47 protein-coding genes (2 of these 47 running past the window's edge) are annotated in these 57,671 nt (G+C 34.6%); 9 read left to right on the plus strand and 38 right to left on the minus strand.

The genetic code is table 11. From position 1 onward, the window contains the following. The 3 genes from BN3107_RS03285 to BN3107_RS03295 all read right to left on the minus strand — a co-directional run. Nucleotides 1-913 carry the 5' portion of a betaine/proline/choline family ABC transporter ATP-binding protein gene (locus BN3107_RS03285; RefSeq protein ID WP_058306214.1) on the minus strand. The gene continues 203 nt to the left of window position 1, outside the view, so 913 of the gene's 1,116 nt are visible here — the first part of the coding sequence; its start codon is at nt 911-913; its stop codon lies beyond the left edge, outside the window. Nucleotides 914-986: 73 nt separating this feature from the next. Continuing rightward, nucleotides 987-1,694: a TetR/AcrR family transcriptional regulator gene (locus BN3107_RS03290; protein ID WP_058306215.1), complete on the minus strand. Its 708-nt coding sequence runs from the start codon at nt 1,692-1,694 to the stop codon at nt 987-989. Nucleotides 1,695-1,955: 261 nt separating this feature from the next. Next, nucleotides 1,956-3,494, minus strand: coding sequence for a BCCT family transporter (locus BN3107_RS03295; RefSeq protein ID WP_058306216.1), 1,539 nt, complete (start codon nt 3,492-3,494; stop codon nt 1,956-1,958). A 137-nt stretch (nt 3,495-3,631) separates the two neighbouring features. Here BN3107_RS03295 and BN3107_RS03300 point away from each other — a divergent pair, with 137 nt between their 5' ends. The 3 genes from BN3107_RS03300 (at nt 3,632) to BN3107_RS03310 (ending at nt 5,590) form a co-directional block, all read left to right on the plus strand. Beyond that, the gene (locus tag BN3107_RS03300) at nt 3,632-4,318 is read left to right on the plus strand and encodes a DUF421 domain-containing protein (RefSeq protein WP_058306217.1); all 687 of its coding nucleotides are present in this window, start codon (nt 3,632-3,634) and stop codon (nt 4,316-4,318) included. A gap of 190 nt (nt 4,319-4,508) precedes the next feature. Further along, a complete protein-coding gene (locus BN3107_RS03305; protein ID WP_058306218.1) occupies nt 4,509-4,814 on the plus strand; it encodes a CD3324 family protein in 306 nt (101 codons plus the stop codon). 140 nt (nt 4,815-4,954) lie between these two features. Then, complete coding sequence (locus BN3107_RS03310; RefSeq protein ID WP_058306219.1) at nt 4,955-5,590, plus strand: FusB/FusC family EF-G-binding protein; 636 nt, start codon at nt 4,955-4,957, stop codon at nt 5,588-5,590. Nucleotides 5,591-5,642: 52 nt separating this feature from the next. Here BN3107_RS03310 and BN3107_RS03315 read toward each other — a convergent pair whose 3' ends face one another. From BN3107_RS03315 to BN3107_RS03335, 5 genes are all read right to left on the minus strand, one after another. Next, on the minus strand, nt 5,643-6,338 hold the full coding sequence (locus BN3107_RS03315; RefSeq protein WP_058306220.1) for a hypothetical protein: 696 nt from the start codon (nt 6,336-6,338) through the stop codon (nt 5,643-5,645). A gap of 63 nt (nt 6,339-6,401) precedes the next feature. After that, entirely contained in the window at nt 6,402-6,581 is a 180-nt protein-coding gene (locus BN3107_RS03320) for a DUF3976 domain-containing protein (protein WP_058306221.1), read from the minus strand. Nucleotides 6,582-6,594: 13 nt separating this feature from the next. Next, nucleotides 6,595-6,978, minus strand: coding sequence for a hypothetical protein (locus tag BN3107_RS03325; protein ID WP_058306222.1), 384 nt, complete (start codon nt 6,976-6,978; stop codon nt 6,595-6,597). 23 nt (nt 6,979-7,001) lie between these two features. After that, nucleotides 7,002-7,205, minus strand: a complete 204-nt coding sequence (locus tag BN3107_RS03330) for a helix-turn-helix transcriptional regulator (RefSeq protein WP_058306223.1) — start codon at nt 7,203-7,205, stop codon at nt 7,002-7,004. Between the two features lie 98 nt (nt 7,206-7,303). After that, complete coding sequence (locus tag BN3107_RS03335; RefSeq protein WP_058306224.1) at nt 7,304-7,960, minus strand: reverse transcriptase-like protein; 657 nt, start codon at nt 7,958-7,960, stop codon at nt 7,304-7,306. Between the two features lie 129 nt (nt 7,961-8,089). Between BN3107_RS03335 and BN3107_RS03340 the strand changes: the two genes are divergently transcribed. The 3 genes from BN3107_RS03340 (at nt 8,090) to BN3107_RS03350 (ending at nt 11,138) form a co-directional block, all read left to right on the plus strand. Then, entirely contained in the window at nt 8,090-8,719 is a 630-nt protein-coding gene (locus BN3107_RS03340) for a LysE family transporter (protein WP_058306225.1), read from the plus strand. Between the two features lie 154 nt (nt 8,720-8,873). Next, nucleotides 8,874-9,548 carry a hypothetical protein gene (locus BN3107_RS03345; protein ID WP_058306226.1) on the plus strand — a complete coding sequence of 225 codons (675 nt, stop codon included), beginning with the start codon at nt 8,874-8,876 and terminating at the stop codon, nt 9,546-9,548. A gap of 258 nt (nt 9,549-9,806) precedes the next feature. Beyond that, nucleotides 9,807-11,138, plus strand: a complete 1,332-nt coding sequence (locus BN3107_RS03350) for an amino acid permease (protein ID WP_058306227.1) — start codon at nt 9,807-9,809, stop codon at nt 11,136-11,138. A gap of 92 nt (nt 11,139-11,230) precedes the next feature. Here BN3107_RS03350 and BN3107_RS03355 read toward each other — a convergent pair whose 3' ends face one another. From BN3107_RS03355 to BN3107_RS03370, 4 genes are all read right to left on the minus strand, one after another. Continuing rightward, entirely contained in the window at nt 11,231-13,480 is a 2,250-nt protein-coding gene (locus BN3107_RS03355) for a glycoside hydrolase family 95 protein (RefSeq protein ID WP_058306228.1), read from the minus strand. Nucleotides 13,481-13,520: 40 nt separating this feature from the next. Next, nucleotides 13,521-14,453, minus strand: a complete 933-nt coding sequence (locus BN3107_RS03360; RefSeq protein WP_058306229.1) for an aldo/keto reductase — start codon at nt 14,451-14,453, stop codon at nt 13,521-13,523. 16 nt (nt 14,454-14,469) lie between these two features. Then, nucleotides 14,470-15,303 carry an amidohydrolase family protein gene (locus BN3107_RS03365; protein WP_058306230.1) on the minus strand — a complete coding sequence of 278 codons (834 nt, stop codon included), beginning with the start codon at nt 15,301-15,303 and terminating at the stop codon, nt 14,470-14,472. An 89-nt stretch (nt 15,304-15,392) separates the two neighbouring features. Then, the gene (locus tag BN3107_RS03370) at nt 15,393-16,406 is read right to left on the minus strand and encodes a zinc-binding alcohol dehydrogenase family protein (protein ID WP_058306231.1); all 1,014 of its coding nucleotides are present in this window, start codon (nt 16,404-16,406) and stop codon (nt 15,393-15,395) included. A 142-nt stretch (nt 16,407-16,548) separates the two neighbouring features. Here BN3107_RS03370 and BN3107_RS03375 point away from each other — a divergent pair, with 142 nt between their 5' ends. After that, nucleotides 16,549-17,409 carry an AraC family transcriptional regulator gene (locus BN3107_RS03375; protein ID WP_058306232.1) on the plus strand — a complete coding sequence of 287 codons (861 nt, stop codon included), beginning with the start codon at nt 16,549-16,551 and terminating at the stop codon, nt 17,407-17,409. A gap of 179 nt (nt 17,410-17,588) precedes the next feature. On the opposite strand, the gene BN3107_RS03380 is transcribed toward BN3107_RS03375, so the two are convergent. Next, nucleotides 17,589-18,785, minus strand: a complete 1,197-nt coding sequence (locus tag BN3107_RS03380; protein ID WP_058306233.1) for a class I SAM-dependent rRNA methyltransferase — start codon at nt 18,783-18,785, stop codon at nt 17,589-17,591. Nucleotides 18,786-19,465: 680 nt separating this feature from the next. On the opposite strand from BN3107_RS03380, the gene BN3107_RS03385 reads away from it, so the two are divergent. Continuing rightward, a complete protein-coding gene (locus BN3107_RS03385) occupies nt 19,466-19,933 on the plus strand; it encodes a hypothetical protein (RefSeq protein WP_058306234.1) in 468 nt (155 codons plus the stop codon). Nucleotides 19,934-20,560: 627 nt separating this feature from the next. Here BN3107_RS03385 and BN3107_RS03390 read toward each other — a convergent pair. Continuing rightward, a complete protein-coding gene (locus BN3107_RS03390) occupies nt 20,561-21,571 on the minus strand; it encodes a DUF3231 family protein (RefSeq protein WP_058306235.1) in 1,011 nt (336 codons plus the stop codon). A gap of 194 nt (nt 21,572-21,765) precedes the next feature. Next, the gene (locus BN3107_RS03395) at nt 21,766-22,683 is read right to left on the minus strand and encodes an SDR family oxidoreductase (RefSeq protein ID WP_058306236.1); all 918 of its coding nucleotides are present in this window, start codon (nt 22,681-22,683) and stop codon (nt 21,766-21,768) included. Nucleotides 22,684-22,828: 145 nt separating this feature from the next. On the opposite strand from BN3107_RS03395, the gene BN3107_RS19960 reads away from it, so the two are divergent. Then, a complete protein-coding gene (locus BN3107_RS19960) occupies nt 22,829-22,999 on the plus strand; it encodes a hypothetical protein (protein WP_187370988.1) in 171 nt (56 codons plus the stop codon). A gap of 66 nt (nt 23,000-23,065) precedes the next feature. Here the strand turns inward: BN3107_RS19960 and BN3107_RS03400 are convergent, their stop codons facing one another. From BN3107_RS03400 to BN3107_RS03520, 23 genes are all read right to left on the minus strand, one after another. Next, nucleotides 23,066-24,259 (minus strand): serpin family protein, encoded by a 1,194-nt coding sequence (locus BN3107_RS03400; RefSeq protein ID WP_187370989.1) that lies wholly within the window; start codon nt 24,257-24,259, stop codon nt 23,066-23,068. 129 nt (nt 24,260-24,388) lie between these two features. Then, complete coding sequence (locus tag BN3107_RS03405) at nt 24,389-25,222, minus strand: hypothetical protein (RefSeq protein ID WP_058306238.1); 834 nt, start codon at nt 25,220-25,222, stop codon at nt 24,389-24,391. A 415-nt stretch (nt 25,223-25,637) separates the two neighbouring features. Continuing rightward, entirely contained in the window at nt 25,638-27,974 is a 2,337-nt protein-coding gene (locus BN3107_RS03415) for a glycoside hydrolase family 3 C-terminal domain-containing protein (RefSeq protein ID WP_058306240.1), read from the minus strand. A 75-nt stretch (nt 27,975-28,049) separates the two neighbouring features. Next, nucleotides 28,050-30,797 carry a glycoside hydrolase family 3 N-terminal domain-containing protein gene (locus tag BN3107_RS03420; RefSeq protein WP_058306241.1) on the minus strand — a complete coding sequence of 916 codons (2,748 nt, stop codon included), beginning with the start codon at nt 30,795-30,797 and terminating at the stop codon, nt 28,050-28,052. A gap of 396 nt (nt 30,798-31,193) precedes the next feature. Then, nucleotides 31,194-33,701, minus strand: a complete 2,508-nt coding sequence (locus BN3107_RS03425) for a GH39 family glycosyl hydrolase (RefSeq protein ID WP_058306242.1) — start codon at nt 33,699-33,701, stop codon at nt 31,194-31,196. A 399-nt stretch (nt 33,702-34,100) separates the two neighbouring features. Continuing rightward, entirely contained in the window at nt 34,101-34,832 is a 732-nt protein-coding gene (locus tag BN3107_RS03430; protein ID WP_058306243.1) for a Fic family protein, read from the minus strand. Between the two features lie 136 nt (nt 34,833-34,968). Then, nucleotides 34,969-37,284, minus strand: coding sequence for a TOTE conflict system archaeo-eukaryotic primase domain-containing protein (locus tag BN3107_RS03435; RefSeq protein ID WP_058306244.1), 2,316 nt, complete (start codon nt 37,282-37,284; stop codon nt 34,969-34,971). 52 nt (nt 37,285-37,336) lie between these two features. Beyond that, entirely contained in the window at nt 37,337-38,569 is a 1,233-nt protein-coding gene (locus tag BN3107_RS03440; RefSeq protein WP_058306245.1) for a Fic family protein, read from the minus strand. Between the two features lie 439 nt (nt 38,570-39,008). After that, nucleotides 39,009-39,974 carry a DUF3800 domain-containing protein gene (locus BN3107_RS03445; protein ID WP_077065042.1) on the minus strand — a complete coding sequence of 322 codons (966 nt, stop codon included), beginning with the start codon at nt 39,972-39,974 and terminating at the stop codon, nt 39,009-39,011. 186 nt (nt 39,975-40,160) lie between these two features. Continuing rightward, nucleotides 40,161-40,481 (minus strand): hypothetical protein, encoded by a 321-nt coding sequence (locus tag BN3107_RS03450; RefSeq protein WP_058306247.1) that lies wholly within the window; start codon nt 40,479-40,481, stop codon nt 40,161-40,163. An 846-nt stretch (nt 40,482-41,327) separates the two neighbouring features. Next, a complete protein-coding gene (locus BN3107_RS03455) occupies nt 41,328-41,852 on the minus strand; it encodes a hypothetical protein (RefSeq protein ID WP_058306248.1) in 525 nt (174 codons plus the stop codon). Between the two features lie 614 nt (nt 41,853-42,466). Continuing rightward, complete coding sequence (groL, locus tag BN3107_RS03465; protein ID WP_058306249.1) at nt 42,467-44,104, minus strand: chaperonin GroEL; 1,638 nt, start codon at nt 44,102-44,104, stop codon at nt 42,467-42,469. Nucleotides 44,105-44,169: 65 nt separating this feature from the next. After that, nucleotides 44,170-44,454, minus strand: coding sequence for a co-chaperone GroES (groES, locus tag BN3107_RS03470; RefSeq protein WP_058306250.1), 285 nt, complete (start codon nt 44,452-44,454; stop codon nt 44,170-44,172). Between the two features lie 271 nt (nt 44,455-44,725). Next, nucleotides 44,726-46,507 (minus strand): dihydroorotate dehydrogenase, encoded by a 1,782-nt coding sequence (locus BN3107_RS03475; protein WP_058306251.1) that lies wholly within the window; start codon nt 46,505-46,507, stop codon nt 44,726-44,728. A gap of 325 nt (nt 46,508-46,832) precedes the next feature. Then, nucleotides 46,833-47,615, minus strand: coding sequence for an ATP-binding protein (locus tag BN3107_RS03480; RefSeq protein ID WP_187370990.1), 783 nt, complete (start codon nt 47,613-47,615; stop codon nt 46,833-46,835). Nucleotides 47,616-47,721: 106 nt separating this feature from the next. After that, the gene (locus tag BN3107_RS03485) at nt 47,722-48,480 is read right to left on the minus strand and encodes an AlbA family DNA-binding domain-containing protein (RefSeq protein ID WP_058306253.1); all 759 of its coding nucleotides are present in this window, start codon (nt 48,478-48,480) and stop codon (nt 47,722-47,724) included. Between the two features lie 1,235 nt (nt 48,481-49,715). Next, complete coding sequence (locus BN3107_RS03490) at nt 49,716-51,770, minus strand: glycosyl hydrolase 115 family protein (RefSeq protein ID WP_058306254.1); 2,055 nt, start codon at nt 51,768-51,770, stop codon at nt 49,716-49,718. A gap of 20 nt (nt 51,771-51,790) precedes the next feature. After that, nucleotides 51,791-52,405: a YesL family protein gene (locus BN3107_RS03495; RefSeq protein WP_058306255.1), complete on the minus strand. Its 615-nt coding sequence runs from the start codon at nt 52,403-52,405 to the stop codon at nt 51,791-51,793. A gap of 69 nt (nt 52,406-52,474) precedes the next feature. Further along, nucleotides 52,475-53,314, minus strand: coding sequence for a carbohydrate ABC transporter permease (locus BN3107_RS03500; RefSeq protein ID WP_058306256.1), 840 nt, complete (start codon nt 53,312-53,314; stop codon nt 52,475-52,477). Between the two features lie 2 nt (nt 53,315-53,316). Beyond that, nucleotides 53,317-54,213, minus strand: coding sequence for a carbohydrate ABC transporter permease (locus tag BN3107_RS03505; RefSeq protein WP_058306257.1), 897 nt, complete (start codon nt 54,211-54,213; stop codon nt 53,317-53,319). Between the two features lie 64 nt (nt 54,214-54,277). After that, complete coding sequence (locus BN3107_RS03510; protein WP_058306258.1) at nt 54,278-55,609, minus strand: ABC transporter substrate-binding protein; 1,332 nt, start codon at nt 55,607-55,609, stop codon at nt 54,278-54,280. A 287-nt stretch (nt 55,610-55,896) separates the two neighbouring features. After that, entirely contained in the window at nt 55,897-57,498 is a 1,602-nt protein-coding gene (locus tag BN3107_RS03515; protein WP_058306259.1) for a response regulator, read from the minus strand. A 63-nt stretch (nt 57,499-57,561) separates the two neighbouring features. Further along, nucleotides 57,562-57,671: the final stretch of a sensor histidine kinase gene (locus tag BN3107_RS03520; protein ID WP_058306260.1), read on the minus strand. 1,609 nt of this gene lie beyond the right edge of the window; 110 of the gene's 1,719 nt are visible here — the last part of the coding sequence; the start codon falls outside the window, past its right edge; its stop codon occupies nt 57,562-57,564.

Genomic DNA, 57,671 nt, shown 5'->3' on the forward strand with positions numbered 1-57,671 from the left:
TATCTCGCTGTTGAAGTGCTGAAAATAGATCAATCATACCGATATATTTTTCATCACCATCCACGACAGGTATTGCACTTAATTTTTGCTGGGACATGCTTTGAATAGCTGCGTCAATAGTTGAAGTAAGCTCTATTGCTTCACATTCTGTCGTCATCAGATCTTGCACAGAAGGAACGACACTCTGCAAGCGGTCTTCACCTATAAATTCACGGACAAAGTCATTTGCTGGATGAGCTAATATCTCTTCTGGAGATCCTTTTTGAACCACTTGTCCACTTTTCATAATAATGATCTGATCGGCAATTTTAATGGCTTCATCCATATCATGTGTCACAAAAACAATTGTTTTGTTAATTTCTTTTTGCAAGCGAACTAACTCTTCCTGTAATTGTTCACGACTAATTGGATCTAGTGCACTAAACGGTTCATCCATCAAAATGGTTGACGGTTCTGCCGCTAACGCACGAATTACACCAATACGTTGTTGTTGACCACCACTTAATTCTGCTGGATAGCGTCCGCGGTATACTTCGGGATCTAAGTTAACCATTCGTAGCAAGTCATCAACCGTCGTTTTAATTTTTTGTTTATCCCATTTCAAAAGCTTTGGCACTGTTGCTACATTATCGTATATCGTCATGTGGGGAAATAATCCAATATTTTGAATCACATATCCCATTTGACGCCGTAATTGAATCGGATTGATTTGTTTAATATCTTTACCATAAATTGTAATTTGACCTTCTGTATAATCTGTCAGTCGATTAAGTAATTTCATGGTTGTTGTTTTTCCACAACCACTTGGGCCAATTAGAACATTAATTTTTCCTTCTTCAAAGGTTAAGTTAATATCTTTTAATGCTTGAAACCCATCATCATACACTTTATGAATTCCACTAAGTTGTATCACATAAGATCCCCTTTCTAAGAAACATGAACGAATTCACTTTATGAACATGTTCATTTTTTCGGCAAAAAAATATCTATTCTGTAATTTTCGGATAGGAAACATTGATTTCAGAACGTTTTTCTGGCTTAATTACCTTCATCACACTTTCATACACATAATACAATGTCATCTGCATCGCTTCTTCTTGTGTATAATTTCTGCGTTTATTAATAATGGTATTCATCATACCTTTCCAAATTAATAACGTCATATCCGAAATCATCTCAATGTCCTGCTCTTCCATGAACTTTTCTTCGACTGCTGGTTGGATAAAGAGCGCACTGCGTTTAGCAAAACTGTGCTCCATAATAATGTCCTTTACTTCTTCTGGCAAGCCGATCAAATCATTCTGATAAATCTTATAGTAATGTTCTAATAAATCTTCTGGTATCGAACCTAAATTATCCATGAAAATGACCGAGTAAATTTTAGGCTGGGCGAAGGAATGTTTGCAAAAGCATTCCCAACTATATAACCATTTTTCCACAGTATTATTACCTTTTTCTAAATAGGTCGGTAATTCTTCCAGATAATCGGACATAAAACGCATAGCAGCAAAAAATTTCAAATGGGATAAATCCTTGAAATAATTATAGGCGGTAGAACTAGTAAACCCTGCTTTATCTGCTATTTTTCGAATTGTAAAATGATCAATTCCATCTTCTTCAATGACTTCAGTTGCAGCATCTAAGAAATATCGCCACATGCGTGATCGTTGTATTTCTTTCCTGCTCTCCTTCATTGCTCCACTTCCTTTAATTCTATTCAAAATGTGAACAAGTTCTTTTCGTGAACATGTTCATATTAGCATAATGATTATTTAATGTAAAACCCAATTCACCCCTTTTTTAACAATTCGAATGAATGTAAACGAAAACATATCCAATCAAGCAAACCCTTCCATCTTGATCACAAAAGGTTTTGTTCTATTTTCTTTAATTCAAATCATTTTTTAAAAAAATAGCTGCTGAAGTTATACATTTCACTTCAGCAGCTCATTCATTTACTCTTTCCTTACATTATTTATCCAAGCTTGATCTTGATCCATCATTTTTTTCGCTGCATAAATAGTTAAGAATTGAATTACGATAATCGGCAGTCCCATTAAGCCTGATATCACCTCTAGTGGTGCTAGTCCACCGATCTGCATCAAGATTAATGCTAACGTCGTTATAATTGCTGCTACAATAATTCTCAATTTGCGTGATGGCTCCACTTTACTCATATCACGTTTACTAGTATAGGCTGCAATCGTATAGGTGGTTGAATCCAATGTAGTTGTTAAAAAGATCATCGAAACAATCACAAAAGCAATGATCGCAACACTTGCCCATGGTAAAGACGATAGAATTTCTGGAATGGCATGTAATGGATCTTCACTTTGTACCGTATCTAAGACTGCTACTTCACCTGTTAAATAGCGTTCAACCCCAAGTCCACCTAATACACCTGTCGCTAACCATGACAACATAGTTGGTGCAAGTAAATAAGTCAATATCATTTCTTTTACTGTACGACCCTTAGAAATTTTAGCGGCAAATATACTGTGTAGCATTGCCCATGTTGCACTATAAGCAAACCAAAATACCATATGACTTTGCACATGCGTCGTCGTTTCCATTGCTACGGAATCTGTATAAAATGATAGATTTAAATAATTAGAAAGCAGGTGTCCAACTGTGTCGGTAAAATAATCTAGTATAAATATACCTGGTCCTGCTATTAATATAAAAAGTGCCAATCCACCGGCAAGATACATATTAAATGTACTTAATCGTTTGATACCTTTTTCAATACCTAAGTAGGCACTGACTGAAAATAAGAAGACCCAGATAATTGTAACAATCATCGTCAATCCAAAAGTAACGTCAATATTTAATAATGCCGAAACGTTATAAGTAATAATCGGGGTACCAAGCCCTAAGGTGACCGCTGCCCCTGACAAAATACTTACAAGAAAAAGGACATCGAGTACCTTTCCTCCTATTCCATCGGTAAACTTATCACCAAAGATACAACGACATGCTTCTGAAATACGCATCATCGGCTTTTTCTTGACATGAATAACGTAAGCCATTGCCGGAGCTGCCATTACAAAAATAGCAAATACTTGAAAACTCCATAAAAACATACTATAGGCATTGCCCCATAACAACGCTTCTTGTGATTCAGGAGAAATTCCGAAAGGCGGGTCAAGAGCAACTTGTGTCCATTGCACCATTCCCGTTCTCATTATGGTCGACCCTACACCCATTGCTATCAAAATTGATGCATATTCAAACATCGTAAATCGAGGTTTTTCATGGGGATTGCCTAACACTACCTTACCGTATTTCGAAAATGCTAAGTATAGACCAGCGCCTAACAAAATAAGTGCATACCAAATATAGCCCCAACTAAACACATCGACAATTGTATCAAATATAGCATTTAATATGTTTAATGATTCCGATTCATACAATGAAAAAGGTATGCTGATTGCCACAATAATCAATAAAGACGGAAGAAAAATTCGAAAATCAATTAATCTCCAACCTTTCATATCTATTACCTCCAATAACATTTGCATTTTTCTGGATACAATAGACAAATACCACAAATTTTTGAAGATAAACAAAGAGTTTCTACTTACTAAAAAAGGGTATCTGATAAGAAAAAGAAAAAGAGGGGAAAAGTCTTATGGATACAACAATTACGATAAAAATAATAGCGGGATTTATAGCATTATTAATTGTGTTACGAATCATGGGAAAGAAAGAATTATCACAAATTACTCCAGTCGATTTCGTTTATTTATTGGTACTAGGAGGATTGATGGAAAATGCTGTCTATGATAAATCCGTTTCGATCTGGCAAGTATTATATTCACTTGGTTTATGGTCAGTACTCATTTTCATTTTAGAATTGTTAGTTCGTAATTTTGAGTGGTTACGACCTATCATCAAGGGATCACCGTCTATAATCGTCAACGACGGGGTGTTGAATATTAAAAATCTAAAGAAAAACAAGCTTGAATCAGAACAGTTACGTTCCATGTTAAGATTACAAGGCATTTTTTCAATAAAAGAAGTGAAATATGCGATATTGGAACCGAATGGTGATTTAAGTGTGATGGAATATGAAAAAGAACAGCCTGTTACAGCAGATATGTTACATATCGAACCGAAGGAAGCTAGTCTAACACATCTAGTCGTAGATGAAGGGGAAATACAAAATAACGTCCTTACTGAAATTAATAAAAGTGAAGAGTGGTTAAAAGAGATGCTAGAAGAATACGGACATCACTCTATTAAAGATATTTATTATGCTGAATGGTCGGAGTCCGAAGGTTTAATTGTCAATAATTATGATGAAGGAAATAGCTAATACACTATCTTTTTATCAAATTTTTACTAAATTGTAGAAATCAGTCTAGCAATAAATTAAACTATAATTAGATGGAGGTGTTTGAAATGGCAACCCGTGCGTTATTGCCTCACTTTAAACTAGCCCATGCAAAGCCTGATAAATAAGGCGATACTTTGTATGGGGTGACGGTTCATCGCCTTGCTTGTTCATGCTTTGCCCTTATAAATACAAAAATAAGGAGCTGGCTGAATTGAAAGTAACGAAAGCGCAAGAAATTTTACCTGATGACTTGTTAAAAGAGTTGCAACAACATATTCAAGGAGAGACGATATATATTCCAAAGAAACAGAGGCGACGTCAATGGGGAGCTCAATCTGGGAATCGTGAATATTACGATAAACGTAATCAACAAATTAAAGAAGCCTTTCATAATGGAAGAGATTTCGAGGATTTAGCAACACAATATTGTCTAGCAATAGAAACGATTAAAAAAATTATATATCGAAAAGAATAAACAGCCCATATGGTAAGAATATTCTCCAATCATTCTTGCCATATTTTTTTATGGGAAATTTGTTACAATAAAGAGAGACTTATTCGTAATTTAGTGTCCGTTTATACCGTGAAAAAGAGAGCAAGGAAGGAGTACCATAGATGCAAGAATTTATTTATCCTCATCAATTTCATTTAATAAAACAACAATTAAAAACGATTATATATGCGAAGGATAGCTCAATAGATTTGAATGTCGTTGATGCGGTTAGAGAGATGGCACTTGAAAGAATTTATAATGAGTTAATAAATCTAACCGATGACCAGAAGAATACACTCGAACCGATTCAACATATCGGTGATAAAGAAGAAATGGAAACTTGTCTATTCTCCTTAAAAAAACAGGTGATTCCTTTTCCGAAAATCAGCCAACCGATAGTAGAAAAAGCTTTTCCAAAAGCAAAAAAATTAAAAGCACCTGATATAGAAAATATCGACCTGAAAGAAACCGTCTATCTCCGTTGGTATGATAAAGGTAGTAACAAAACCTATATGTTGATACCTAATGAGGAAAAATTAGTGAGCATTCAGGGGGTTTTAGAGCCAACCCAGCACAAAGGAATTTGTTCCATATGTAATGGTTTAGAGGAAGTTTCGCTTTTCACTTCGGAGAAAAAAGGTAGAATTAGAGGAACCTATTCCAAAACAGGTAATTATATTTGTAAGGATTCAGAGGTTTGCAATCTAAACATTAGTACACTGGAACATCTTTATTTCTTTATAGATCATTTACAATAGTTTAATCTGAGAACTAAAGAAAATCCCGAAGTTTATCGGGATTTTCTTTCTCTTATTGAAACCAGCTTTTTATCGATTCTATAACTTTTTGGAAGAAATTCAACTCTTCTTCATTACTGTTATCCTCTTCAGTCTTAAGAGTTTTCACATTACTTTCCTCTGCAGTGTTTAATGGCCGCAATTCTAATGTTGATGCTTTACTGCCTTCGATCACATTGATTAAACCTTTGCCATATTTATCATATAATACTTGAGCATTACCTTCAGAATAAGGGTCAATTCCTATTTCAATCTTTGTATTAATGATATCGATGCCGGTATTGTATATACTAAACTCATCATACTCCAATCCATCTTCATTTATCTTATCTTGTTTTTCCATTAACTCTTGTTCAGTATAAGCTACTTGCTTGAAGGAAACTTCTGCTGGTTCTTCTATAAGACTTTCTATCTGTTCTTTATGGTGGTTCGAGAGTTCCTCGGTAAATAAAAATACCAGTACGCCTAGGTCCCTTTCTTCTCGATCAATATACATACCTGCATATGTGTCAGACACGTTTGCATCAATATAATCTAATACCTTTTCTCTAGCTTGAGTATGATTAGGATCTACGCCATCTTCTTCCAACTCTACTATATCTTTGGTCAGTCCCTCTGAACCTACTTCTGCTCCTACGCTATCTGCAGGTAAATTAAGTAGGATGATCACCATGATAAAGCTAATCCATTTTGCAAGCTTAAAACTCATATTTATCTCTCCTCTATACTTTTGCCCTATTAGATGTTGGTTTAAAGAAGAAGTTACAAATAATCAATTATTTGTCCACACCACTATTATAATCGTTGCTACAAAGGTGAGAACAAACAATGTGATCAGTTGATAAAAACCTTTTCGGGTTAATGCATTATGTTTATCACGATTTTTCTTTGAAATAAAAAAGCTAATAATCGCACCGACAACTACTAAAATCACCCAGAAATAACTAGTCATATAATAGAACCTCCTAGTATCTTTTTGACAAAACGACAAATGAAACAAAGACCGTCATTATTGTTAAGGCAGCGATCATACAAACTACTTGATACGCTGTTACATCCAAGATCTTAAATTGTAAAAGAGTCATCAGGATGATTAAATAACCTAAATTAATGAAATAACTAAAAAACATGCCTCTTTCTTTTATCTTCTTGGTTCTCTCATCGTTTTTTACAAACTGAGGCGCTAAGTAAGCATTAGAGAAGGACATTACAGTCATGGCAATCAGCATAATATCATGCCCTGCGGGGAAAACTCCCGTACTAATGGTAGCCCAATTAAATAACAGACTTAATAAAGTAAACATAATTCCAAAAATGAAAAATAATTTGCGATCATATTGTTTTTCCATGGTATTACCTCCTAGCATTTGTACTAAAGATCTTCCTTTTCTAAAATAAAAACCTCTTCGACTGTACTGTTAAAACACCGTGCAATTTGAATAGCAAGTGGTAGTGATGGATTATATTTTTCTCGTTCAATGGAAATGATTGTTTGGCGGGAAACATCCAACATATCTGCCATCTTCTCTTGTGAGATGCCTTGCTCTTTCCTCAGTTGCTTCATCCTATTTTTCATTCACAGTCCACCTTTCCATATAGCCATTCTAATGTAAAGCGACCTTTACCGTCAAGGTCGCTTTACATTAAGGCAAAAAAATAAACTAGCGTGTTTCTCTAGTTTATTTTTTTCGTACTATTTATTTCAATATGTTTTAACGCTTGGGAGGCTAAATGGTCTGCTTTTCGATTATCTTTGCGAGAGATTGTTTGATAGCTAGGTATAATGCATAATTGATTCAATTCTTTTTCGATACGATCTGCCCAGTTTGATAAAGATTCTTCTAGACACGGCCATTCTCCACTTAATTGATAGATCACGACCTTCGAATCCCCTAAGAAGTGGACAGGCATATGTTGCACACCTAATTCTTTTAATTCCTTTATTGCGAGATGAAGCGCCGCATACTCTGCTTCATTATTTGTTTCGATCTCTTCAATTAAAGCATTTTTTCGAAGACGATAGGTAGATCCATTTTGGCTATAATAAACTAAACAACCAAGGCCCGCTTCTTTTGTGCTTAGATCATATCCACCGTCAAAATATACCTTTATATCATGGGGTTCTGTTTCAATTTCTGCTATAAACTTTTGTAGTTCTTTCGCTGTCCATGTTGTTTCATGGTCATCGATGAATTGGAGTTCTTTTGCTCTTTGTAATCTATCTAAATCCTCTGCTATTTTTAAAGCATGCTCTACTGATAAAAAATCAGACTCAAAAGAAGTATCCACTCCTTTTGGTGTACGATATTTTACGATTAGTTTTACATTCATCCAATCGACCTCCTTACCTAAGTATTGGAATCGTTTATCTGTATTATACAGCAGAAAAGATTCGTAGACATATCTCTTCATTTGCTCAATATAATATATGGTACAAGCTATTCGTAAGGAGTGAATCGATTGGGCGTATTTCTTAGTTATGTATTCTTAGGTTTATCTTTAGCAGCGCCATTAGGTCCGATAAATGCTGCACAAATCAACCATGGTATCAGAAATGGTTTCTTACATTCTTGGATGGTCGGACTCGGGTCACTATTAGGCGAAATCATATTCATATTAGGTGTTTTTTTTGGAGTCGTTCACTTCTTAGAGACACCTTTTATGAAGACGTTCTTATGGTCGTTTGGCGCCTTTGTTTTACTTTACACCGGAATAGAAAGTATGCTGTCCACTAAAACAGTAGACAGTATCGAAGAAAGAACCAAAGATTCATTGTCAAAAACATTCCGTTCTGGCTTTCTTATTACGATAAGTAATCCCCTTTCTATTTTATTTTGGTTAGGCATTTATGGATCCGTTTTAGCTAATACCATTGATAAATATGATCACCTGCACCTCTTTTGGTACGGAGCTGCCATTTTAATTGGCGTTATGATCTGGGATGTTACAATGGCGCTTGTTTCCAGTTCCTCAAGACACATGTTTTCCACTAACACATTAAAACTGATTTCTACTATTACAGGACTATCGCTTATTGGTTTTGCGATATACTTTGGTTTCCAAGCAGTCCAATTAATATTTAAACTTTAATTCAACTAACAATTTACCATCTCCCTTAATAGTTATTTTAGACTATTATCTAAATTACTTTTTGAGAAATTTAGCATATAATACCCATTGCAATATCCGATATATAATTGTAATATATTTCCGAATATAAAATAAGGAAATAAAGGAGATTTATATGAAAAAAATATACTTATTATTACTATTTCTTCTAGCTATGTTAGTTGCTTGTCAAAACGAAGAAACCGATCAAAACGATGTACAATCAGAAGATACCGAAGAGACAACTACCGACAGCGAAGAGTTAGAAAGCGACTCTGAAACAGCAGAGGAAGAAGAGGGACAAGAAGAGGCTGAAATCCTAGAACCCTCAAATACTTCAGATACGAATGAGGAAACTATTGAGATCGTAAATTTATTGGACAGCCCTAAAGAAATTCAACATCCAGATCTAGATGTAACAATTACGTTAGAGGAAGCATTCTTTACAATGAAGGCCACGCCAACTGGTGATAACCCTAAAGATTCGAGAGAAATCATCGCTACAGATAAAGAAATATATTTCCAAGTCATTGCTTCTATATTAAATGATACTAAAGACTCCTTTTCGTTCGGAAATAGTTTAGGTGATGCCAAAGTCTACTTGGTATATGATAATGAACATGAATTTGATTTAACTGCAAGCGCTGAGACGAATGATGGCAATGAATTCGGAGCTTCTAGTGCTGAACCATTAACTACAACAACGGCGCACTATTTCAGAAATATACCAATTGCAGCATATGAAACAGATAAGGCATTGGCATTAAAAATTGTTGTAGGAGAAGAAGAATATAACATTGAATTGAGATAAAGTGAAACTTCTATCAATAGGAGTTCTAAATTACTCTAATTTTTAAGATAGGATTACGAACAGTTACGCCATGATACATTCTATACTATAAAACATTTAGAGGTGAAAAGCTTAATTATTTTCACCTCTTTTTCTTTATAAAGATTATCATTGTACTAAACATCTAGCAGCCTCTAAACCTAATTATTATAAAGTTTTTAACATGAAATCTTTCTCTTTATCCAATACTAAGCGAATTAACGGATAAGGAGTATTTTTATGAGCAATTTTAAAAATCAATTGGCCTGGTGGCAACTAGCGCTAACTGGTGTCGGATGCACAATTGGAACGGGATACTTTCTAGGTTCAAGTATTGGTATTTCTCTAACAGGACCCTCGATTGTACTTTCTTTTCTATTCGCAGCAATTGGCACGTATATTGTATTTAACTTATTAGCAAAAATGACAGCCGCCGATCCTCAAGAAGGTTCATTTTGCTATTATGCAGAAAAGGCTTATGGAAAATGGGCAGGATTTAGTTGTGGCTGGAATTATTGGTGTTCAAGTATTCTTATCATGGGAAGTCAATTAATTGCTTTATCGATCTTAACGAAAGAATGGTTTCCAAATATACCACTATGGGTGTTTGCTACTATCTATGCCGTATTATCTATTCTTGTAATTTTACTTGGAACCAGAGGTTTTGATCGCATTGAAGATTTTTTGGCGATTATTAAAACTGCTGCCATCCTTATGTTTATTATCATCGCTGTTGTTGCTATTTCAGGAGGCCTATCAGGTGGACCTAAATCTTCACCAGGAATACCTACTAGTATAGAAAAAATATTTACTGGTAATTATCGTGGATTTTGGGCCTCACTTATTTACGCTTTTTATGCTTTTGGAGGAATAGAAGTGATTGGATTAATGGCGATCCGATTAAAGAAAAAAGAGGATGCACCCAAAGCTGGAGTAGTTATGTTAAGCCTACTTTCCATTATCTATCTTATATCACTTGGTTTAACTGTTACAATGGTGTCGGTAGATCAATTCGACCCAAATGAAAGCCCTTTTGTAACAGCATTATCCGACTATTCCCTGTCGATTTTTCCTGATCTCTTTAATGGCGCTATTATAATTGCCGGGTTTTCGACGATGACAGCGGCTTTATTTGGTGTTGTCACTCTATTAGTATCCTTATCGAAAGATGGAGATGCTCCAAAAATATTTTCCAACAAAATAAAGAAGTTTAAAGACTTGCCCTTGCCATCTTTATTACTAGCAACGATCGGTTTATCTGCTTCTATTATTACCGCTTTATTGCTACCAGAGAAAATATACGAGTATATCACAACTGCTGCTGGGATCTTATTGCTATACAATTGGGCATTTATTATTATCTCATCGTTACGTGTTTTAGATGGGATCAAATTTATCAATAAGGTAATAGCGATATTAGGTTTGCTGTTACTTTTCGCGGCAGTTTCAGGTACTTTAATGGAAAAAAGTATTCGTCCAGGTTTTTGGGTGAGTTTATGTATAATTGCGGTTATTGGTTTGGTTACGATTAAGTTTGACAGAAAAAAAGTGTATGAACCCAAAAGAAGCTGACAATTAAGCCAGCTTCTTTTTAATAAATTGGTCTTATGCTATTGGTTAGTCGCTGCACACTTATTAATACAGAGCACTTTTTAATTTAAGAATTAATTCTCACTAAAAGTAAGGGGATATGTCTGACCAGCAATCGTTTCAAATTCTTTTCTTTCGTTATTATATAATACGACACATTTTTCGCCCTCCAAAGAATGAATCACAGCTTCTTTCAATTCACCCTTATCCCAAGACAAGTCGACTTCGAATCCACCTCTTGCTTTTAGACCAGTGACTTTTCCTGTTGTCCATTGCTTAGGCAGTGCTGGAAGAAGGTGTAACTCTCCATTATGGCTTTGTAGCAACAATTCTGCGATGCCCGCTGTGCCACCAAAATTTCCATCGATCTGAAATGGTGGATGATTATCAAATAAATTTGGTAGAGTTGAAGACTTTAGCAATTCAAGAATATTCTGATAAGCTAATTCTCCCTCTTGTAAACGGGCCCACATGTTAATAATCCAGGCACGACTCCATCCTGTATGTCCGCCACCAGATTGTAACCTTCTTTCTAATGTCACTTTTGCTGCTTCAGTCAGCTCCGGTGTATGGTTTGGTGACATTTGTTTTCCTGGATACAAAGCAAACAAGTGTGAAATATGACGATGACCAGGTTCTTCTTCATCATAATCTTCTAGCCATTCTTGAATTTGACCATGCTTTCCTATTTTCGGTTTTGGTAATTTATCTCTTAATTCGAGCAATTGCTCTCGAAATGTCTGATCAATGTCTAAAATCTCACTAGCTTCTATACAACTAGTAAAAAGAGCAAATATAATCTGACTATCCATTGACGGCCCTTCACATAAGGTTCCTTTTTCACCATTTGGTAAAATGTACGTATTCTCAGGTGAAACAGACGGAGTTGTTATTAACAATCCCTCTTCATTTTCAATTAAAAAATCAACAAAAAATAAAGCAGCTTCTTTTAACGTATCATAGGAATCATCCAAAAATTTCACATCACGTGTAAACTCAAAATGCTCCCACAAGTGTAAACAAAGCCAGGCAGCACCCATTGGCCAAATTGACGCAGGCATGTAAATGTCTTGTGGGGCGGTGTCCCCCCATATATCCGTATTGTGATGGGCAGTAAAACCACGACATCCATACATACTTTCAGCCGTTTTTTTACCATTCGTTTTTATTTTCTCGATATGTTCAAATAGTGGATGATGCAATTCAGATAAATTACAGATTTCTGCTGGCCAATAATTCATCTGCGCGTTAATATTAATAGTGAATTTACTATCCCAAGGCGGCAACATTTGTTCATTCCAAATCCCCTGTAATGTTGCTGGTAGCGAATTTGGGCGACTAGAAGATATCAGTAAATAACGTCCGAATTGAAAGTAAGTGCTTACTAAGGATAGGTCTTCATTACCTTCTTTCACTAAATCTAAACGTTCGTCTGTCGCCAAATCGGCATCTTCTTTGTTATCGTCACCTAAATTTAACGTTACTCTCTTAAATAGCTTCTGGTAATCTTCTATATGATTTTGCAGCAACTCTTGGTAAGTGTTTACCGATGCTTTTTCAATCGTTTTTAAACATTGTTGCTCCGGATCCTCATAGCGATATGAAGTAGCTGCTGAGAGAATCAATGTTACAGCATTTGCTTTGTCAACAATTAAATGATTTCCCAGTGTTTTAACTGAGCCATTTTCTGCTATTGCTTTAACAGCACCTCGAAAGACAATACCGTCTTTCCCTCCTGTTTCTCCTCGCATGACCAATGAATTGTTTGATAATGCATCAAGTTCATCGTAGTTTCTTGCCTCTGCACGATCTAGCAATGTTTGAAATGAGATAGCATTAGCTCTAGTGGCGGTTAACCGTATCACCATTACTTGATCTGGATAGCTCGTAAATATCTCTCGTTTGAACCCGGTGTTTCCTATCGAATATTGCACTCTCGTAATCGCATGATCCAAATCTAATTCTCTCGAATAATTAGATAAATCGGAATCATCATGTTTCATATTTATTAGAAGATCACCCAGCGGTTCATAATGGCGCTGTGTTTCTGGTGTTCCTGTCAAGGTGAGTGCTGCCAAATCCTCTGCTTCTTTTAATCTTCCATCAGCTAATAATTTTCTAATTTGAGGTAAATGCTCCAATGCATCAGGATTATTTCGATCTCTTGGTCCCCCGTACCAAACAGAATCCTCATTTAATTGCACGCGTTCCTTATGAACACGACCGAAAACCATTCCACCTAATCTGCCATTTCCGATTGGTAAAGCTTCATTCCAATCGTTCGCTGGCTGTTTGTACCAGAGTCCTGTGTTTAGATCTTGCATAATTAATTGTACTCCCTTCCATATGTAACTGCTTTTTAATCTAGTAATTCCACTCTGCATTCCCACTTTGCCAGGTCTTATTATGAATAAGCTGAAGAATATCCAGAACTTCTGCTAATATATCCTGATTGATCGGTTCTTCGGTCCACTTAATATTTTTCGTTATGTTGTTTACACTAGCTGTGCTGACTAGTGTAGTGGGAATCGATTCATTTTGCGTTGCATACTGAATAGCCAATTTAGCAAGATCTTCACCTTGTGCTTCACAAAATTTGGCTGCTTGCATACACAGGTGCTGTATTTCCTTATCAGCCGGGTGCCAGCTCGCAACGTCACGCGAATTCAATAATCCCATCGATAATGGGGATGCATTCACTAATCCTACCTGCCTGTCTTCTAATAAAGGTAATAACGAAAGCAGAGATGTATCATTTAATGCATAATGACAATAGGAAAGGATAACATCTAAATCTACCTGCTTTAGCACTTTTTCAAAAATAATAAGTGGTAAACCAGATACACCCAAAAAACGAATTTTCCCTTGCTTTTTTAATTCTTCCAAAGCAGGTATACCTTCCTCTATTACCTGGTTATATGAACCAAATTCGATATCATGCAAATATAAGATATCTACATAATCCGTCCCTAGTCTCTGTAAACTTTCATCAACACTTTTAGTGATTGCTTTCTTAGAGAAGTCAAAATCATCTACACCAAATCTGCCTGCTTTTGTAGAAAGAAAATATTTATCACGGGGAACATCAGCTAATGCCTTACCTAACACCGTTTCCGCCTTTGTTAAACCGTAATATGGTGAAACATCAATCAAATTGATACCTTGATCAATGGCTGTATGTACCGTCTTGATCCCTTCCGTTTCATTGATTTCCCTAAAAACAGATCCTAACGACGATGCTCCATAACTAAGTACGGAAACATCTAATCCTGTTTGACCCAATTTTCTATATTCCAAAATATTTCCTCCTTTTCTATTGATTTAACTTGTAAAAGTCGATTGCATTTTGTCCAAAAATCAATTCCTTATCTGCTTTAGAAACATGATCAGGTAATGTATCATCTAATAAACGATAGACTTGATCATAGTTAGCGGCTAATAAACAAACAGGCCAATCACTACCATACATAATCCGATTAATGCCAAACACATTTACAATATGGTGGACGTAAGAGATAAAATCTTTAGTATCCCAGTTATCATGATTTGCTTCGGTCACCATTCCTGATAGTTTACAATAGATAGTTTCATAACTTGCGATTTCAGTCATTTGTGTTTTCCAAGGTTCTAACCTTCCATTTTCAATTTCTGGTTTCGCTATGTGATCAATTACTCCACGTACTTTTACACGTTTTAATAATTCGCAGACAGCATCAAGCTGATTCGAAGTAACTAACAAGTCGACTGGAAGATCGATTTCTGCAAAATAAGAGAATGCATTCAAGTATTTTTCAGTTAATATGATATTCTCATCAGGCATATCTTGAATCATAATGCGAATTCCTACAAATTTTGAATGTTTTTGAAAAGTCTCGAGCTGTTCTTTATAGGACGGATCATCAATATCAATCCACCCTACAACACCAACTATTGATTCTGAATGGTCACTCAGTTTAAGAATGTATTCCGTTTCCTCAATAGTAGGAGCTGCTTGAACTACAATCGTTTTATCAATCCCAGAATTCCTAAGATGTTTGATTAAATCTTCCTCCAGAAAATCGCGATATAGCGTAGGAATATCTGGCGTAATCCATCCATAATCACCTCTATTTATCTTCCAATAATGCTGATGTGCATCAATTCGCATGACTTTACCTCCTCAACATTTTATAGAATTCCATTGATCTTAAAACTAATTCCAGAATAAAATGTGCTATCCTAATGCTTATTTAGTGATTATATCTCAATCATCGCTTTCACAACACCATTCTTTGGTTTCAACCAACTTTCGAATTCATTGGGTAGTTCATCAAATTTCGATCGATGCGTGATAAAGCTCTTTGCATCAATGAAACCACTTTCAATCGATTGAATAACAAAGTCAAAATCTTCTCTAGTCGCGTTTCTGCTTGCCAGTAGTGTAAGTTCTTTTGCATGAAACAAAGGATCAGAAAAGGTAATATCAGATTTAACCAACCCTACATATACTAATTTCCCACCATTTGCTGGATATTGGAAAGCATCCATCATTGATTTACTATTTCCAGTGGCATCGAAAACAATGCTTGGCATATCACCATTCGTAATTTTCATCAATTGCTCAACAGGTTCGTTTAATACATTTATCGAAACGTCTACATCTGCCCATTGTTCAGAAAAAGCTAATCGTTCTTCATTGATATCCATTGCAATTACTTTAGCTCCTTTTTGCTTAGCAGCCTGCATTACTCCTAATCCTATAGGACCCGCACCAATCACTAAAGCAATGTCATCTTTTTGTAAATCAGATCGTCTCACTGCATGTGCACCGATACTTAATGGTTCTAGAATAGCACTTTGATCTAAAGTTAATTCTTTTGTTTTAATGAGATGATCACATGGAACAGAGATTTGTTCCGCCATCCCACCATCAAAGTGAACCCCCATCACTTGCATATTTGTACAACAATTTGTTAGTCCTTTTTTACAGGCAATACATTCACCACATTCCATATAAGGAATAACGGATACTTGATCCCCTTGCTCTAAACCATAAGAATTCTTTCCTACTGCCTCTATAACTCCTGCCAGCTCATGCCCTAATACTCGAGGGTACTCAAAAAATGGTTGATTTCCTGTAAACGCATGCAAATCTGTTCCACAAACCCCAATGCGTTTGATGTTGACAATAGCTTTATCCTTTTCAAGTTGCGGTTTTTCCTTATTTATTATCTTAAAAACTCTAGGTTCTTCACAAACAATCGCCTTCAATTACATATGCCTCCTATGTGTGTTCATAATGAAATAAATATATTGTATAAATATAGATTAACAAAAATAAATTGAAATAAAAATTGCATTTATTGCTTTATTTATACTGTTTTTTGATATATGGTAAAGATAGGTGATATTTATGAAAACGATTAAAAAAAATGCTGATTCCTTATTTCCTTTTTCTTTTGTTTATAAAGGCAGTAAAGAACCTCAAAATGAATTACCAACCCATATCCATGATTTTCATGAAATTATTTATGTTCACAAAGGGACAGGTACCTTTTTCATTAATAACACGCTCTATGATATGAACAAAGGGGATGTCTTTTTGATCCCCAACGATACGATTCATCATGCCGTGCCAAATCAAGATGATTTAGTTACTTCATCAGTCATCTTTTTCAGCCCAGCTTTAATACAATCGATACCAATTGACGAGAATTTTTCTTATTTGTCTATTATTGAAAAGATAAAAAAACACAAACATTATAAAATGTCTCTTTCAGAAAAGAAGCAAGTAACTTTTGAACAATTTCTAAATACTATCGAAAAGGAATTACGTGAAAAACAAACAGGGTCCTTACATGCAGCTATCTTAATTACCCATCAAATATTGCTTTTTTTATCTCGCTTAAGTATAGAGCAGATTGATAAAACAATTATGGAAGAAAATTATAATCGCTTTTGGATGAATGAGATATTTGCATTTATTGATCATAACCTTCAACGCAATATATCCCTAACTCTATTAGCGGAGAAAGCCCATGTTAGTCCAGCTCACTTTAGTAGAGTCTTTAAAGAAATAACAGGAATTGGCGTTACGGTATATTTAAGCAAAAAAAGAACCTATAAAGCGAAAGAGTTATTGTGGAACACGGATTATCCTGTTGCACATATTGCCGAAATAAGTGGATTTGACAGTACGCCACATTTTTATCGGACGTTTAAAAAATTTGTAGGAACTACTCCTTCCGGTTATCGGAAGAGTAGATTAAAGTAAATCAAGTGAGACTTCGATAAATGGGGGTTTTATGGACATTACACCGTGATAAACGCAAAAAGAATAGCAGCACTAACCTGAAGATCAGGTATGTGCTACTATTCTTAAATTCTAGAAATGCTATGTAATACGTTCCATATTAACAAAGCATTTCTGCAACTTTATTTATAGAAACGCCTTTAATTCAATACCTTGATAAATACCACTTTCAAATAATTAAATTCCGGATAATTATGTGGTACAGTGAAATCTTCTGGCAACTGATGCTCTTCAATAATCTTGTAGCGCGTATTCGTTTCCGTAAATGCTTTTTCAATAAAGGATTTAAACTTTTTCATGTTAAAGCTTGCATTATTGGTCGATGCAATAATTATTCCACCATCATTGGTGATTTTCAGAGTATCTTTTAATAGTTTCGGATAATCTTTAGCAGTACTAAATGTCATTTTCTTTGTTCGTGCAAAACTTGGTGGATCTAATACGACAACATCAAATTTCAAATCATGACGGACCGCATAACGAAAATAGTCAAAGACATTCATCACCTTAATGTCTTGTGCTTCATAATCAATTTCATTGACTGCAAATTGTTCAATCGTTTTTGGCAGGCTACGTTTTGCTAAATCCACACTCGTTGTCCCTGTCGCACCACCAAGAACAGCCGCTACAGAAAATGCACCTGTATAGGAAAATGTGTTGAGGATAGTATTTCCTTTTGAGTAGTGGTCACGTAATCTCTTTCGTACATTGCGTTGATCTAGAAAAATACCTGTCATTGCTCCATCATTTAGATCCACCGCAAACTTCATCCCGTTTTCCCAAACAATTAAAGGGAATTCTCCTTTTTCACCTAATACATAATCATCTTGTTCCAAGTATTGTCCATTTTTATTAAAACGTAATTTTTCATAGAGACCACGAACCTCTACAACTTCACTTAAAGCCTGATATACATCGTGACGGAAGGAGTAGATACCTTCACTATACCAACTCACCATATAAAAGCCGTTAAAAAAATCAATAATTAATCCGCCGATGCCATCTCCTTCGCCATTAAACACACGGAAGGCAGTTGTATCTTCTGCTTCATAAAAACGATTCCGCTTCGCAACTGCTTCACTTATCTTTTTAACAAAAAATTTCGTATCGATTTTTTCCTGTTCTTTACGTGTTAACACCCAGCCTATTCCTTTATTTTGCAAACCGTAATAAGCTGTTGCGGTATACTTACCAGCGGGATCCACTAAGCGTAAGATGCTCCCTTCTTCTATGTTTACTTCTGAAATATCCACAGCTTCTTTTGAAAGTAACGGATAGCCACTTGTAATAGTTTTAACGGACTTTGTATTTATTTTCACTTCTACTAACTGTCTCATATCGTCACCCTTGCTTTATGTTTTATTTTAATTATGTCATTATTTTATCGAATAAGCGAAAAAATGCATTTATTCATCTGCTGATTTCATTAAAACCTATAATTTATGCTCTATTTCGACAAAACTAATCTTATTGAAAATCATCACCTTTAATTATAGCAAAGGAAAAAAGCGTCTCAAAAGTTTTAATCTACTAGTTAGGAACTTTGCAGAGTATTACGTACAGTTACCCAAGATAAAACAATAAATCCCCCTATTCCATCATTAAATGCAATTATACATTAAGGATAACGGATACATTCCCTTTGCTAAATCAACTATTTGTTCTTGAGTCTAAACTTTTAGTTGTCATTAACAATAGATTTTTCTAAGCTAACGTAACAAAAAAATACTGTACAGATTTCTGTTCTTCATTAGTATAAAAATATGTAAAATTGGGAAAAAGAAGAAGAGATAAGTGACTATTGATGTAGCTAAACTAAGTATTGTCTTTCTTCTCAATATAGTACATATAAAAAATTGTGATAGTCTGTGACTCCCCCATTAGCATGAACTGCGTGCCGGTAATGTTGAAACTCTAAACTGACAATTATTCAAAGAAGGTGTAGAAATGAATCAAAAGCATATCGTTGTACCACTCACATTAAATTTGTCTCATTTCTTCAGAAAGGTTAAAACAATTGAAGGCATCTGAAGCTTTATTATGGAGCATCGCACTACCTGGATTTGGCCAATTGCTCAATAGAAAGATAATAAAAGGAATCGTCCTTATTATTTTAGAGTTCTTTGTTAATGTATTAGGAAATTTAAACACTGTACTTTTTTTAAGTTTTCACGGGGAAATAGAAGAAGCTATTGCACACGCTGACTATCAATGGCTTCTGTTTTACCCTTGTTTATATTTCTTTGCCATGTGGGATGCTTATCGAGATGCTGGCGGTGGTAACAAACCCTATTCCTTTTTACCATTTGTTTTTTCTGCTTATTTTGTAACGATAGGAACTATTTACTCATCGAGTTTTACTATATTTGAGGTAGTATTAGGACCTATTTGGCTTCCAATACTAAGCGTACTACCGGGTGTGCTTGCAGGGTTACTATTACAAATGCTTTTTAGAAAGAGATTGTTGAGTATGGAAGAAAAATAAGTCTGGGATATGTATATTTTCTTAACTTCGAACACGAACGATGCAATATATTATTACGTAATAACCGGAAACTGCGACATAACCTCGTGGTAATTTTGACATGATTTGTGTGCGTAAAAACCGCTCCGGCTTGCCCACTTCGCTTTCCGGGGGGCATGCTCTCTTCAGCTAACTTTGGAAAGAAGACCACTTTCCAAAGTGGATCTTCAGATCATGCTAATCCCCAAGGAGTCGCAGTGGACGCCTGCGCTCATTGAGATTCTACAACAGATGCAAGAGTTGAAATAAAGACTACTATCGCATAATGTAAACGAAATACTTATAGAAACTTCAAAATGATAACTGTGACAACAGTTGCAGAATCCATTTAGAGCGAAGGCGTCCGTTTTCACTCCTGCGGGATGTTTTTACCCTAAGATCCACTTTTTAAGTGAACTTTGCTTAAAAAGTTAGCTTAGGGTAAAAACCCGCGGAAAAGTAAACGGACAAGCCGGAGCGGTTGTAAAGCACATATAAAATCTCAAAATTACCACTTCAGATATGCCGCAGTATCTTCCAAATACGAAGAAAAATCCAAACAATTCACAATCGTTTGGATTTTTCTAATTTTTTATTTTTGTCCCAGAGTCATTTTTCTCTAGCTAGCTTTTCCTTATCTTTAATTCCAGGCGGTTGCTCTAACCAATGGTTTTTAATCATAATTTCTGCTCCGCTTTTGGCTAACTTTGCTACTTCCAATGACAGGCGTTCATAATTAATCACCAAATCATTTCGTTGACTTGCTGCCGCGGCAGTCGCATAATTTCCGACTCCTGCAGTCATCATCAGTGACATATGAAACATGATTAATTTATCGGAAAACGTTTGAGTAGTCGAGTCACTAACGGAAAGATCCGGAAGTCGCGACGCCTCAATTTCATCGTTAAAAAGTGTATCAGCAAAAATTTTAATATGTTTCTTTGAAACCTCTTTACCTCTCAACATAAATTCTTGTATCTCTTTCGTTGGCGACGTTTGCGCAAACGACAAACACAACTTTACACCTATCGAATTTGTCATAATATTCAAGTACAAATGGGAGATCTCCACTGCGTTTAATGGCCTTTTTTCATTAAAAGGGTTTAGTCCGCTCAAATAGTTCTTACTATCGACATAAGCTTGTTCTTTCGGAACTTCCATGTATGGATGCCTTGCCGTTACTCCTTTTGATAAGGCAACCTCACTTGAACGATTAAAGAGGTTTGCCGTCTGATTCAGAACTTGAGTAAAGTATTCTCGTATATCCTCCCTAGTTGACATAGAAAGAGCACCACTATAGCCGATCATTCCAACTCTTGATAGGTGATTTATATAATTCAAACAAAATGTGTCTGTATATAACCAAGGGGCATCCAAATTAATATCATTGTCATTAAAACCAGTTGGTATCGCATAATTTTCTTGTTCAAAAATCGTTTGTAATTGCTCAAGGTTATTTGAAGAATTGTCATAAGCGTTCTGAATAACAGCATTTATTTCAGAATCTTTTATATGTTGCAACATAACACTTAACACGCATTTCGCCATACTGTCATTCATGTAGCCCGTCCATAAAGAAGCAATTTCACCAGATGTTAGGTATATCTTTCTATCCGTCATAAAGTACCTCCCAAATCATACAAATTATAGCCTTATTATGTACAAGATGAGTCAATTTATGCTCTATTAGCAATAAACAATGTACATAAAGTAAAAAATGAACAGATAGAGGTATATTACTCTTTAAAAAATAAGCAAAACTCATATTTCAAATATGTTGGATTGAGTAATTACTTTGACACGTTCACTGCTCCTTATCCAAATATTTGTCCACCATTTACTTGTAACGTTTGTCCCGTAACAAATCGGGAATCATCTGAGGCAAGATAAACAAACGTTGGGGCTAATTCAAATGGTTGCCCTTGACGGTCCATCGGATTACCTGCAAGTGTGACTTCATCGGCAGAGAAACTCGAAGGTATTAAAGGCGTCCAAAACTTACCCGGAGCAATCGCATTTACTCTAATACCTTTATCAACTAAGTTTCTAGCAAGAGCACGAGTAAATCCGATATTAGCCCCTTTCGTCGCCGTATAATCGATTAATTGATCATAACCATAAAACGCAACAACAGAAGAAGTATTAATAATCGAACTTCCGGATTTCAAGTATTTTAGTGCTGCTCGAGTAGTATAAAAATGCGAATATATATTAACTTTAAAAGTATCATCAAACTGTTCATCCGTAATATCTTCTAGACTTAATTGTTGGAACTGAATACCCACATGATTACATAAAATGTCGAGCTGACCAAATCTTTCAATTGTCTTTTCTACAATTTTAATGCACTGAAGCTTATCCCTTAAATCTCCTGGCAACAGCAAACAATTTTTGCCCAATTCTTCAATGCGCTTCTTCGTTCTGTTTGCATCATCATGTTCATCTAGGTATGCAATAGCTACATTTGCCCCTTCTTTTGCAAAGGCAATTGCGGCGGCTGCTCCTATCCCACTATCTCCACCTGTAATAAGCACAACCTTATCCTGTAATTTCCCACTTCCCTTGTAGTTGGGATTTTCAATAATCGGCTTTGGCACCATCAAATCTTCTACACCTGGTTGTCGAAATTGGCGTTGTTCTGGAACCGTTAAAGCAACCTCTTCATAGCGAGTTATTTTACCGTAATTAGGATGCATCGGATAATTTTGATGCCCTTGACTTTTATCACTCATTATAAAGCCTCCTTCAAAACTTTTTGTTCTGCATAGAGTACTTTATGTTTAGTAGGCATTTGACGTGTTTGTCTCATTAAGAAGAGACAACTAAACTAGCTCACTAAAAAAAGAAGCGCATAGTCTACTAACAGGAGGTGAAAAAATGCATTATTATTACAACCCAGAAGTTAAATACTTATTAATGCCAAAATCTCTTGAAAAGGAAACGTTATTGTACAATGCTAACCTATCGCGATTGAAAGTACCGACGATTGGACCCAGACCACCTTATTTCACTAACCCAATCTATCAACCCTATTATCCAATTATATAACCCTATATATGATGCAAAAGCCATCCTTTCAACTGAAAAGGATGGCTTTTCAGCTAACGAAAAGGATTATTTCGCTGCCTGCGGATTAGTAATGTCCCCCATGAATAATATGGTACCTGTTTCGTCATCTGTAATGGCAAAGAAAAAGGGGCGGTTCACTTCCATATGGAATGACAATGATTCATCTACTAGGGCCGACTCTGTGACCATTTCAACAGAGGTTGAGGCGGATGCTTCTGTCCCTTCTTCGGTTACCTCAATAAAGGTTTTTTGTTTCACTTTACTTATCCATACAGGTTCATTCTCTTTAATCATTTTAGTAAAATTTGCATCTTTATCAAATGCTGTCTTCATACCAAGTTTCTCTAATGTGTCATTCATCAATACTTCATATTCCATTTGAAATTTTGGTAGAATGATTGTTCCCTCTTGCTCATGGTATGCTGATCTCCATTTTTTCCAGTTATCATTCGCCAGCATTTTTTTAATTTCCTCGGTACTGGAGTGGGGTTTAGGAAGAAATACGTTCATACTCATCTCACTATCACCGTAAGGAAGAGAAACCGACTGAAAGTAATCATTTTCCATATAAGATACTTTTTCAGTAAGGGTCATAAGTGGCACATCTTTTGTGACTCCTTCTTCTACACAAAAAGGTTGTTTTTCAGTTTGATCTTCATCAAATTCATACTTCCACCCACCTTTAAAATAGATCGCATTAATAAGTAGGGCTACTAAATCATGATTTAATGGTGTCTCTACAATTTCTTCTATTTTACCTTTGGTTGATTTTTTAACCCAATCATTGATCTTTTGAGGAGAAGTGCTATCAGATATATCAAGTTCCTGTATTTCTGCATGGAAGTAATCACTATTATGTTGAGAGAAATCATTCTGAAAATGAAAATTTTTGTTTAACCAAATAGAGCTAGCTATATGTAATTGAATTTCCTCTGAATCATTATGTAGCATTGACATCAAGGATGCACTTGCTTTATTAAATTCATTTATATACATATCTTCAAAATGTAAAACTTTCGCTAATTCTCCTTTTGTCACCCCATCAGCCCCGTTATATACCATCGATAACGCTATATATAGACTTATTGGGGAAATGAATGTATTACCATCGCCATCCTCCTCAACTTCTGACAATAAATCAAATCCCAACTGATTATTGAGGGGAACAATTTTTTTATAGTCATCTTCCTCAAAGTCTACATCAGTATCGCTCATAGAATTACCTGTACTATCTCTCATTTCACAGCCCGCAGCCATTATGATCAAAAAATTTATTATTATAAAAAGAAAGATTATGTTCCTCAAAGTTACCTCCACCCTTTTATAACATATGTCGTTATAAAACGGAAAAAGTTTCAAGTATTGAAATTAGCTTTTCACTTTACAAATAAAGGAGTAAGCATATTGAGTCCAAAAAAGTAAAAGGGTTGCCAGTACGATATATATAATTGTATAGATGTAAAATGGTATTTCCACCACAAGTACGCCTAGATAATACAAGGGCAGATCGATTCCGTAAACCAAAATCGGCGCAAGCAAACGCCATCGAAGCTTTTGAAAAAGGAGAATTCCAATAACAAAGATTAAACTTTTTAATACACCCATGATCGTTGAGACAAAAATGTTATCCCGATAAACATCATCAAAAAAGCCAAATTGATAGTAACGAATAGCTGCAACGGACATAATAAACATTACGGTCCCCACACCACTCCAGCCTTGCATCCACAAAGTTAAAAAACGAGACCATTTAGTCCCTAGTTGCAGAGCACGCAACCAAAATTTAGATAATGAGAAAAAGAATAGGGCGACAAAGAACGTAAAACCCTTGTTCCACCAGTTTGTATGGTAAATATCTAACCACTCAAATAACCATTCTACACCTACCAATGTTATTGCAAATAGGATGAGCCAACGCAACCTCAGTTGATACACCGCGGTTACTACACCTAAGACAGGAATGACAAACAAATTTGAGACAATTGCCCCTAGCGCGTTATCGTAGTATTGTACGGCAAGCACTTCGGGATAATAAACGTAACTGTTTCCAATAACAAAGACGAAAAACTCTGCTGTAAACACTATTCCAGCAAAACTTAAAAATAATACAGTTAATCCAAATTGACGCTTATGAATAATTACTGCTATCAATATTGTTAAGCTTATAATAGTCAGGATTAAATAAGGGATATAGTTTGGCATTGAGCAGACTACCTTTTTTCATTATTATCCAACAGATATTTTAATAATATACACGTTACTTTTTTAAATATAGAAAACAAAAAGCATAAAACTTTTTCATTGGATAAATACGCGACAGTGTTGTTAGACTTGTACCATAGCAGTGTCCTTATAAAGTACGAAAATGTATCACCTTGAGATGCAGAGCATTAAATCATTCGTTATGTAATTAAAAAGAGGAGAGATTGATATGTCTAACGATGAATTAGCAAAAAAGAGATGGCTTGCAATACCAAGTGACATTCGAAAAAATTTGAAAGCGATGTGTAATGCTTCACTCTTTTGGCTTCTCATATTTTTCAAAAAAACAGAGAAGCCCTCTTTATCTTTCACCAAATGCTATAGGCAAAAGTGTTTAGTATGTTTCCGTATAAATTTAGCGATTAATCCATCTTAGTAATGCCTCCACCTTCTTTTTACTAACTTTCCCACCTGAAAAACGGTCAATTTGTCTAAATGGCATGTTTATAATAAAGTAAACGTTATTTGCCGTTAATGGTTTTCCAATCTTTTTAAAGAAAACATAGAAGAACATGATAGATTTATATAACGTTTTTCCTATCCAGTTCTTATACTGCGCCTGATTAATTGTGTCATTCATTCCTAAATCTTTATGACGATTCCATTCTTTCGGAGGTAGTTTTCTTCCTAATATTTTTTCGAATTCTGAATCAGGGATATCCTTTACATTAGCCGACGCATAGTTCGGAAATTCATTTTTTAAGAAAACTGACGGAGAAACACCTTCCAGCTCAATCATTTCCTCTAAATGAACCTCTTGAAGGGAACTTCCTATTTGAATCTTGTAATTCCCCGATTCAATCTCCCAATCCTTCTTTTCAGGGTTATAGTAAGAGAAATCTCGTTTAGTTAACTCTAGTGTAACTCGCTTCGTTTCACCAGGTTCCAAGTAAACTTTATCAAAACCTTTCAATTCCTTTTTTGAACGGAAAATTCTTGAATCTGCCTTTTCAATATACAACTGTGCAATTTCAGCTCCAGCCAATTCACCTGTATTTGTCAGATCAAAACTTACAGTTAAACCATTGATATCAATGTTGTTGTATTCAAAAGTAGTATAAGATAGCCCATATCCAAATGGATAACGCACTGGTAAATTAGCTGTATCAAAATATCTATACCCAATGAATAATCCTTCCTTATGTTCACTTGTTGCTTGATCTCCCGGATAGTATGCCGAAGAAGGAACATCCATATAATCAATTGGGAATGTTTCATTTAATTTACCACTAGGATTGTGTTTACCGATTAGAAGATCAACGACAGCTTCCCCAACACCTTGGCCTGAAAGGTAGGTGTGTAAAATACCTTGTACATCATCTGCAAATGGTAATTCAAGTGCTCCACCACCAGCTAAAACAACAACCACATTCTTATTTACTTTTACTAAAGACTCAACAAGCTCTAGCTGATTTTGAGGCAGTTTTAAATCCTCTCGGTCTACCCCTTCTGCTTCTTTACTTTCATCAAGACCAATAAATACAATTACTGTTTCAGCAGACTCCGCAAGACTTGTTGCTTCTTTCAATAATTTACTGCTCTTTCCTCCCATACGCTTAAATCCTTGTGCATAACCAACTATATTTAAAGAAGAATCTTGTAAATGATCAAGTGGATTACTTAACTTATAAGGATTAATTAAGGAACTACCTGCGCCTTGATACCTTGGAATTTTTGCAAAGTCACCAATAACTGCTACTTCTGCTCCGGCTTTAAGTGGCAGAATATTTTTTTCATTCTTCAGCAGTACCATTGACTGACGAGCTGCATTAACGGATCTTTTGTGGTGCTCTTCATAATCTACTTGCACAGATTCTTTATCATCTAAACGCACTTTATTTATAAGAGCTAACAATTGATCTACTGCTTCATCTAATATCGATTCATCTAGTGTTCCTGCATGTATTGCGTCAACAATTTCCTTATCCGTAATTCCATTAGTGGATGGCATTTCTAGTTGGTTATGAGCTTTTAAGCCAGCAACACGGTCATTATTTCCCCCCCAGTCCGTTACAATAACACCATCAAAGCCCCATTCATCGTATAAAATTTCATTTGCTAAATGTTGATTTTCATTTGCATATTCGCCATTCACCTTATTATAAGAAGACATGATTGTATAAGGGTTACTTTCTTTCACTACTTTTTCAAAACCAGTTAAATAAATTTCTCTAAGTGAACGTTCATCCACAATTTCATCAATCGTCATTCGCATATGTTCTTGACTATTTACTGCATAATGCTTAGGACAAGCTGAAATACCATTAGACTGAATTCCTTGTACCATTCCACTAGCAAGTTCACCAGTTAGGTATGGATCTTCTGAAAAATATTCAAAGTTACGTCCACATAATGGGTTACGTTTGATATTTAGTCCAGGTCCAAGTAAGACACTTACTTTTTCACTGCGAGCTTCCTTACCGATATCTTGCCCTACCTCATATGCAAGTGACTTATCCCAACTATTTGCTAACGTTGCTGCTGTTGGGTAACAAGTTGCTGGCAAACTTTTGTTTAATCCTAAGTGATCTGCTTTCCCACCTTGTTTACGCAGTCCATGTGGACCATCAGTTAGCATAATGGATGGAATACCAAGCCTTTCCACAGCCTTGGTATTCCAAAAGTTTTTTCCAGACATGAGGGAAGCTTTCTCTTCCAATGTCATTTGTTTAATTATACTTTTATGTTTCATTCTAAACTGCCCCCAAAGTTATTAATGGTAAGAAGGCGGACTATGTCCGCCTTCTTGTTTGATCAAATCATTTTTCTAGTTAAAAATGTACGTTTGAAGTGTTGCATATAGTGCGTTATGCATGCTATTTCGCAGTCCCACTGTAATCGCTTCTGGATGTTGTTCATATGCTTCTTTTAAAGTACTTTTGTTTTGTGGAATTGAAAAAATATCTAACATTACATCATTACCAGAAGTAATGGCTTGTGGTGATTCCATAAATCCAAACACCGCATCTGAAGATACGAAACCTTCAAAGCCCCACTCATCTCGTAGCATTCCATTTAATAATTCTGGATTTGCCCATTTCCCATCAATGTAAGAAAAACTAGACATTGTACCTGTTACACCAGCCTCTTTCACAGTCATTTCAAAAGGACGCAGGTGAATTTCTCGCATCGCTTGTTCATTAGACCATACTAGAATCCCAGAACGTGCATTTGTTTCTTGCTCATTCATTGCAAAGTGTTTCATAAATACGGTAATACCTTGGTCAGTAGCACCTTCTGACATACCTGCACCAATCATACCGTTTAACACAGGGTCTTCTGACATATACTCAAAGTTTCTTCCACCTTGTGGCGTACGATGAACATTAAGAGTTGGAGCGTACCATCCATGAATACCGTAAGCTTTTGCTTCTTGTCCAATCACCTCACCCATCTTGTATGCTAAATCTTTATTCCAAGTCGATGCTACAACGATCTCTGTTGGGTATGCACCGGCTTCAAATTGTTTAAAGAAAAAGCTAAAACCAGCAGGTCCATCCATTAAAACTGTGTTTGGAATACCAAGGTCTTCAATTGCTCTTGTGTGATAAGCACCTTCTGATACATAATTGATCATTTGGTCTGTAGTCAATTGATCTAAAAATTCATCCCACAAAGGATCATCATAATCTAACCCTTCTAGATCTTCCAGTTTAACCCCATTGTAAGAACCTGTTGTAGGCATTTCTACATCGTCATTATATTCATGTCCCTGCACTCTTTCGATCACTTTATCACTTGCAATTGGTGAATCATCTTGATCTGACGGGTATGTTCCTTCCCAATCGTTCCGAGAAAGTACGGTTAATTCATTTTCTGATTGAGTAAAACGATTTTTGTATTCCGTTTCTGTATCAGCATCTGTTTGATACACAATATCTTTAGCTAATTCAAAGTTTAGTGTGTTATCAATTTCATGAACATTCTTACCAAGTTTAATTTCGTATGTTCCATTTTCTAATATATAGTTTTCATTTTCCATATCATAAGAAGCCATGTCTCTTGTATCATATTGAATAGTTAATACTTCTGACTCTCCTGGTTCTAATGATTTTGTTTTTTCAAATGTGGCTAAATTAATGGCAGACTTTTCAATTCCTCCTGGTGTGTATGGAGCAGAATAGTATACTTGAACAACGTCCTTACCAGCTACTTCACCTGTATTTGTCACCTCTACTTGCAATTCAATAGAATCATTGTTTAATTCTTGATTAACTATATTCCAATCAAATGTTGTATAACTTAAACCAGAACCAAACGGAAATTGAACTGTTTGATTGTAAGCTTCTTCATTTCCTTGATAGAAAGTTTCATAGAATCTGTATCCTATATAAATCCCTTCTTCATAATTAAGGTAAGCTTTATCTAAATTCTCATACTGATAATCTCCAAAATTCTCACTTGCTGGTGAAGACTCTACATCATAGACATAGGTATCTGTAATACGGCCTGATGGATTTATATCTCCTGATAGTGCTTTAGCAAGGGAATTCGTTCCAAATGGTCCAGGTGTTCCAACCCAAAGAACGGACTGAATACTTGGATATTCCTCAACAAATCCTAACTCTAACGTATTACCAGCATTTACAATAATGGTAACATTACTAAAGTTTTCTGCTACTTTTTCAACTAGAGCATGCATTTCATCTGATAACTTTAGCTGATCAATACTTACATCAGAAGCTTCTACAGCTTCACTCTGAATAATAATCATTGCATTTTCAGAGTACTCTTTCGCTTGAGCTAATGCAGCATCGGTTACATCTGGTTCACCAGCTGCATCGTCACCACTGAGCATTCCTTTAATTACTTGAACAACACCTGTTTCCGAATCTCCTGTTGTTGCTTTCAATTCTGGCAATCCCGTATAGTAGTCATATAATTCCTGATTATATTCGATATCTGCATTCGTAAGTGCATCAAATAAATTCACAGCACGAGTTTGGTCTGATGCACCAGAACCACCTCCACCATATTTAAAAGTAAACGCTGTGGAGCCAAATACGTTGATTTTTTTTTCTTCTAATGGTAAGGAGTTATTTTCATTTTTTAATAATACTAATCCTTCATTCGCAATCTCTTCTGAAACAACATCAGCTACTTCTCTTGCTTGAACAGCCTCTTCACTTGTTGTATCAATCGTAATATGTTTACCAGTAATATTCTCCAATAAGCTAAAAACTGTCGGTCCTACAGTGACACCAATAGTTAGTAACAATACAGCAACAACAGACCAGCCCGTGATACGCCATGGTCTATTTTTCAATTTTTTATAGATTTTAGCTTCTTTTTTCGCTACTTTTCTTTCTTTACGGCTTAATGATTTCAATTCTTCTTTTCTTTGATGTTTTTGCTCTTTTCGCAACCGTTTATCCTTCTCAATCTCTGCCTTTCGTTCTGATTCTGGCAAAGCCGCAATTTCTAGCTTTTTTTCTTTACGTTTAGCCTTATCTTCCCTCACACGTTGCAATATTTCTTGCTTCTTGTTTTTTTTCTTTTTAAAGTATTCAAACACGATAATCCCCTCCAACTTCTTGATATATTTCATTTCAAAGAATATCCAGAATCATTTTTTCTAATTGCAAATATTAAGATAACGTTTTCAATTTGCATGTGTAAAATCATCTCGATATTACTTTTCTGATAGATAGAATAGCACCATTTTGTTACTTTATTTTCAGTATTCCTGTTTTTACCCCTCTCACCTCTTTATTACCAGGAAAGATATGAATCACATCTCCCTTTCCTACAGGTTAGTTACAATATACTATCCAATACCTATGAATACATTCCATTAATTAAGAAATGCTATTCCGATTATTGACTTTTATAAAAAATAGACAACACTGCCATTGATGAAGGCAGTGTTGTCTATTTTTCAGTCCTTATGCAAATGTATGGGATTTCAATATTAATACCGGCGTTTTATTTCAATCAATTGTATTTCATGAGGTTGTAAGGATGTTGCAAGACTATAATTTTCTTTTACAGAAATATGCTGTATTTTCACTCCAGGTTCCGCTCTTCCTTTAATATAGTTCATTGTATCATTGTCGATATCATCAGATGCTCCGGTGTCTACCCAAGCATCATAAGAAGACCCCTGTTGCCTATTAACATACTGTTTCTTAATTATATACTCACCATGTAAGCCATCTAAAGTTAATTGGAATGACTTCTCACGTTCCTTTTCAAATACCATATAGCGACTAGTTGGTGACAGTTGTGAATAGTCAAATGTTCGGTATAGATGATTGGGATGGCTATAATTGAAAAGTAAGATTTGATAATCTTCTCCGCATTTAGTGACTATCATATCTTCTTGTTTTGAAACTAAATAATCACCAAGCTTGCTTAGGAAGGAGAATGCATGATACCCTGCTTTTTTTATTCCATTATAGGTCACTAATCCAAATCCACCATGAAATAACGGCTGCTCCAATTGAAACTCGTCAAATATGTCTGTAAATGTCCAAAAACCCATCCCTTTCACTTTTTCAAAGTTTTCGATCACATTTTTTGTGATAAAGGCCCCCATATAACATGTGTCGTGTAACGGATCCCTACTATCAGTATTTGCGTTCCATTCCGTTATCCATAGTTCTTTATTTAGAGATACCAATCCTTTGCTCCTTTTAATAATATCGTCAATGCGTGTTGAAAAATTATCTTCATCCCCTATCATAATGCTACTCGATTCAGCTATTTGTTGCATGACGGTTCCTGTTACGTCCATACCACTCATTGATTCGGGTTTAGGTAAAGGATTCTTGGATAAATTATAAACATGAAATGTAAAGAAATCTACACCAATCTTTTCATTTTGCGCAAAAGCATCAAAATCATTTAACCAATTTTGATGTTGGGAAAAGTCAATGGTTCCAAATCCTCCAATTTTCAATTCAGGATCTATTGCTTTAATGCACCTATAACTCTCAGCATAAAAGGTAAAGAACTCCTGCCTTGTCTCCCCCCAGAAATGTTGTACTTCCGGTTCATTCCAGAACTCAAAATACCATGTTCTAACTTCTTGCAATCCATATCGATTAATTAAATGTCTGAAAAATGCATCCAGTAATTGTAGCCACCGATCCATTTCCTTTGGAGGTGATACAAACGCATCCCACCAAAATATCCTTTTATCAGTACTTGCTAAATCTTTTGGCATAAAACCAATTTCAATAAAAGGCTTTACATGGACGTCAAGCAAATTATCCAATAGAGAATCTATGTGATTAAAGTTAAAATAAAAGGACCCATCCGTTTTTTCATTATAGACCATGAGTTGGTCTGAAAAAATTCCATGAAATCGAATGTATTCAAATCCTATTTCGTCTTGAATCTGTTTCAATTGATCATAAAAATCCTTTCTTAGGGCATGAGGAGCAAACCCAAATGACGATAATCTAGTGAAAGAACGATTTATTTTATTTAAATTATTGGAAACATCAATCGTTCTTGTCTCACTTTTTTGTATTTGAACATCGCCCTTATCCTTATGATCTATGTATTTAAATAAATTTGTAAATGATTCCTTACTATTTATGCTCAGATAATCCTTTACTATGCCTTTTTTTAGTTCTAATCGATATTGTTCTCGATACTGCATTGGTGTTACCCCCAATACATCCTTGAAGACTCTGTAATAAGCTTTACTGTCTGGAAAACCAAATTTAAGAGCTATCTCTGTTACGGTTTCATCTGTTGTCCGCAAGGTAAACAATGATTTATTTAAGCGCATATTATCTAAGTATTTTTTCAGAGATACCCCCACATTTGATTTAAAATATCTGGACAGATAATGAGGATTTAATGAAAACTTTTTTGCTATATCCTGCAATCCAAAATGTATTTCTAGACTATGTTCATTCATATAATGGAGTATTTCTGCAAGTCTTTGGTCATCTTCCATTCGCTTTTTTCTTGTTTTGCTAGGCACCTCAAAATGCTCTAGCAGAATGACCACAAGATCTAGTAGCATTTTCTTAACCTTAAGGTGGTAAAGGTTTTTCTTATTCAATACCAGGTCCATCATATTGGCTAGAATATATTTTATTTCATCTAAGACAAACATTGATCCTTCCTCAACTTCTCTTGAATTCAAATAGAATCTTTTTTGCTCAAGATCGGTACCCAGTTTCTTAAAGTATCTGTTATCAAATTGCAAAGCTAACACATGTGTCTGTCCAAATACTGTCCTAGAATTGATAAAATGTAGCTCATCTCCATTCACAAGAAAAACATCACCCGTGTTAAGTTGATAGTCATCTTGGTTAACTCTGATATCCAATTCACCTTCTAACACAAAAAGCATTTCAGTAGCTTCGTGCCAATGAAAAGGAAATTGTTCTACTGTATGTGTAAAGATGTTAATTGGTAAATCAACCTCATAGTCTATCTGCTCATATTGATAAAGCATCCTTCACCGCCCCCTGTACGATAATTATACATACTTTAGCATAAGAAAAATAACTTCACAATTTTATAGAGTTTGAATAATAATTTTACTTTTAAAATCCCCATGTACAGTTAATAACATCTATTATATGAAAAAGCATCTCCATTATCGCTTTATTACCACATTAAACACTTCTCCCTTACCAATTAAAACAATAAAGATGTTGGGATAAGCTTGCACTCATTTAATGGGACTTTCAGCACTTAGTCCTGCTGGTAATGCATGCAAAAAAAAGGCATCTCTCAAGTTTAAACAACTAATGAGAAGACTACCTTTATATGCTTAAATGTTAGCATTGAGCTAAATTGATGTGAGAGCGTTTATCCTAAACTTATCAGTATATTGTATATATTTAAGCATTTATTTTATCGCACTTAAATAAAGGTTTAATGAATCTTCTACTTCGTCCGCGACTAACTTAATAAAGTCCTCATACTCTTTTTGTGTATGTGCTTTATCTAATGCTTCATAATATGTTATTCGATTTTCCACTTTAATAACAATTGGTGGAAAACCAGCTTTCATGAGTTCTAAATTTAATAACAGACGGGATGTCCGACCATTTCCATCAATAAATGGGTGAATCCCAACAAAAATAGCATGCAGCATAGCTCCACGAGTAACCGGGTGTAATTTTTTTGTTTCTGCTTGTTCATACCATATCATCAACTGTTCCATCTCTTCTTTTATCAGAAAAGGAGCCGGTGGGATATGTTTCGCACCAGAAATAAAAACTTGTTGGTCCCTATATACACCTGCATATTCATCATCAATTCCTTTTAGTACAAGACGATGTATATTTTTAATTTGCCATTCCGACAAAGGTTCACCCTTTTGCACAATCTCCTCTACAAAATGAATCGCATCCCGATGATTAATAACCTCTAAATGTTCACGTAGCGTTTTGCCACCAACAGTAATTCCTTCTAGAACTACCTTTGTTTCGTTGATCGTTAGCGTGTTTCCTTCAATAGCATTTGAATTATATGTCCAGTCGAGTAATAACTTTTCACGTAAGCTTTTCACTGCATATTTAGGTAAAGGTCTATTGTCATCTAAAGCTTTCTTCATTTGATTAATATGTTCGAACATTTGCTACACCTCTCTCACTGAAACATATTTACTTTTCTTCTATATTTGATTTCTTTAAAATTCACCTTATTGACAAATATTCAGTTACCTAGATCCTTTTGTTAATTAATTATACCATTTTATTGACTTCAAGCTTCTAGAATAACTGAATTTGTTGGCTCTTCTCTTTATTTTCACCTCTTATACGATAACCAATACTTTTATATCCCTTCAACCGCTTTTCAAACATTTTCTGTAAGATTTCCACGTTTGTATCAACATAATCAAATACTTTTACTTCATCTTTACCACTATGATCCCGATGAAGCCGTCCTACATATTGTTGCAACGTTCCTTTCCAGGAGATTGGCATTGTAAGGAAGAGTGTATCTAATCTAGAATCGTCAAACCCTTCTCCCACATATTGTCCTGTTGCAATTAACAATCTCTCTTCACTGTCAGGTAAGCTGATTAACTCTTCTAACTTTTCTTTTCGTTCTTTCTTCTTCATTGCTCCAGATAAAATAATAATATTTTTTGCAAATCCTTTAAAAAGCTCATATAGCTCATTCACATGGTCCAATCGTTCTGTTAACACGATAGGCGATCGCTTTTCTTCAAGAACTTGTAAAACATCATTAAAAATCATGTCATTTCGTTCTTTGTTAGTCGATAACAAAGAATAGATAGCTTGGATATCCGTTTCCTCTGTTTTGAATGAAGTTTTTCTTTTGATTAGAGTTTGATTAAATGGCTGGATATTTGCTTGCTGCTTCTGATTGGTTTTGTACCTTATAGGTCCACATTGCATGAAAATTATCGGGTGTAATCCATCTTTCCTAACTGGCGTTGCGGTTAAGCCATACACCTTTTTGGATCGAACTGCTTTTAATACCTTTTCAAAGCTAACAGCAGAAATGTGATGACATTCATCCACGATAATTTGCCCGTATTGATGTAACTCAGATTTAACTTTACCATTGTGATTTAGCGATTGAATGGTAGCTATATCTATATGAAAGTTAGGTTTATTTTTCCCACCACCAATTTGACCAATTTCTTTGATTGGAATGTTTAAAAAAGTTGATAATCTTTCCTTCCATTGATCAACTAATTGAGTTCGATGCACAATTATCAGTGTATTGATTTCATTTCTACTGATTAATGCTGCCGCTGTCACTGTTTTTCCAAAGCCTGTAGCTGCTGCTAATACTCCATTATCATATTTAGTCATAGCAGTAACGGCATCGTCCTGTTGGAGAGTGAGTTGACCAGAAAACTGAGAATTAATAGGTTTCCCTTCGTATTGGTTGTTTCGTATGTTAAGAGATATTTTATAATTAGCGAAAATCTCTTTTACTTTTTCTAATAGACCTCGTGGTAATACAAGCATATTGTCACTTAACTGTGTGCAATCAATTTTCCTAGGGATTCGATGTGTGGAGAAACGGTTTGCTTGTGCTTTGTAAAACGCCGGATTTCCAAATGTCGCAAGTTTTTGTAATTCATCTAGAATCGTACTAGGTAATGATTTTTTGGGAATTTGTATACCTTGTTTTAATTCGATCGTCATTTCTGGTGGCATTTCAATATTTTCAGTTGACTCTCTCACTTTGATTGGATTTCCTTCATCAGAGAAATCATTTACTATTTCTAAGATAGATGCTTCAGATATCCTTCTTATCGACGAAAGATATTGCCACTGATCGTCAAATTCCTGGAACGAATCATTTACAAACACACTATTCCCTTTTATTTTTGCTTGTTTTTGAAACGGGAGCGCTATTAAATTGCCAAAACCTCCTTCCTTTAAAATGTCTTGACTAGGGAACATTCGATCAAAGGATTTCAAGCCAACTCCAACGCGTTTTTCACATGTTTTAGTTAGTAAAAAAGAGCCTAATTTTCTAGCTATAGAAGCACTTATTGCTTTTTCAAAAAAGAACCATATATGAGCTCCTTCGCCTGAACGAGAGCGTTCGATATGATAGGATAATTCAAAATCTTTACAAGTTCCAATAAATGCACGCACATCATCCTGCCACAGCTTTTTGTCAAAATCGACAGCCAGAAAATAACACGTGTTATCTTCAAGTAACGGATATATTCCTACCGTTTTTGTCCCATTTAAATGATCATAGATTACTTGAGGTGTTAGAGGATGAAATAACCGAGATTTTTTCCGCGGATGCTTTTTATCCCACTTGATTTCAGATGATGGTGCGTAACCAGATTCACCTGTTTTACTCGATTGCCATCTTGTAGCAAAAACATCCATTCTGCCACGAAAAATGTTAATAAAAAGTGAAATGGCTGCTTTTTCTTTAGAAGTAAAATCCTGCTCAGTTTTCTTCACATTAGTTGTGCAATGATGATGTGTATTTCGATAGAGCTTCTTTTTTAATTGTATATTTTCCTTTTTTAATCTATCAATCTCTTTTAAAGCAGACCTGAGCTGTTCTTGAATATCCATAAGGCTACTCCAATCATTAAAGTCTTTAACTCTAGTTTAGACAATATTTTTCTCAGATAACCAAAATACTTTCCAAAAATTCGTCCGTTATTTTATATTCTTTCGGTCTTTGCTTAACGACTTTAACATATCCTTTATCTTCTAAGTTGCTCATTATTTGATTTATTTTGTACCTTGATTGGTTAGAGATTTCCATCAGCTTAGTGACAGGAAAGTTTGCATCATCATGAACAAATACACTAAGATGAGTCAAAATTTCCATTAATTCTGCTTCCTCTTTTCTCTCATTCCACATACCACTTTTAAATGATTCTTTAATTCTTTCCATTTTTGACAAATTTATTTCCAAGTCTTCAATAATTCCTTCTTGGCCCGAGGAAAGCAACTCTAACATATCTATTAAATAAAAGGTCATTTCCCCTTTATTTAAAGGAAAAGGGATTTCTTCAAGAGCTTTATAATACTTAGATTTGTTCTTATTGATAGCATACGAGAAAGTAATAGCAGAATATCTCTCTAAATATCTGGATAAGTAACTACACACTAATAAACGTCCTGTCCTTCCATTGCCGTCATAAAAAGGATGTATATACTCATAATAATAATGCGCAACCATGTACCGGTACAATTCTAAATGTTGTTCATCATCAAGATAATTTATTAACGCATGTAGTGACTCAATAATTTTGACTTCCGTACTAATACCTATATGTGTTGTTTTTGTTCCATCATTTATTTCTACATATCCTTTTCTAAATAGTTCACCATCTGGTTCATCATTTTTATCAATTTCATCTGAAACTAAATCATCGTATAACATCCTAAAATCAGAGATCGCTGTAAATGGTTCAATTTTATCGATAAACAAATACGTTTTCATGAGCCCTTTAAACCTTTTACGTTTTTTTTCTAATCTTACTACATCATCTAATACTTCTTTTAATTCCTTCTTGGTACTCCGAATACCTTCTATTTCATTATTACTTTGTGCTTCATTAACTATTAGTTTATGGAAATAGGGTTCTACAACAAAATTAGGAAGTTTACTAATTAATGAAGAAATCTTTGAACTATTGATCAATACTTGGTTATTTAAAGACATTAATTGATGGGTATTTACATAAAACAATTGGTAGGATTCGTTAATTTTTTGCTCTTTTCTAAACCCTCTAATATGTAAGGGGATTAAATAGCTACCGTAGCTTTTTTTTCTTTTATCTATTTCATTCTTATAAAATTCGTTACCTTCTTTATAAAAAATCTTTGTTAATTTTTCGTACTCCATAGTTATCACCTCTCTTATTTTAAATTATCGTCTTTTTTTGAAATTATATACCCGAATAGATGTGTTTTGCAATAAATTTATAGAGTTTTTAGTTTATTTTGAAATATATTTGAATTATTCTTAGAATTAACATTTTAAATAAAAATAAAGGGTGCTTATTGCACATCATTACTACCGCCTAAGACTAACTAAGCAAATATATAAATAAAGTTAGACTTATCAAGAAGTTCGCGTCTGTTAATCTTCCACTTATCTTCTTTGCTATAGCTCGAATCTCTCCTTTAGGGTATTACGGACGTTGCCCCCGTGATAAAGGTTAATGGATCTCATCTATAAATTCAGCAAAAGCCAAAAGCTACTCAATAGCTATTACAACTAATGAGTAGCTTTATTCAATTTACCTGATAATATAGCTAATTTAAGGTTTTAGAAATACGACTTAGAAAATTTTATCGTAATTTTGCATAATGAATGAATTTCTTCCTTTTCCATTAAGTTGATCAAGATATCCAAGCAACATTCTTAATTGATTATTTTTATAACACATTCTTGTTCTTATATCCCTAGTAGTGTCCCTAGGCCTTCTTATATTTATAATTTTTGTCATTTCATTAAGATCAAATTGCGTTTTAAAAGCCATAAATTGTGATAAATACTCTGAAATATTAACTTTATGAATAAAATCTTTTTGTCCATCCCACTCAAAAATATTGATTTGTTTTTGAAATAATTCTATATTATTTTCTTCAATAAGAAAACGATAAATAAGATCACTCTTAATAATTGGCTTATCGTCATTAGTATTTAAATATGACTTTTCCATTAGAAAGACTATAATTCCCATAAATAAATCAACTATTTGGAGTGGAATAGATGTATGTGATTCTTGATACCAAGACTTATTCACATAGTATTTCATACCACGGTAAATGGCATGTGCATTCATTTGCTGTTTTAATTTTGAATATACTCTCATTCTTCCATACTCTGGACTGTGATCAACTACAATCTCAACGGTTCTAAAATCATTTGAAAGACCTCTAGTTAAACCATAAAAGAGCCTTTCTGGAATTTTAACATAAAATAAATTACGTAATTCTGTAACCGTAATATCAGCATTTCTAGCAAAATTAAATGCAGTATCATTATCTACGACGAATATGTTAATGTGTAAGTTTGTGTTTATTAAATGGTGTAAACAATATATGTAGGGAGCGATATCCTTGTCATTATTATATTCCGTAAAGTGGTATTCACTTTTCTTACCAGTACTTGTTAAAATTTTGTTTATATCTGCTACTATACCATCACATTTAGATTGCTCAACCCCATATGCGCCATAGTAAGAATATTTTTTCTCCGCATCTAATTTATTTGATTCATCGAAAAAGATATTGTACTTCAAAACATCACCTTCTTGACTAACAATGAATATTTGTTTATAATTTACGTATAGTATGACATGTGATACTTCCAATCACCGTTTTGATAGGGAGTTTTTAAAGAAGAGACCACCCAGTCACCGTTTTGACAGGAGTGGTCTTTTACTTTATATATTTCCTCCACTCTGTAATACCCTTCTTAAAAATATCTACATAAATACAACATCTATACTTTTTTGTTTTTTTGCTACTTCCAAGCAGTTTTGTATGAACTCTTTAATCTGACGAATATCCCAATCATCATATTCTTCTGTTGCCACGGTGCCAAAAGTCTGTTCAAATTCATGTAAGGCTTTCTCTAACTCTTGCAAAGAAAAAGTACATCTACCACCTATGCCACTAACCCCTCCATTATATTCATCAGCATTCAATAAGTCATATAAAATAAATGCATTTACATTTCCCATGCTAAAACGAGCATAAGCTATTTGTTCTCCTTTTTTATTTATACCGTATATATCATGCCCCATTTATATCCCTCCTTAGAATTTTATAATTAAAAATATAACATTATGGAAACGCATTCATTTTTGGTGTAAAAAAACAGAAAAATTCCGGGTGTATATACTTACATTTGAGAAGATTATAAGATTTCCTAAAAGAAAGGGATAAATATCACAAGAGTGCTGCCAATTAAGAGGTGTGTGAGGAATATATATCTAGTTTTCCATAAAATTCTGTTTTTGTAAACAGTCATTAATTCGACAAAAACATAATAAAATTTTACTACATTTTAGAGTCTTACTAAAATCTCACATTAGATATTAAAGAATAAGAGACTTCTCCTAAGTATTATCTCGGTAGAAGTCTCTTTTATAATTCAAAATATTAACAATTAATGTTTTGTTAACAAAATAACTCTTCTATTAAAAGAGTTTGAGCAACTCTTACATCATGCCGCCCGTAAAATGAGAGTGTGTAATATCGTTAACGAGAGGTACGAAAAGTGCGGTAAAACGTTTTGGATATTGTTGACTGTAACATCTATAACAGGGATTTACCGCTTTTTATGGGATTACGTTAGCAAAATGTTAGCATTCTTTTTAAGAGACTTTAAAATCAGTTGAGTAGATACAGTTACACTTTTTATCAATTATGGAAGGAAAGCAATCAAAATAGAGATACTTAATTTAAATGGATTGTAGCAATGACTCATGGTATATTATAAGTGAAGAATCCAACTATGGTTTATTGTGATTTCTGAACAAAGGATGTATATATGCTCATGCCTAGCGCACATATGAGACCCTCAAACTATAATGGATTAAGGGTCTTGTAAAATAAACTTACAGCTTTTTTATGAATCAGCTTTCGCTCTACTCATTTACGATTATTTCTTGTAATAATCCCATCTGCTTAACCACTTCAATATCGTTAATAAAATTTTGCAAACTAACTTTAAACTCATTATTCTCTAAATCTTTTGAGTAACCGCGGCATAAGTTTAATATACTGTTTAACTTTTCTCCCGAACCGGCAATAAAAAATGTTGTAAGTATTTGATCATTTTCACTTGCAAGTACAACAACAGTTGCCATTTCTAGTACATATTCTATATCTTCGTCTGAAATAGTTCTAGTTTTCTTTTTGGGGCTGTTAAATTCATAACTATAAATCGAATGAATTCTTCCCTCAAGCAATTCAAGTATTGCTTTTTTACTGATTACGTAAACGCCCTTAATCAGCTCCATTTCCGGAGCATATGGATCATCTAAAATGAATTTTATACGATTATCTTCTTTAGAGATTTCTATTCCTTCAAAATAATATTCTAATATATAATCTACATCTTTAATTTTCTTAGGAGGGAATAGTTTCCCTAAATAATGATTTTTCCCCATACTATACATCCTTTATCAATTAAATTAATAAATTACCAGAGTTTTCCCCCACCATAGAATGAATGGGTACCATATTCATAAGGATGATAATGTGCAAACGTACGCTTTCCTTTTTTAGCTGAATGTGGTTCATCATATCGATATCATCCAGTTGAGGAAGCACCTTTTGCAATACTAAGTGCGTTTGATGATCCAATACTCCAGGTATCTAATCCCCTTTTCAACCTAGCAATAGCCTTTGTTTTAGATCTACCTGGTCCAACCCATATCCCCAAAGAATTTGATGTTCTCATTGCTTCATAATGCACATTACCTTTTATTTTTTTGTATTGCTATTCGTCACCTTACCAGCTACCCATAAAGCACCTGACTTTAATGAAAGAAGTCCTTTAGCAGCCAAATATATAAGTGTAGTAGCTCCGACACTTATAGCCAAAAGTTGAAGCAAACTTGCAGTAGCCACTACTCCTAGAACTGGGATCCAATAACATAAAAAGACTACCCCCTTAAATTTTAGGAAGTAGTCTATACTTTAGAAAAAAATAATTTACATGACTGGTTCACAAAAAGGGCAAAATTAGCCTTAACTATTTCTCAAGATGAAGGATTAACTCCTACATCATTCCACCCATTCCAGGCATTCCGCCGCCCATTCCACTCATGTCAGGAGCAGCTCCACCTTCTTCTGGAAGGTCAGCTACTACAGCTTCAGTAGTTAGGAACATTGCCGCTACAGATGCTGCGTTTTGTAGTGCGGAACGAGTAACTTTTGTTGGGTCTACGATACCTGCATCGATCATGTTTACCCATTCGCCAGTTGCTGCGTTGAAACCAATGCCTACTTTTTCACCTTTTAGACGTTCTACAATGATAGAACCTTCAAGACCAGCGTTAGCTGCGATTTGACGTACAGGCTCTTCTAGTGCACGAAGAACGATGTTAACACCTGTTGCTTCGTCATCTTCAAGGTTTAAGCCTTGTACTTGTTTATATACGTTAAGTAGTGCAGTACCACCACCTGAAACGATACCTTCTTGAACTGCTGCACGAGTTGAGTTTAATGCATCCTCAATACGTAATTTGCGTTCTTTTAATTCTGTTTCAGTTGCAGCACCAACTTTAACTACTGCTACACCACCAGCTAACTTAGCAAGGCGTTCTTGTAATTTTTCTTTATCGAATTCAGAAGTAGTTTCCTCTGCTTGAGCACGGATTTGAGCAACGCGAGCAGAAATTTGCTCTGGATTACCAGATCCTTCAACGATTGTAGTATCTTCTTTTGTTACAACAATCTTAGAAGCGCGACCTAGTTGCTCAATGCTAGTGTTTTTAAGTTCTAATCCTAGATCTTCTGTAATTACTTCTGCACCTGTTAACGTTGCAATATCTTCTAGCATTGCTTTACGACGGTCACCGAATCCAGGCGCTTTAACAGCTACTGCATTGAATGTTCCACGTAATTTGTTTACTACAAGTGTTGCAAGTGCTTCGCCTTCTACATCTTCAGCGATTAATAGTAGTGGCTTACCTTGTTGTACAACTTGCTCAAGTACTGGTAATACTTCTTGGATATTGTTGATTTTCTTATCAGTGATTAGAATGTATGGATCTTCAAGTTCTGCTTCCATTTTATCCTGGTCTGTTACCATGTATGGAGAAGCATAACCACGGTCAAACTGCATACCTTCTACTACTTCTAATTCAGTATTGAATCCTTTAGATTCTTCAATTGTGATAACACCATCGTTACCAACACGCTCCATAGCTTCAGCGATTAATTGTCCAACTTCTTTATCACCTGAAGAAATGGAAGCTACTTGTGCAATAGAATCTTTTCCTTCGATTGGTTTAGAGACTTTACGAAGTTCTTCTGTAGCAATTTCAACCGCTTTTTCGATACCGCGACGTACGCCAACTGGGTTTGCACCTGAAGCAACATTTTTAAGACCTTCTTGGATCATTGCTTGAGCAAGTACAGTTGCTGTAGTAGTACCGTCACCCGCTACATCGTTTGTTTGAGATGCTACTTCTGATACTAGTTGTGCACCCATGTTTTCGAATTTATCTTCTAATTCAATTTCTTTAGCAATTGTTACACCATCGTTTGTGATTAGTGGTGAACCATATTTTTTATCTAATACAACGTTACGACCTTTTGGCCCTAATGTTACTTTCACTGCATTTGCAAGAGTATCTACCCCGCGAAGCATTGCGCGGCGTGCGTCTTCACTAAATTTTAATTCTTTAGCCATTGTTAAAAAACCTCCTTAAAATTATCAAAAAGTTATGCTATTTATCGTTAATCTCTCCGCTTTATTTAGCTTACTACTGCTAAAATGTCACTTTCACGAAGAATTAAGTATTCTTTGCCATCGTATTTAACTTCTGTACCAGCAAATTTTGAATAAATGATAATGTTTCCTTCTTCTACTTCTAGTGCAATTTTTTCTCCGTTGTCTGTTACACGTCCAGAACCAACAGCTACAACTTTACCCTCTTGTGGTTTTTCCTTCGCAGAATCTGGAAGAACAATTCCACTCGCTGTTTTTTCTTCTTGCTCTACAAGCTCAATAATGACACGATCACCTAATGGTTTTAGCATCTCTTTCGTTACCTCCTTGAATTTCTCATTCATTATTTTTAATTATTAGCACTCATCAACAACGAGTGCTAACACAATTCTTATAATAATGAAATCTGAATTTTTTTGCAAGTATTTTAATAGTAATTTGGTAAATTTTTTTCTACTATCGAAAAACACCCACATACTTCTATGTGTAGACGAACTAGTTCCATTTTATTCTAAATATATGTTAAAATACATTCTACTTATATTTTACTTTTTCAAAAAGAAGCAAGAGAACCCTCTCCTATTAGTCATCATCCCCTTTATGAAAAAAGGAATAGGTAAGGACAAGACCACCGATGTAAAGCAAAATAGCAAAGTATGCAGGAAGTAAATGAATGAATGTTGTATAGCCAATAGCAATGTGGATGGATATAGCTGTAATAAATGCAGGTAAACCTCCTATTAAATAAGTCCACCACATCCACTTTTTCCCTTGTTGGAAGCCCCAAAGTGACAACATTAATACAAGAAGTCCCACACTCAGTAAAGCACTCCCAAATCCAGCCCGGTCATGTGCAATAACTGGAATCAGTCTGTCATTAAAAGATTGTAATTGTTCTGGTGACATGCATAAATAAAGGAGATCAGTTGGAACAAATACGGAAGTTACACCGTAAAGCGATATAACAATACCACCAATTACGAAAGAAAATCCTAATATAACAAATAGAAATTGCCCCCATACCGACCGTTTCCAAATCTGGTGATTTCTTTTGTTATTTGACGTAGGTGTTCCCGAAATACCCCTTGTAGAAAAAAATCCTTTCATATAAAAAGGTAGTAATACAAGCCAAAACAAAAGGTGTAGCCAATCAAAATAACCAAATCCAATAAATAAAAAAATTCCCAGAAATCCTAAAATAGCAGCTGCATCGGTAGCTTGTTTTGCCCACTTTATACCATATCTTATCCCGTGTTTCGCTAAATTCATATAGATGATCCCACCTGAGATCATTGTGCCAGCAAGAGTCATTCGATCATGGGCCATAAACAACATAATTCGCTTATTAAACCGAAAAATCTCTGTTTTTTTCATTCCTAGAAACGCTTCATCGTATGGCAGTATAATCGAAGTAACGCTAAATAATAAAGCTAATAGTCCACCGATACATATAAATAGACCAAATAACCAATAGTCCCACCAGCCTTTTTGTTGCTCGATCGGTAGTTCTTGTTTGGTTAACAATGCTTCATTAATGCGATTCGTTAATCCTGGACCTGAAAAAACATAACCATCTGCTAACAACACTAAATTAGCACCAGCTTCTATGATGTCTAGCGCGTGCTGTGGCTCTTGAATGCCACCTGAGGTAATAATTGTTTTCGAATAACCGCATTCCCTTATCTTTTTGATCTTCGAAATATAATCATCCACTTTGTTTTCATCAAAACAAAGTAAAATTCCTGAAAATTCACTGTGCAACTCAAAAATAGCCTCCTCCCATTTTTCAGAGGAAATTGCACAGTAAATTGGCTTAGATGTAAGTGAAATTAAGCTTTGTTCCTTATGATCAATTATAAAACCATCCGCATAGGGGTCTAGTGTTAGAATTAATTTTTTCACTTCGCTAACTGTTCCTGACAGTCGTAGGAATATCGGTTGTTTCGCCTCTATACTTTTAAGCTTGTTGACAGTTGCTTGAAGACCTAATGATCCCTGATCACTCGGGAATTCAATGAATTGATTTTCTGTATCAACCAAGGGGATCTGTACACAATCCTTGCGCTCTAATGTAATCGGTCCAACTTCCAAGAACCCAAAACCAAGATTGGTGAAAGCCTTAGTTCCCGTTAATAATGGATCTATTTTTCCAGAAAGTCCAACAGGATTTGCAAATGTAATTCCATCTAGTTGTCGCGAAAGTGCTGGAGAGCTTTCATGTCTTCCTAAAAAGTTAATAATATGGGGGCCAAAAGGAATGGAAGCTATTTTACTCATGCCTCGATGAATAAATTCCCTAGATGTATAACTAGATAACCTATGTAGTATTGGTTTAAAAATGGTATGATACGACCAATCCGGCATACTTCATCCCTCACCATTCTAACTAATTGTAAGTCTAGTGTAACATGTTATAGAAGGACGGACACCGGAACAGATAACCACCAGTCTGAACTGGTGGTTTTGATTAATGTTTTTGAATAAAGGAATATTGAACATATTATCAACTTTCACTTAGTCCAAATTACAATTTATTCAATCGTTTTATATATATTTCAATGTGGTCTACTCGGTTCAGTTTTTCACTTTGCAGTCCATTTGATGTTTCAACCTTTGAGTTTGCGGTCCATTTGCGGTCCATTTGCGGCCCAAATACAGCCTATGAACTTCCGTTTATATTTTATCTTGTCTATTTTAATACATAATGACTAGCACGTGATCTACCAACTAAAACAATTAAACCCTCATCTCTTAGCTGTTGCAAAATACGTTTACTACTAGTTGATGAAAAGCCACATAAACTTTCAACATCAGGGCGTGTTATCTTTTTATTATTTCTCAAATAATCTAGAATCATTTGTTTTGCTTGTATTTCATCAAAATCTTTATCTTTCGTATATTGAATTGTCTCTCCCAGACTTTCATATACACGATGAGTAAACATGTATTTATTTCTTGATGACCTTTGAAGTAGGTTTTTCTTTTGTACAAGTTTATTTAAAACATTTACTGCAGACTGAGTGGTGATTTGCGCTACCTCTGCCGCCTTTTGAACTGCGATGGTTTTTTCTCCCTTTACTTTCTTTAATATACAAATTTCTGATACTGAAAAATCACCACTTGCTTCTTGTTCGTTTGTGATAAATCGCAAAAAATCGATATCCTCTAAATTACTTCTCAGAGTAAGACTTACCGCTTCAGAATAAAGGTTATATTCAGGAGCAGATTTTCCTGAAGATAGCATATCCTTAAATATAATATCCACCCCTTGACCAGACCGTTGTACATATTTCAATTTTTGCAGTGTTTCCGCTATTAATTTATTTCTTGGAGAAGATGGATGAGTGATGATATTTGTACTATCAACTCCGGCTGGAAACGCCCCAGGATTTTCTATAATAATTTCAGTTGGATAAAACTTCACAAAAATCGATGCATTACTTTCATAATCACGGTGAGAAATGGCATTCAATAATGCCTCTTGAAATACATTTATAGGATAATCTTGTACTTCTAATTTAAAGAGACCCATTTGAATATTTCGAATACCATTTCTGTCTTCGAAAAATTGCTGAATTCTATCTACAACCTGAATAATAGGAAATAGGAAGTTTTAATTCTAAACGCTTATTGTATTCAGTCTGATCCTCATTATATGTAAGAAGAATAATCTCAGATTGGGGCATGTATTTTGCAATAGCTTCTTTCGTCCCTACAAATAATAAACCAGCAACTGTTAATTTCATTTCAGAGTCTACTAATTCTATTAACCGTAAGTCTTTCAAAAAACTTATGTTATCTGATTGATATAAAGTGGATTCACTATCTCTAGCTTGAATTTTTCGTTTTAACCGTTCTACTTCTGTAAAGTCTATATCATTCTTTGTTGCAGGTACAATAACTTTTGCCGAATAGTCCCCTTCAAATCCTTTTATTTTATTGGAAGCATACTCTGACGGATAGAATGGTTTAGTGTTTTTACCTAATCTTTTATATACAACACCTTTAGAAGTAGCCACAATATCGGGAGATTTCTCAACAGTTATTATCAAAATATCTTTACCTTCTATATTTGATACATCAATATCAGTAAATAAATTCGGCATCGTTTTATCATATATACTTTCAATTATCTTTTGTTCATCATAATAATCACACCCAGTGATTTCACCATTATCTTCTACACCGACTAGTATTGTACCGCCATCTGTATTAGCAAATCCTACAGATTCATTTACTAAAATATTAATCAGATCTTTTTTATTAGGCACTTTTATCCAGCTTTTAAATTCAACATGTTTTGATTCACCATATTGAATGATTGCGTTTAAATCCACTAGTTAACCTCCCATCCATACAAAGATCCTAACTTTCATAGAAACCCCCACCAGAATTAGTGAGAATTTATTAACTAAGATGTTCATAATATAAATTCAATATAGAAAAATAATATATATCACACAATCTTTGACTATTTTATTCTTAAAGTACTGTTTTTTCAATAAACAATACCTCAATATTTTATCCAATGAGAAATAACATTATGCTAATCATGACTGGACAACATAGTATATCTATAAGTAATAAATCATCTTCAACTGATAAAAAGTCACTTATATCATAACATATCATCTGGATATATATGGTGTAATAGTAATTATTTCATTTAAAATGGTTTTCTCAACTTTCTAAGTTTACTAAGATACCTACTTATTAAAATGCAAATGAATAGTTAATCCTATCACGAATAATTATATCAACCCTGTTATACCAATTGCAGAACGTTTTGGAAATGCACCAGGAATGATTTATAATGTGTACGGTCATGTCTTTAAGGAATTAGAAGAAGAGAGTGTCAAATTATTTAGCAGTAGTTAGAAGAAAGTAGGGCTTAAATTGGGGCTAACTCTCAATGAACATGTCTCAACCCCAGTGTTTATAAGGGAATCTAGAATTAGTTTATGTTAAAATACATACTACTTTTATTTTGCATCAGAAAGCAAAACATCTATTAAAACATTGATAAAACAGTCTTTAGGTCACTTATACAAATATGTTAGCATGCAAAATAATGCAATAAAATGAATGTATTAGGGGCTAAGTGGGGCTGATTTGGGGCTAATAACTATAGCGTGGGCAGATGGATGTGAAGGAAAAAACCTCTCACAGAATAATGTAAGAAGTCAGTGTTTCATTGATTAAAAGCATGAACCAAAAAAGATTCATGCTTAACCTTTTAAAGAAAACCCTAACCATTCACCAACAAAATATTTACCTAGTAGAATTCACAAGTGACGCATTGGCCACTTGTCCGTTCTAATGTAAATTTGGCTATTGTATAAGTTTTGTAATATTACCATTCCCAGTTCGAGTATCCAATTCTACGTTATTGATATAATTTCATTGAGATTAGTCATCCGGAATGAGATCATGGTGAACACCTACAACTATTTTCAAGTCATAAAAACACCTTCTGAATTTGCCATACCCTGGGTTAAGTCTGCTTTTAATACAAAAAATAACTTCGACAAATGGTATATAGTATACGGCAAGTAATAGAAATTCTGAAAAGTTATAAAAACAAAACTGGTTCTAACCTTTTGGCTAGTTCATCATCAGTTAAAGGGTTTCGGTGGGTATTTTCTAAATAGATATGTTTTTCTTTCTCTTCCATCAAATACTCTTTGTACCAAGCAAAAAAATCAGGACTATCCCCATGCATTCGGATGAATTTCCTTAGTGTATCGACATTTTTAATAGTACTATCTACATTAGTTAACCAATCAGCCTTGTAGAAGTTTTCCCATTTCCCATGTTCAGATGCTCGCATCGCCTCGTATCCTTTGCGGTAGTTCCATAATGCTTTGGAAGCATACACAAATGCTTCAGGATATTTTTTTTGATTAAAGTATTCATATGCAGTACAGACATCCATAATACCTTTACAGCCGGATTCATGTAACTTTACTTGAATAATAAACTGATCCGAAAATCTTTGTTTATCCTCATCTTTTAGTTGATCCTTTATTTTTTCGCACTCTCTCCTTAATTTCTCCCATGCACCTAAGTAAGACTCACAAACTTGTTTAAACCATTGCACTTGCTCAGGAAAAGTTTTTTCTCCTGTAGCCCAATTTAAAGAAATCAATTTTTGATCTGATTTTCCTTGCATCCAATGACCAATAATCTTTCTCACAGGATGGTGGTAAAATTGTTCTCCTGCCCGATTATCTTCATGTTTTCCATACAAAATGGTACATTGAAAATACTGATCATATAATTTCATTAAATCTTCATGATGTGTAGCATACATTCTTTTCACAAAATTCCCCAAGTGAGAATGCGTGTTTATTGTTCCTTCATTCCATATATCAGATACTAGATCGAGCGGATACAAATGCATACGAATATTCCCAGCATTTATAAGAAAATAATCATCTCCTCCGTACTCCATTACATTCTCTAGTTCATGTTTAATTATATTCGGAGATGCTGGAAACATAGTCAAGTGATTGGAGGCTTGTAGGTCATGAAAAGTTACATGATAATAGATACCTTGTTTTCCTTCTGAACCTCCTTCTGGCATAGAGGGTATTCGAAAATCTTCATTGTTATTTCGACGAGAAACCATCTTGCCATACCCATTATCTGCCCATACTTTTATAACTCCTTCTGGCAACTTGATGTGTCCGTTTTTATAAAGTTCAGAAATCTCCCCATAAAGCGCTACACAACATTCGGGGTTTTTTACATGTTTTTTTACCATCTCTAACTGTCTATGGATAACCTGTGAAATTAACCGGCCTCTTTTTTCGGGTGTGTCATAGCTTGGGTCTTGTTTCCAGAATGGTTCATCACCTTGTCCTCGAAAGGATAATACCCAAATGATCTTCTTATCTTTTTGTTTTTGTATAGCTTCTTCCCATAAAGATTCATACAACTCTGGATAAAGAGTATAACTCGCTTGCTTATCCGGAAATTCACGTTTAAACATTTCTGCTCCAAGTGGCTCTGCATGATGATGGGTAACCCATAACCCTAGTTCGGAAGCCAAATCAAAATGAATTCCATTGCGTGGCAAATCAGTTCCTGGAATAACCATATTTCCTCCACACCTTAGTAGCGCTTCAAAAACAGGGAACCAAACTTCTTTTGTGGGTGGATATTCTTTTTTCCATCCAATTAGACAAACTTCATCATTTAAAAACCAGCCTCGATAACGTACTTTCGGTTGTTTAGATGTGAATTTCTTCATTGGGATAGAAACATAATCTATCTTCTCAATTGGCAAATCAGCCCAGAACCAAAATGGATCAATTCTCAAATATATTTTGCTAACATATAAAATTCCATAAATAACTCCTAACTCGTCACTTCCTCTTATATGCATCGTTTTCATTCCATTTATATTAGAAAATGTAATAATAAATTGTTCCCACTTTTCTTTTTTTGGTTCCACTACATAGTCAATGTCTATTACAGTATTGTCATTAGCTTTTATCTTTGCTGAAGAATCTAATCGCTTGTCCATATCTCTTTTAAGCATATCTATTGCATATTGTACAGGGATTGAAAGTTTCTCATTTGATCGAACTTTTGTAAAATAATTTAGTACAAACTCTTCCATTTTAAGACCTCCATTTTCATTCATTGTATATGCATGTTTTGTTTCTTATGAATTTTCAAAAACGCTCGGTGTGCTGGCATCATTAAAGCAACACAAATAACACCCATACTAAAAAAGATTGCTAATCCTTGGAAATTCCATAATATATATAGTATACCTAACAATCCTAATAACATTGTTAATGTCGATAGGGGATTCAATAACATAATAAAAAAAGCACTTTTTAGGGTTTGAAATACCTTCATGTCATAATATACATACACTGGATAAACATAAATTGTTGTCAGTACGAATAAAATTAAAATAAACAGAAAAGGAATTGTCAATAAAGTTACATATTGATTAGGAGCAAGCGTAATAAATAAAAAATCTAAATATAATATATATCCAAAAAGTAAAAGAACATAACCTAAAATATTTGCCTCTTTAAATGATTGACGATACGCTAGAAGAAAATTACTGAAAATACCGATGTCAGTATCTCCTGTTATCCATTTACGAGCAATCGTGAATGCGGCAGCGGTTGCAGGGAATATCCCGACTACTATAATTCCAATCACTGTAAACAAGATCCATAATAAATTCAAATACGCTATCTTTGTAATCCATATCAATGCTTTATTTAAAGCTTCCAATTTAAATCACACACCTAAAATAGTAATAGAGGCAATTACTCAACTTCTTGTAATCACCTCATAAAGAATTTATCCTTTCAATCCACTCGTACTGATGCCATCAACTACATAACGCTGGAAAATGAAAAAGATAATAAACACTGGTATTAACGATACTACTGACATAGCAAACATTGCTCCCCAATTTGAAGCGGTCTCATTGCTTAAGAACATATTCAATGCCATAGATACGGTGTATTTTGAAGGGCTATTTAAATATAACACTGGCCCAAGCAAATTATCCCACGTCCAATAAAAAGTAAAGATAGCAGTAGTAGCAAGCGCTGGCACGATTAAAGGTAAAATGATTCGGTAATATATTTGGAATGTATTACAACCATCAATCGTAGCAGCTTCATCTAACTCTCTTGGAATCGTACGAATAAACTGAACGAGTAAGAAAATAAAAAATGGATGTCCGAAATAGGCTGGAACAACTAATGGTTTTAAAGAGTTTAACCATCCTAATTCAGCAAAAATGATATACTGCGGTATCATAACAACTTCGTAGGGTAACATTAAAGTCATAATCATAATTGCAAACCAAAAACTTCTTCCTGCAAATTTTAACCGTGCAAATCCAAACGCAATCAAGGAACAAGAAATGATATGGCCTATTAAGACCAGAATAACAAAAATAACGGTGTTGTTAATATTTGTTCCAAAACTGTAATCTCCGAAGCCTTGCCAACCTTGTACATAATTGCTTAATACAAAGGGATCTGGTATCAATGAATCAGCTGTAATAAATATTCTCTGACTCACCTTAAAAGAACTCATGATCAACCAAATTACTGGATACAATAACAGAATAGCAAATCCACCTACAAGAACATGATATATAATTTTCCTCATATTTTTTGTTTGCATGATTATCTGCCTCCTTCTGATTCATAGTGAACCCAATATTTTGATGATAGAAATATAAGAGAAGTTAAGATCGCAATGATAATTAACATCACCCATGCCATTGCCGAGGCATAACCCATATTAAAGAACTCAAAACCTTGCTTAAATAAGTAAAGGGAGTAAAGTAAGGTTCCATCTAAAGGTCCCCCAGTACCTTTGGAAATAATAAAAGCTGGAACAAAAGTCATGAACGCTGCAATAGTTTGCATAATTGCGTTGAATAAGATTACTGGACTTAACATTGGAAGGGTAATGTTCACGAATTTCTGTAAATAACTACCACCATCAACACTAGCTGCTTCATAATAGCTTCTAGGAATTGATTTTAAACCAGCCAGGAAAATTAACATAGAAGAACCGAATTGCCAGACAGATAAAAAGATCAGCATCCATAGAGCAGCTGTAGGATCACCAAACCATCTAATAGGGTCAATCCCCATAGATAGTAACGCCAGGTTAACAATCCCCTCATCTCCAAAAATATTACGCCACATAATTGCTACCGCTACACTTCCACCTATTAATGATGGTAAATAATACAAAGTACGGTATAGACCTACTGCACGGGACGCTGTATTTAATAACATTGCGACGATTAAAGCAAATGCTAACCTTAAAGGAACCCCTACAAAAACATATATAAAAGTAATTTTAAGAGAATGTATGTATCTCGGGTCAGATGTAAACATTTCTTTAAAATTTTCTACACCAATCCATTGTGGTGTTGTAAACATGTTATATGATGTGAAAGAAAAATAAAGTGAAGATACTATTGGAATGATTGTAAAGGCTAAAAAGCCAATAATAAAAGGTCCAATAAATAGATATCCCCATAGATTCTGTGTTATTTTTGTTTGCATCTCTAAAGCTCCTTTATCTTATTAAAATAATAGCTGATCTATAAAAGATCAGCTATCTATCTAATTAATTAGATCCCAAAATACTTTCCGCTTGAACTCTGAAATCTTCAGCAGCCTCATCTGGGGTTACTTCACCATAAATAATTTGTTCAGCAAGACGTTGCAGAGCACTTATAACCTCGCCAGCACCAGATGGATCAGGACCTCCCATTGGTGAACTATTTTCTTCTACCCAACTAATGTAATCAAATACTTGTGCCTGTGCATCAGGTACCTCATTACTAAGCTCTTCTTTGATTACAGAAGAAACCGGAATACCACGATCAGCCATAATCAATTTATTTGCTTCTACATCATTTACAAAGAAATCGATAAATTTAGCAGCCATTTCTTTATGATTCGAATTTTCTGCGATTGAGAATAACATACTAGGTTTAAGATATAACCCTTTTGTATCCTCAGAAGCTGCGGGTGGGTTTGTTAATGATAAATCCAAGTCAGTTAACTCTTGAGTCCCAGGAAACTGAGTCGCCCAACCAATTCCTCCTAGACCTTCACCTTTAACTAGCGAAGAATCTTCTGGTCCAGTTTGTTGCGCTACTTCATCTGGAGTTGGACCAGCACCTAAATCAACCAATTCTTTTTGCATTGTAAAGTAATCTACAAACAATTGATCATCATCATAAGCAAGACCACTTCCATCCTCCGCAAATAATTTTTGTCCTTTAGTTCTAAGATAGTAATCAAAACTTACTTGGGTTTCACTAACACCTGCTCCACCTTCATAACCCTCTTCTGCAGCGGTTTTAGCAATCTCCTCAAAGTCATCCCATGTCCAATCTTCGGATAATTCTACTCCAATTTCCTCAGCTATAGCAGGATTATAGAAAAAACTAGAAGCTGTAGTACCTACATTAAAACCATGTATTCCACCATTAACTTCTCCACCTGATATAACTGAATCGGCTATATTGTCTACGTTTATCTCTTCACCGATGAATGGAGTCAGGTCAGTTATTTGATTATTAGCGGAGTACTCAGATATATAAGATAAATCCATTTGAATAATGTCTGGAAGTTCTCCAGCAGCAGCCTGAGGAGCTAGTTTTCTCCAGTAATCATCCCAACTAGCGTATTCTGCTTCAATTGTGACATTTGGATTTTGTTCTTCAAATAGTTCGATTACCTCTAACGTGTAATTTGCTCTATTTTGTTCACCCCACCATGCAAATCTTAAAGTGATTTCTTCATCCTCACTTTCTTCTGCCTGATTATTGCTATCCTCTTCATTATTACTGGTTTGATTGTCTTGTTCATTTGAACCTTCACTGCTACTGCATGCTGCTAACCAAAAAATCATAGAAATAGTTACTAACAACAACAAAAATTTCTTCATAATTTTCCCCTCTTTCGTTTAGTTTTTTTAGTGTGATAGCGATTTAACCGTTGTAATGTTACAGACCTCTGTCACTATTATTTGGTTTTTAACATTGGAATAATATAGATAAATTCCGAAGAAACTACTTAATTTCTTACTTCTATTAAAAACAATCCTCCTCTCTTTTATTGTAAGTACTCATTTTTGTATAACGCTTTCATTTAATACGTTATATATTTATCATAACGAAAGTTATTCTTAATCATAAGACATAAAAAATTAATGTGTATAATAAGATTTTAATATTATTTGATATTTCGAAATCTCTCTCGACATTCCTGAGGAGTAATACCAAAATAGGTCTTAAACAATTTACTAAAATAAGGTGGGTTGTGGAAACCACACTGTTCTGAGATCTCAAAAATTTTGATATTTGTTGCCAGTAGTAGCTCTTTCGCATTATCCATCTTTCTTCTATGAATAAAGTCACTTAGGTTTTCATTAGTTCTTTTTTTGTATACTGTAGACAAATAAACTGGATGGACACCGACATGTTCAGCTATTGAATTTAAAGTAGCATCTGCTATGTTGCCTTCCACATATTTTTGCACTCTTTCGATAATTTGTTGCTGACTCTTTCCTTCTGTTGAGCTATAAATTAATTCAATATCATTAATTATCTCTAAAGACCAAGTAATAATATGTTCAATATCTTTAAAATAATATGGACCTTGCAACATATCTAAATTACTTCCTATTAGTTCGGATAACGATTTTTCTTTCATATGAGCAAAATGGGTAAACGCCTGAAGCACTGTATAAAACAACTCATTCTTATGTTCTTCTGTTTCCATTGTATTATCTATAAATTGATTAACTCTACTTAACTTTTCTTTAGCATCCTTCCATCTACCTAATTCTAATAGTTGGCCAAATGTCGGGGAGGTGGATAAGCTTTTAAGTGTATTAGGTCGTTGTTGTTCCAGATTTTCATCAATTGAAATAGAGGTTAAACTGTTCTTAGGTGTTTTCCAAAATTGATTCAGGGCCTTCTCGTAGATTGATACTATATCGGTTGGAAACACACCTGTCTGACTGATTAGAATAGATACCTCCCCTTTTAAGAAGGTATACACATCCTTTTTAAACTGTTCTAAAGTTTCTATTAGATGACTGTGGTTTTGATCTAGATCTTTTAGATTCTTTGGCTTTATTAAGTAAATTAATGTTTCAAATTGATCATTTCCTTGCCAATATTCAAAATCATCTCTTAAGAAGTCATTCATTAGGTTAATAATGGCATATTTGTAGATGGATCGATCCACTAATGAAGAATCTACGAACCATTTCTCTAATCGAATAAAAATCTGAACAAATTTATCATCCTTAGTAAAAGCAATTTTATAATTTTCTAGTTTAGTGACTAAGTCTTTTTGGATGTTAACCTTTCTCAATAACACATCATTTAACAATTGTGAGCGTAAAAGTGGCAAATGCAACTTAAAATTATCATGACTACTCTCTCGTTCTTTCTCCTCTTGTAATTTTCTTGTGCTTTTGTTAACTACTTCAATTAATTCATCATCTCTAATCGGCTTAATCAAATAATCCACTACATTATATTTTATTGCTTGTTGAGCATATTCAAACTCCGTATATCCTGACAATATTATGCATTTTATATTAGTATGATTCTGATAAATATGCTTACTTAATTCAATACCATCCATTCCAGGCATACGTATATCTGTTACTACAATCTCAATTTTATTTTCTTTTATAATTTGTATAGCTTCAGTTCCAGAGTACGCTTTTAATATGTTGTCTATCTTACATTCATTAACCAGTGTTTGCTCTATACTTCTCAATAACATTGGTTCATCATCAACTAGCAATATTTGAGTCATATTAATTCCTCCGTTTAAAGTAAACTATGATTAGAATGAGGTTTCAAAACTTTCTCACCGTGGTCAATTTTTTCTGTATTTCCAGCGGAATTCCACGCATAAACCACCATACTTTGAATGTGAAAATGTAAGTCCAGAACCTTCTCCAAAATGATATTTAAGTCTTTGATGCA

The organism is Gracilibacillus massiliensis, from assembly GCF_001458115.1.
Classification (GTDB): domain Bacteria; phylum Bacillota; class Bacilli; order Bacillales; family Amphibacillaceae; genus Gracilibacillus; species Gracilibacillus massiliensis.

Bases quoted from the DNA above. Each gene is read 5' to 3' on its own strand.
- BN3107_RS03450 (WP_058306247.1), bottom strand. From the start codon at position 40,481: ATGGGGCATGATATATACGGTATAAATAAAAAAGGAGAACAAATAGCT.
- BN3107_RS03350 (WP_058306227.1), top strand. From the start codon at position 9,807: ATGAGCAATTTTAAAAATCAATTGGCCTGGTGGCAACTAGCGCTAACT.
- BN3107_RS03295 (WP_058306216.1), bottom strand. From the start codon at position 3,494: ATGAAAGGTTGGAGATTAATTGATTTTCGAATTTTTCTTCCGTCTTTA.
- BN3107_RS03380 (WP_058306233.1), bottom strand. From the start codon at position 18,785: ATGAGACAGTTAGTAGAAGTGAAAATAAATACAAAGTCCGTTAAAACT.
- BN3107_RS03440 (WP_058306245.1), bottom strand. From the start codon at position 38,569: ATGGAGTACGAAAAATTAACAAAGATTTTTTATAAAGAAGGTAACGAA.
- BN3107_RS03305 (WP_058306218.1), top strand. From the start codon at position 4,509: ATGCTTTGCCCTTATAAATACAAAAATAAGGAGCTGGCTGAATTGAAA.
- BN3107_RS03395 (WP_058306236.1), bottom strand. From the start codon at position 22,683: ATGAGTGATAAAAGTCAAGGGCATCAAAATTATCCGATGCATCCTAAT.
- BN3107_RS03490 (WP_058306254.1), bottom strand. From the start codon at position 51,770: ATGGAAGAGTTTGTACTAAATTATTTTACAAAAGTTCGATCAAATGAG.
- BN3107_RS03425 (WP_058306242.1), bottom strand. From the start codon at position 33,701: ATGCTTTATCAATATGAGCAGATAGACTATGAGGTTGATTTACCAATT.
- BN3107_RS03400 (WP_187370989.1), bottom strand. From the start codon at position 24,259: ATGAGAGATAGTACAGGTAATTCTATGAGCGATACTGATGTAGACTTT.
- BN3107_RS03430 (WP_058306243.1), bottom strand. From the start codon at position 34,832: ATGTTCGAACATATTAATCAAATGAAGAAAGCTTTAGATGACAATAGA.
- BN3107_RS03320 (WP_058306221.1), bottom strand. From the start codon at position 6,581: ATGACTAGTTATTTCTGGGTGATTTTAGTAGTTGTCGGTGCGATTATT.
- BN3107_RS03290 (WP_058306215.1), bottom strand. From the start codon at position 1,694: ATGAAGGAGAGCAGGAAAGAAATACAACGATCACGCATGTGGCGATAT.
- BN3107_RS03500 (WP_058306256.1), bottom strand. From the start codon at position 53,314: ATGCAAACAAAAAATATGAGGAAAATTATATATCATGTTCTTGTAGGT.
- BN3107_RS03405 (WP_058306238.1), bottom strand. From the start codon at position 25,222: ATGCCAAACTATATCCCTTATTTAATCCTGACTATTATAAGCTTAACA.
- BN3107_RS03455 (WP_058306248.1), bottom strand. From the start codon at position 41,852: ATGGGGAAAAATCATTATTTAGGGAAACTATTCCCTCCTAAGAAAATT.
- BN3107_RS19960 (WP_187370988.1), top strand. From the start codon at position 22,829: ATGCATTATTATTACAACCCAGAAGTTAAATACTTATTAATGCCAAAA.
- BN3107_RS03475 (WP_058306251.1), bottom strand. From the start codon at position 46,507: ATGCCGGATTGGTCGTATCATACCATTTTTAAACCAATACTACATAGG.
- BN3107_RS03435 (WP_058306244.1), bottom strand. From the start codon at position 37,284: ATGGATATTCAAGAACAGCTCAGGTCTGCTTTAAAAGAGATTGATAGA.
- BN3107_RS03310 (WP_058306219.1), top strand. From the start codon at position 4,955: ATGCAAGAATTTATTTATCCTCATCAATTTCATTTAATAAAACAACAA.
- BN3107_RS03375 (WP_058306232.1), top strand. From the start codon at position 16,549: ATGAAAACGATTAAAAAAAATGCTGATTCCTTATTTCCTTTTTCTTTT.
- BN3107_RS03515 (WP_058306259.1), bottom strand. From the start codon at position 57,498: ATGACTCAAATATTGCTAGTTGATGATGAACCAATGTTATTGAGAAGT.
- BN3107_RS03415 (WP_058306240.1), bottom strand. From the start codon at position 27,974: ATGAAACATAAAAGTATAATTAAACAAATGACATTGGAAGAGAAAGCT.
- groES (WP_058306250.1), bottom strand. From the start codon at position 44,454: ATGCTAAAACCATTAGGTGATCGTGTCATTATTGAGCTTGTAGAGCAA.
- BN3107_RS03315 (WP_058306220.1), bottom strand. From the start codon at position 6,338: ATGAGTTTTAAGCTTGCAAAATGGATTAGCTTTATCATGGTGATCATC.
- BN3107_RS03390 (WP_058306235.1), bottom strand. From the start codon at position 21,571: ATGACGGATAGAAAGATATACCTAACATCTGGTGAAATTGCTTCTTTA.
- BN3107_RS03365 (WP_058306230.1), bottom strand. From the start codon at position 15,303: ATGCGAATTGATGCACATCAGCATTATTGGAAGATAAATAGAGGTGAT.
- BN3107_RS03325 (WP_058306222.1), bottom strand. From the start codon at position 6,978: ATGGAAAAACAATATGATCGCAAATTATTTTTCATTTTTGGAATTATG.
- BN3107_RS03510 (WP_058306258.1), bottom strand. From the start codon at position 55,609: ATGAAGAAATTTTTGTTGTTGTTAGTAACTATTTCTATGATTTTTTGG.
- BN3107_RS03300 (WP_058306217.1), top strand. From the start codon at position 3,632: ATGGATACAACAATTACGATAAAAATAATAGCGGGATTTATAGCATTA.
- BN3107_RS03505 (WP_058306257.1), bottom strand. From the start codon at position 54,213: ATGCAAACAAAAATAACACAGAATCTATGGGGATATCTATTTATTGGA.
- BN3107_RS03345 (WP_058306226.1), top strand. From the start codon at position 8,874: ATGAAAAAAATATACTTATTATTACTATTTCTTCTAGCTATGTTAGTT.
- BN3107_RS03335 (WP_058306224.1), bottom strand. From the start codon at position 7,960: ATGAATGTAAAACTAATCGTAAAATATCGTACACCAAAAGGAGTGGAT.
- BN3107_RS03355 (WP_058306228.1), bottom strand. From the start codon at position 13,480: ATGCAAGATCTAAACACAGGACTCTGGTACAAACAGCCAGCGAACGAT.
- groL (WP_058306249.1), bottom strand. From the start codon at position 44,104: ATGGCTAAAGAATTAAAATTTAGTGAAGACGCACGCCGCGCAATGCTT.
- BN3107_RS03330 (WP_058306223.1), bottom strand. From the start codon at position 7,205: ATGAAAAATAGGATGAAGCAACTGAGGAAAGAGCAAGGCATCTCACAA.